Raw genomic sequence first — 54,290 nt, 5'->3', positions numbered from 1 at the left:
TTACGGCGCCGACTGCCCCGTCGCGGTCGTCTACCGCGCGTCCTGGCCCGACCAGGCGATCCTGCGGGGCACCCTGTCCGACATCCGCGAACAGGTCCGTGCCGCCAAGATCACCCGCACCGCCCTGATCCTGGTAGGCCCCGCCCTGGGGGAGGTGGGCGCGTTCCGCGACAGCGCCCTCTACGACGCGGCCCGCCCCCACGTGCTGCGGCCCGTAGCGCGTGGATAGCGTCACGAAACGATAACGCCGGAGAGGGGATCGTTTTACTCAAGGGTGCGTTCCTTCCCCAAGACGACGGGATACGGGCGGATCGTTTACGGTATCCTGTCACACGTGCGTTCGTGTTATGGTTGTGGACGGGAGGATTCGGGCATGGCCGAGGGAACGGGAACCGGCACGGCGTTCGTGCGCACGCGCGCCGCGGCGGGGCTGGCGGTGCAGGTCGGCATGGACCGCTATCCGCTGCTCGCCTGCGACGACGCGGGGTTCGAGATCGCCTGCGACATCGCGCCCCGGCTGCCGGGCCACGTGCAGATCCACCAGGGCGGCCGCCTCGTCCGGTCCGCGTTGATCGTGATGGAACGGTCCAACGGCGCGTCGGCTCATTATGCCTTCAAGCGATCTACCCCCGCCCGCGCCGCGCCGCCGGCCGACTTCGCACCCGGTACCGACGTGCCATGACGCCGGCTTGACCCCGCCCCGCGGCCAGTCCCAAAGGGACGGGAACCGACCAACGAGGGGGCACGCGATGCGAACCGTATACGTCAACGGGGACTATCTGCCAGAAGACCAGGCGCAGGTATCGATCTTCGACCGCGGCTTCCTGATGGCCGACGCCGTCTACGAGGTGACCAGCGTCCTCGACGGCAAGCTGCTCGACTTCGATGGGCATTGCGCCCGGCTCGAACGCTCCCTGGGCGAGTTGGGGATGACCATGCCCGTCACCCGCGACGAGTTGCTGGACATCCACCGCCGGCTGGTCGCGGAGAACGCGGTGGAGGAGGGCGGCGTCTACCTGCAGATCACGCGGGGCGCGGCGGACCGCGACTTCGTGTTTCCCGCCGACGACACGCCGCAGACGATGGTGCTGTTCACGCAGTCGAAGCCCGGGCTTGCGGATTCCCCGTTGGCGGCGAGGGGCATGTCCGTCGTGACCCTGCCCGACCTGCGCTGGGGGCGGCGGGACATCAAGACGGTGCAGTTGCTCTATCCCAGCATGGCCAAGATGGAGGCGAAGGCGAAGGGCGCCGACGATGCCTGGATGGTCGAGGACGGGCACGTCACCGAAGGCAGCAGCAACAACGCCTACATCGTGACGGGCGACACCATCGTCACCCGCCACCTGGGCACGGAAATCCTGCACGGCATCACCCGTGCCGCCGTGCTGCGCCTGGCTCGCGAGGCGCAGATGAAGGTCGAGGAGCGGCCCTTCTCCGTCGAGGAGGCGGCGGAGGCGGACGAGGCGTTCGTCACCTCCGCCTCCACCTTCGTGACGCCGGTGGTCGCGATCGATGGGCGCAAGGTCGGCACGGGCGAGCCCGGACCCACGGCCAAGCGCCTGCGCGAGATCTATCTCGACGAAAGCCGCCGAACCGCGATCTAGCGGCGCAGCACGGTGCCGAACAGCCCACGACCCAGGGCGGACGTGATGATGGCCTGCCGTTCGGCGGCCGACTTGCGCGTGGTGTTCGTCACGGCGCCGTAGATCTGCACGACTTGGTTGGTGCTAAGATCGCGGACGTCGACGTCGCGGAACCCGTGCCGGGGCAGTTCCCGGTCGACGACCAGACGCATCTGCGGGACCGATTGGCCCTGGAACGTCTGTGCTGCCGCGGGCACGGCCAGAAGTGCCGCCATCGCGGCGGCCAGGATCATGCGGACCATCACGACGCGCCCTCCCGGGGGTGGCTGGCGTCGAAGGCGGCCTTCTGATCGGGGGTGGCCTCGCGCTGGTGCTTGGACCTCCACTCCGCGAACGGCTCGCCATAGAACCATTCGCGTGCCTCCTCCTTCGACCAGTCGATGCCCTCGGCCGCCGCCGCCTCCTGCGACCAGCGGGACAGGCAGTTCCGGCACATGCCCGTCAGGTTCATCATGTCGATGTTCTGCACGTCGGGCCGTTCGTTCAGAAGATGGTCGCGCAGGCGGCGGAAGGCCGCCGCCTCGATCCGGGTGCGTGTCGCGTCATCCATGCGTCGTCTCCTCCAGGTCGGTCAGGGCGCCCTGCAGGGCGGGCGCCAGGCGGTCGGCCCAGTCCCGCTGGCCCGCTTCCGTCGAGATGAGGTCGTTGCGCACCTCGATCAACACGTGGAGGCGTCCATGCCGCAAGGCATGGTGGTCCATCGAATCGCCGGGCAGGTCGCCGCGATAGGGCTCGTTGGCCCCCACCATCAGGTCGGGCTGCCGCCGCAGATGCGCGATCACGGGATCGGCGAGGCGGCGGTCGTCCGCGAACAGCACGCCCACCTGCCACGGTCTGTAGGGGCGGCCGCGCAGTTGCGGCGTGAACGAATGGACCGCGCAGATCACCGGATCCGCACGCGCCGAGAGCGTGTCGGCCAGCGCGGCGTGATAGGGGCGGTGGAAGGCGTCCAGGCGGCGTTCGCGCTCCGCCGCGTCGGCACGGCGGTTGGCCGGTATGATCGTCCCGTCGTACAAGCGCATCAGCAGGGTGGGATCGTCCTCCCCCCGGTTGGGATCGATCACCAGGCGCGAGAAGGTGGACTCGACGCACGGTCCCCCCAGGCGGCGGGCCAGCGCGCGGGCCAACCCGGCCGCCCCCACGTCGTACGCGATGTGCCGATTCATGTCGGCGGGGGGCAACCCCAGGTCGCCCCCGTTCACGGACCGGGGCACGGCGTTCGACGCATGGTCACAGGTCACCACCCATCGTCCCGTGGCGCGCGGGTTGGTGACGAGGAAGGCGGTTTCGTGATCGAAGGCGCGGTCGTCCATGGCTGTTGCGATACGGCAGGCCCCGCCCCGACGCCACCCCGCGGGCGCTTGCGGGACGGTGACGCAACGGGCAGAAGGCCCCCGGACCGATAGCGTTAACGGAAGTGCCGCATGAGACGACACCGCAACGTCAAGATCGTCGCGACCCTTGGCCCCGCCTCCGACGACTACGAGACGATCCGCGGCCTGTTCGAGGCCGGCGCGGACGTGTTCCGCCTGAACATGAGCCATGGCGGCCACGAGGAGATCCGCGCCCGTCACAACATCATTCGCGACATCGAGCGGGACACGGGCCGTCCCATCTGCATCCTGGCCGACCTCCAGGGGCCGAAGCTGCGCTGCGGCGTGTTCGCGGACGACGCGGTCGAGATCGAGGCCGGGCAGCCGTTCCGCTTCGACCTCGACGACGCGCCGGGCGACGCGACCCGCGTGCAATTGCCCCACCGCGAGATCTTCGAGGCGCTGCGCCCCGGCGCGACGCTGCTGGTGAACGACGGCAAGCTGTCGCTGAAGGTGGATGCCTGCGATGCGGAATCCGCCGACTGCACGGTGGTGACGGGGGGCACGATATCGAACCGCAAGGGCGTGAACGTCCCCGACGTCGTGCTGCCCCTGGCCGCCCTGTCGGCGAAGGACCGCGACGACCTGGAGTTCGTCTGCGGGCTGGGCGTCGACTGGCTCGCGCTGTCCTTCGTGCAGCGCGCTTCCGACGTCGAGGAGGCGCGCAAGCTGGCCCGCGGGCGGGCGTCGGTCCTGTCGAAGATCGAGAAGCCCGCCGGCGTCGACTGCTTCGAGGAGATCCTGGAAGCGTCCGACGGAATCATGGTCGCCCGCGGCGACCTGGGCGTGGAACTGCCCGTCCAGAACGTCCCCCCCATTCAGAAGCGCCTGATCCGCAAGTGCCGCGCGGCGGCCAAGCCGGTCATCGTCGCGACCCAGATGCTGGAAAGCATGATCGACAGCCCCATGCCCACGCGGGCGGAGGTATCCGACGTGGCGCAGGCGATCTACGAGGGGGCGGACGCGATCATGCTGTCCGCCGAATCCGCGGCCGGATCCTATCCGTTGGAAGCCGTGCGCACGATGAACGACGTGGCCCTGTCGGTCGAGAGCGATCCGACCTACCGCGAGATCATCGAGGCCAGCCGCCAGGCGGAGCGCACGTCCACCGCCGACGGCATCGTGGCCGCCGCGCGCGAGATCGCGGAAACGACGGACGTCGTCGCCATCTGCGTGTTCAGCCATTCCGGCGCCACCGCCTTCAAGGTCAGCCGCGAACGCCCGCGCGTGCCCATCATCGCGCTGACTCCCTTCCTGGAGGCCGCGCGCCGCATGGGCCTGGCCTGGGGGACGCATTGCGTGACCACCCAGCCGGTGGAGCGGTTCAAGTACGCCGTCGTCTCCGCAGTGCGCGCGGCGAAGGCCAACGACTTCGCCACCCTGAAGGACCACGTGGTCGTCACCGCGGGCGTGCCGTTCAACGTGTCCGGCTCGACCAACATCCTGCGCGTCGCGCCCTGCGACGAGCGGCTGATCTTCGGGGCCGAAACGGACGACGACGAATAGGGCCTATCGCCCATCCGCCGCATCGCTTGCCATTTCCGGTCCGCCCCGCTAGGCGGGCCGCCTTACCGCGTCCGGGCGATTGGGATGCCTGCCGCGGCCACGATGACCCAGGAGCCCGAAATGCCCAAGATGAAGACGAAGTCGAGCGCGAAGAAGCGCTTCAAGGTGACCGCCACCGGCAAGGTGATGTCGGGTCAGGCCGGCAAGCGCCACGGCATGATCAAACGCACCAACAAGTTCATCCGCGACGCGCGCGGCATGACCACCCTGTCCAAGCCCGACGCCAAGATCGTCAAGGGCTTCATGCCCTACGACCGCTGAAGGAGGATAGAACATGTCCCGCATCACGTCCGGCAAGGTCACCCATGCCCGCCACAAGAAGGTCCTGAAGGCCGCAAAGGGCTATTATGGCCGTCGGTCCAAGACCTTCCGCACCGCCACCCAGGCCGTCGACAAGGCGAACCAGTACGCCACGCGCGACCGCAAGAACCGCAAGCGCCAGTTTCGCGCCCTGTGGATCCAGCGGATCAACGCCGCCGTCCGCGCCCATGACGCCGAGATGACGTATTCGCGCTTCATCAACGCGCTGTCCAACGCCGGCATCGAGGTCGACCGCAAGGTCCTGGCCGACCTGGCCGTGCACGAACCGGCCGCCTTCGCGGCCATCGTGGACCAGGCGAAGGCTGCCGCGCCCGCCGCCTGAGTCCGACGTCGCGCGACGAGTACGGGCCGTCCCCATCCGGGGCGGCCCTTTCCATGTCCAGGGGACACGATCATGCGCTTCCTTGCCCTATGCGCCCTCGCGATTTTCGGCGGCTGCGGCACGCCCGCGCCCGACGCGGGACGCCTGCTGACCATAGGCGACAGCGTGATGGCGTGGAACGGCGACAGGGGCATACCGGAGGTCGCGGCCACGACGCGGGGGCTGCCGCTGGTGGACGCGTCGCGGTCGGGGTCGCGGGTCGTGCAGGACAACGGCGTGCTGTCGGCCCTGGGGCTGGACATCGCCGGGCAATGGGCTGCGAACCGGGGCCGTTGGGCTGCGGTGGCGATGACGGGCGGGGGGAACGACCTGCGCGGTACCTGCGGCACGGCGGACGTGGACAGCGCGCGCGACGCGCTGATCGGGCCCGGCCTGGATGGTGCGATTCCAGCCCTGGTGGCCGACATGCTCGCGGCAGGTTCGCCGGTGGTCTATGTCGGCTACTACGATGCGAACCCGGAGGTCACGACCGGGTTCTCGGCCTGCCAGCCCGCCTTCGACGTGATGAACGCGCGCATGGCCGCGCTGGCGGACCGGACGCGCGGGCTGACCTTCCTGGACGCGGGCACGGTGATCGATCCGGCGGACGGGTCGCTCTTGGCAGCCGACGCCGTGCATCCTTCGCCGCGCGGATCCCAGTTGATCGGGGCGGCGTTGGCGTCGGTGCTGCCCTAGAACGGGATCGCCACCGACAGGTTGATCACCGCGTCCACGTCGTCCGCGGTGGGCAGGAGCGTCAGGCGATACTCCGCCTGCTCCCGCCGGTAGGCGAGCGTCGCAGTCGCGAGCGGTATGAACCCTTCGAGGTTGGGGATGTCCGAGATTTCGTTGGCGAGCTCGTCGTAATAGGCCGTCCCGACGCTCAACGCGCCGCGCAGTTCACCACCGGGCACCCGCGTCAGGGGTGCGGACAGCCCGGCCAGGACGATCGGCGACACCTCCCGGTACGAATTGTAGAAGACGCCACCCTCGACGTGCCATTCCCAGCCCGGCCGGGCGGCGTCCCAGCGCCGACCGAACGTCACGCCCGGATTAACGTCGTTCAGATCGCCCGTTCCGACATGGGCGGTTCCCACGACCACCCCGACATACCGGTCCTGTGCGGCAGCCGGTTGTGCGGCGCAGGCGACAGTCAGGACGAGGATCGTGGTGCGGATCATGGCGGGACCTTCGGGGAATGCTTGACGTCGCTGGGATGAAACCATGTTCCCCCAAGCGCCGATAGGGGAATGCCGCCCATGCTCGAACTGCTGACGTCGCCCGAAGCCTGGGCCGCCTTCGCCGCGCTCGTCACGCTGGAGATCGTGCTGGGGATCGACAACCTGATCTTCATCTCCATCGTCGCCGCCAAGGTGCCGGTCCATCAGCAGGACACCGCGCGCCGGGTCGGCATCGCCCTGGCCCTGGTCCTGCGGCTGGGGATGCTGGCAGGCATCGCATGGATCGTCGGCCTGACGGCGCCCGTCATCGATCTGGGGCTGACCGGCCCACCGGGCGAGCATGGCGAGCCGACCTTCGAGACGCAGTTCTCCTGGCGCGACATCATCCTGATCGCGGGCGGGCTGTTCCTGTTCTGGAAGGCCACGTCCGAGATCCGCGAGAAGTTGAACCCGGAGGAGACGGCCACCGGCAAGCCGCGCGGCGCCTCGTCGACGCTGGCCGCCGCCATCGTGCAGATCATCCTGCTGGACCTGGTCTTCTCGATCGATTCCATCCTGACCGCCGTGGGCATGACCGACGAGGTGCCGATCATGGTGGCCGCCGTGATCGTGGCCGTGACGATGATGCTGTTGGCGTCCGGCCCCGTGATGCGGTTCGTGCAAGCCAACCCATCGGTCGTGATGCTGGCCCTGTCCTTCCTCTTGATGATCGGGATGGTGCTGGTCGCCGACGGGTTCGGGCGGCACGTGCCGAAGGGCTATATCTACGCCGCGATGGCCTTCGCGGCCTTCGTGGAGGTGCTGAACCTCCTGGCCCGGCGCAGGCGGCGCAGGCGCGAGGGGCTGTCTGCCTGACGCGGTTGCGCGTGCTGAAGGGGCGCGATACCCCCGCCGCGATTGACCGGAGGGGCCGATGGACGACCTGCGCGACAAGTACCTGACCGCAATCCGCAACGCCGCTGACGAGGGCACGCTGGAGGAGGTCCGCCTGGCCGCCATCGGAAAGAAGGGCGAGGTCGCGCTGATGATGCGCGAACTGGGCCGCATGACGCCCGAGGAACGCAAGACCGCCGGTCCCGCCCTGAACGCCCTGCGCGACGAGATCGCATCCGCCCTGGCCGCCCGCAAGCATGGGTTGGAGGATGCGGCCCTGGACGAACGCCTGGCGTCCGAATGGCTGGATGTCAGCCTTCCCGCCCGCACCCGCCGCCGGGGCACGATCCACCCCGTCAGCCAGGTGACCGAGGAAGTGACGGCCATATTCGCCGATATGGGGTTCGGTGTCGCCGAAGGTCCCCAGATCGAAACGGACTGGTACAACTTCGACGCGTTGAACATTCCCGGTCATCATCCTGCCCGCGCGGAGATGGACACGTTCTACATGGCGCGCGCGGACGGCGACGACCGCCCGCCCCACGTGCTGCGCACCCATACCAGCCCCGTGCAGATCCGCGCGATGCAGGACCGTGGCGCGCCGATCCGGGTCATCTGCCCGGGGCGGGTCTATCGTGCCGATTACGACCAGACCCACACGCCCATGTTCCATCAGGTCGAAGGGCTGGCGCTGGACCGCGACATCTCCATGGCCAACCTGAAATGGTGCCTGGAGGAGTTCTGCCGCGCCTTCTTCGAGTTGGACGACCTGGAGTTGCGGTTCCGCGCCTCGCACTTCCCCTTCACCGAACCGTCGGCGGAGGTCGACATCCGGTGTTCGTGGGAAGGTGGGACGCTGAAGCTGGGGCAGGGCGACGACTGGCTGGAGATCCTGGGCTCCGGGATGGTCCACCCGAAGGTGCTGCGTGCGGGGGGGATCGATCCGGACGCGTGGCAAGGCTTCGCCTTCGGCATGGGGATCGACCGCATCGCCATGCTGAAATACGGCATCCCGGATCTGCGCGCGTTCTTCGACAGCGACCTGCGATGGCTGCGCCATTACGGGTTCGGGGCGCTGCAGGTTCCCGCGCGCCACGCGGGCTGACGCTTCATGCCGCGTTAAGGTCCTTGCCCTAGGCGGGGGGGATGACCACGTCGCCCCCTTCGCGGACCGCCCGGCGCCTGCCCGACTGCCGTGGTTCCATGATGCGCGTCGGACGATGCCGCGGCTTCGTCCTGACGGCCGGGATGATGGCCGTGCTCGTGGTCACGGCCGAAACGGAGGAGGTCCGTGCCGAGGCGGAGGCCGAGTTCCGCACCGCCATCCGAAACCTGCACGCCACGCTGGCGGATTCCGCCGATTGCATGGCCGCGCTGCCCCGTACGGTCGCCGCCGACATCGCCGCGGTGCGCGACTTCGCCGACGTGCTGCTGCCCTTCGACGCGCGGGACGACCTGTGCCTCGACAGCCGGATCGCGACGCGTCTGGCCCGGCAGGCGCGGTGGACGGCCTTGCCTGCGCTCTATAACATCGTGGGCGCCTTCGACGTGATGCTGACCGAGGAGCGGGAAGAAGCGATCGTAGCCCTGCGCGACCGATCCGTCCGCATGGAGGGAATGTTCGAGGAGATGCAGAAGATCGGCCGGACCATTCGGCTGGTGTCCTTGAACGCGGCGGTGGAGGCGGCGCGGACCGGCGGCGCGTCCGGCGCGGCCTTCGGGGTCATCGCCACCGAGGTGCGCAACCTGGCGACCCAGGCGTCCACCTTGCTGGCTCGGACGCGTGCGGACATCGCCTCGGACCGGGCCCCTTGAACGCCGCGTCTGCCGTTTCCAGGGGCATCGACGCGGATCTCGACCTGTCGACGGCCGCCGGCCGGATCACCGCCATGGGACGCCTTCGCGCCGCGCTGTCCCTGGTGGCGGGTCGGGCGCTGATGTGCGCCACGGCGCCGGACGGATCGGCCAAGGCCGCGGCGCGTAGGGACCTGCGCGACGCGGTCGGCCACTGCTCCGCCGCCATCGCCGCCCTGTCGGTCGTCTGGGCGGAGGAAGCGGTGCGGAACGCGGAGGCGTGCCGCGTCGTGCGGGGGTTCGACGCGCTGCACGCTGGGCTGGGGACCGATCCGGATCTGGACGGAGCGCGGCGGTTCTTCGCATCGATGGCCGATCGGGTCGTCCCGGCCGTGCAGGCGATCATGACCTCGCAGATCCTGGCCGAATGGGACCGCATCCGTGAGGCGGAGGTCGCGTTGCAGGCGCGCAACGCCGAGATCCTGTCCATGTGCCACGACATCGAGGGGATCGCCCGCACCGTCCGGCTGGTCGCGGTGAACGCCGCCGTGGAAGCCGCCCGGGCCGGGGGGACGTCCGGACAGGTGTTCACGGTCATCGCCAAGGACGTCCGTGACCTCGCCGGTCGCGCCGCGGCGGCCGCGGCGAACGGGCGGGCGCATCTGAGCTGATCGGGGCCGCGGACGGGTTCCACCCCGACATCGAAGCGTATAGGTCCCCGCCGGACCCATGCCCCCGACCGGACGAGACGGATGAAGTTCACGCTATCCTGGCTGAAGCGCCACCTGGACACCGAGGCCGACGTCGCCACGATCGCCGATGCCCTGACCGACCTGGGCCTGGAGGTGGAGGGCGTGCAGGATCGCGCCGCGCGGCTGAACGATTTCCGCCTGGGCTTCGTGGAGGCGGCGGAGGGGCATCCCGATGCGGATCGTCTGAAGGTCTGTCGCGTTGCGACGGCCGACGGCCCGACCCAGATCATCTGCGGTGCCCCCAATGCGCGGGCGGGCATCACGGTCGTCGTCGCCAGCCCCGGCACCTATGTCCCCGGCATCGACACGACGATCCAGGTGGGCAGGATCCGAGGCGTGGAAAGCCACGGCATGATGTGCTCCGAGCGCGAGATGGAACTGTCGGACGAACACGACGGCATCATCGAACTCCCCTCGGGCGAGGTTGGCGAACGTTACGTCGACTGGCTGGCCGCGAACGACCCCGCCAAGGTGGATCCGGTGATTGAGATCGCCATCACCCCCAACCGCGGCGATGCCCTGGGCGTGCGCGGCATCGCCCGCGACCTGGCGGCCCGCGGCCTGGGCACCCTGCGCGACATGCCCGATCCGGTGGTGGACGGCACGTTCCCCTGTCCGCTGGGCGTGACCATCGACGACGACACGCGCGATGGCTGCCCCGTCTTCGCCTTGCGCATGGTGCGCGGCGTGACGAACGGTCCCAGCCCCGAATGGCTGCAGGCCAAGCTGCGCGCCATAGGGTTGCGTCCCATCAGTTTCCTGGTGGACGTGACCAACTGGTTCACCCACGACCTGAACCGGCCCCTGCATGTCTTCGACGCCGACGTCGTGCAGGGTGACCTGCGCGTTCACCGCGCCGCGGGGGGCGAGACGATCACGGCCCTGGACGATCGTGACTACGTGCTGCCGGCGGGCGCGATGGTCATCTCCGACGATGGGGGTCCCGAAAGCATCGCGGGCATCATGGGGGGCGGGCATTCCGGCGTGACGGACGCGACCACCAACGTCCTGATCGAGAGTGCGTATTGGGATCCCGTGCAGATCGCCACGGCGGGCCGGGCCCTGCGGATCAACTCGGATGCGCGCTATCGGTTCGAACGCGGGGTGGACCCGGTCTTCACGCCCGATGGGGTCGATCATGCCGCGGCCATGATCTTGGACCACGCGGGCGGCGAAGCGTCCGACAGGGTCGTCGCGGGCGCGGTGCCCGACGTGGCGCGCAGCTATGGGTTGTCCACCGATCGCGTCGTGTCACTGGTCGGCATGGACATCCCGGCGGCCGATCAGCGCGCGTCCCTGACCGCGCTGGGCTTCCGCGTGGAGGGCGAGGCGCCCGCCGTCACCGTTCACGTTCCGCCCTGGCGCGGCGACGTGCAGGGCGAGGCCGACCTGGTGGAGGAGGTCGCGCGCATCGCGTCCCTGACCGAGCTGAAGGGGCGTCCGATGGCCCGCCCGCCCGGCGTGGCGAGGCCCGTCCTGACGCCGATGCAGTCGCGCGAACGGATGGCTCGACGCACCGCGGCGGCGCTGGGCTACGACGAATGCGTGACCTACAGCTTCGTGGACGGGGCCGCCGCCGCGCTGTTCGGCGGCGGGACCGACACGACCCGGCTGGAGAACCCGATCAGCGCCGATCTGTCCCATATGCGACCCTCGCTCCTGCCTGGGTTGCTTCGGGCCGCGGCCCGCAACCAGGCGAGGGGGCAGAACGATCTGGCCCTCTTCGAGGTGGGGGCCGCCTTCGACGACGGCGAGCCCGGGGCGCAGCACGTCGAGGTCGCGGGTCTGCTGACGGGGCATGCCGCGCCGCGCGGGGTCCACGGCGAGCGCCGGCCCGTCGATGCGTTCGACGCGAAGGCCGACGCCGAGGCGATCCTGTCGGCCATCGGGGCGCCGGCACGGGCGCAGATCCTGCGGGATGCGCCGGGCTGGTTCCATCCCGGCCGATCCGGACGCATCGGCTTGGGGCCGAAGAAGATCCTGGCGATCTTCGGCGAGGTGCATCCCCGCGTGCTGCGGGCCCTCGACGTGAAGGGTCCCGCCGTGGCCTTCGCCGTCCTGCCGGAGGGCGTTCCGTTCCCGAAGGCCACCAGTGCGGCGCGTGCGCCCCTGGTGCTGTCCGACCTGCAGGCGGTCGAACGCGACTTCGCCTTCGAACTGGACGGCCGGGTCGCGGCGCAGGATGTCGTCAGCGCCGCGGCGGGGGCGGACAAGGATCTGATCGAGTCGGTGCGCGTCTTCGACGAGTTCACGGGCGGATCGCTGCGGGAGGGACGCAAGAGCGTGGCCATCGCCGTGCGCCTGCAGCCGACCGACGCCACCCTGACCGATGCTCAGATCGAGGCGGTCGGTGCGAAGGTGGTGGAGAAGGTGATCAAGGCGACCGGTGGGACGCTGCGGGGCTGACGGCGGCGCGTCAGGCCTTGATGAACCGGAACACCGCCGATGCGGCCCACCCCGCGAAGATCGCGATCCCGAGGGACATCAGTCCGTAGATCAGCGGTTGCTCGTGCGCCAAGTTGTAGAGGAACCGTTCCAGTCCGACCTTCCGGACGGAGATGACCGTGTCGTAGCGCGTGCGGACGACTCCGTCGCGCGTCAGGAAGATGCGGATCGCATAGGTCCCCTCGACCAGGTTGGCCGGCAGCCGGACCTCGGTGCTGAACAGGGTGTCGTCGGTCAGGAACAGTGGACTGTCGGAGGTCTGGAACGCGCCTTCCCGCTCGCGGATCCGGATCAGCGCTTCCGTGAACTTGTCCGCGTTCAGGCCTTCGGCCGCCATCACGCCGCGCAGCGCCCGCCCGGGCGAGATGAAGTATCGTTCGTCCTCCGACCCCAGCAGGATCTGGGCGATGGGGGCGCTGGCCGCGACGGCATAGAAGCTGGGCGCCCGTTCGATCACCGCGGCATCGGTGTTCACCCAGATCCCCAGCCGCCGTTCCTTGCGTCGCACGGTGGTCGGAACCTCCGGCCCGGACACGGTGACGATGACGCCCAGCTTGCTGTCGTCGGGGGCGGGCAGGTCGCGCACGATCGCGCCGTAGACGAGGATCTCCGACCCGGTGAAGGCCGTGTCGATCTGCACGCGGTTCTGTGAGAGGGCGGCGACCACGCGCTCCGCCGAGGCCGGTGTCGCCCATGCGAGAATCAGGAGGGCCAGGACCCGGATCACCGGTCCACCCCCGTCCCCAGGGAGTAAAGCTCAGCCGGTTCGAGCAGGAGGCCGGCTGCCAGCGTGCCGCAGACCGCAAGAACCAGGAGCGCCAGGAGGATGCGGAGCTGTTCGGCCTTCAGGCGCGTTCCGATGCGGGTGCCCACCTGCGCCCCGACGACCCCGCCCACCAGCAGCAGGACGGCCAGCACCATGTCCACGGTATAGTTCGTCGTCGCGTGCAGCAGCGTCGTGAACGCCGTGACGAAGATGATCTGGAACAGCGACGTGCCGACCACGACCTTCGTCGGCATCCCCAGCAGATAGATCATGGCCGGCACCATGATGAACCCGCCGCCCACGCCCATGATCGCGGCCAGGACGCCGACCGACAGGCCGACCAGCAGGGGCGGGATCACGCTGATGTAGAGGCCGCTGGTCCGGAACTTCATCTTGAAGGGCAGGGCGTCCAGCCATCCCCGCTGGCGGCGCACCGTCTTGGGCGCGGGGCCCGTCCGACGCGCCTTGCGGATCGCGTTCAGGCTTTCGACGAACATCAGGGCGCCGATGACGCCGAGGAACACGACGTAGCACAGGCGGACCAGCAGATCGACCTGCCCCAACCCACGCAGGTAGTTGAAGAGCTGCACGCCCAGGGCCGCGCCGACCAGGCCCCCGATCAGCAGCACCCAGCCCATGCGGAAGTCGACCGTCCGTCGCTTCACGTGCGCCAACACGCCCGAGAAGGAGGACGCCACGATCTGATTCGCCTCCGTCGCGACGGCGACGGCGGGCGGGATGCCGATCATGAACAGAAGCGGCGTCATCAGGAAGCCGCCGCCGACGCCGAACATGCCAGATAGGACGCCCACCATTCCGCCCAGCCCCAACAGGAGGAAGGCGTTGACCGATACCTCGGCGATGGGAAGGTAGATCTGCACGGGCATCACCGGACGGGCGGGTGTGGTCCGTCTAAAGGGCACGCGTCGGGCGGTGTCAAACCCGCGCGACCGGCCGGGATCGGTCCGCGACCCCGTGGCGCCATGTCGGCAGGTCGGTTGGACCTAATGGCGGATGCGGCAATGCTGCGCTGCGGCGGTGTTTTCTTCTCGGGCCTGGGGCGCGGGGGCGTCCGGGGGGGTGCGCCGAGGGGGGAGTGTGGCGTCGAGCGGGGTGCGGGGCAAGGGGTGCGGTTCGGGCTTGATAGCAAGGGCGCGGCGCCCGTCCCGCTCCGGCGGGCGGGCGTTCGGATGCGGCGCGGGGGGCGTGCCGGACGGCGTCTGCGGAGCGTCTGCCGCATGTCTGCTGCGTGTCGGACAAATGTGCCCCGGGCGTGCGACGGGCGTGTGACCGGCGTGCCCCGGACCGGCGGGTCGAGCCCGACCATGGCGGGTCGCATAGGCGGCGGGCGCGACGGCGGGGGTGGCAGGGTGGTCGATCGAGCCGCGTGCCTCCGACATCCGATCGGGTGGGATTCGGCCCAGCGGGGTGGCCCCCCGATCCCGGCCTCAGCGTTCCTTCACGTAGGGTTCGCCACCCGCACGGGGCGGGATCGCCTTGCCGACGAAGCCCGCCAGGATCACCACGGTCAGGATATAGGGCAGGGCCTGCATGAACTGCGTAGGCACGTCGAACCCGGCGATGTCGATGTTCTGGTACCGGTTGCCCAGGGCTTCCAACAGGCCGAACAGGAAGCAGGCCCCCAGCGCATACCAGGGTCGCCACTTGGCGAAGATCAGGGCGGCGAGCGCGATGAAGCCGCGGCCCGCCGACATCTCCTTGACGAAGCCCGCGGACAGCGCGGTGGCGAGATACACGCCGCCGATGCCGCACAGGACGCCCGCGATCATCACGGCCGCATAGCGCAGGCCGACGACGCTGACGCCCGCCGTGTCCACCGCGGCGGGGTTCTCGCCCACGGCCCGCAGACGCAGCCCGAACCGGGTGCGGAACAGGATCCACCACGTCAGCGGCACGGTCCCCAGCGCAAGGTAGACCAGGATCGAATGGCCCGACAGGATCTCGGCGTAGATCGGCCCCAGGACGGGGACGTCGGCCAGCGCGGCGGCAAAGGGAAGGTCCACACTGCCGAAGCGGGCCGGGCCCTCCAGTTGCGGCGTGCGGCCGCCCAGGGCGAACCAGGCCTCGCCGATGACGACCGTCATGCCCGACGCCAGGAAGTTGATCGCAACGCCGGAGATCAGTTGGTTTCCCCGGAACGTGATGGAGGCCACGCCGTGGACCAAGGCCAGGACGCAGCTGGCCCCGATGCCCGCGGCCAGCCCGATCCAGGCCGATCCGGTCGCGAACGCGGCTGCCGCCGAGAAGAAGGCCGACGCCAGCAGCTTGCCTTCCAGGCCGATGTCGAAGATCCCCGCCCGTTCGCTGAACAGCCCTGCCAGGCAGGCCAGCAGCAGGGGCGTCGCCAGGCGAAGCGCGCTGTCGAGGATCTGGATGGCATCGGCGAAGTCCATGGATCAGCTCCGATCGGTGGCGAGGCGGAAGGCGAAGAGCGTGAAGACGGCACCCAACGTCACCTCGATCCACCGCCGCGCGTGGGCATAGGCGGCGCGCGCGGGGGGCGAGGATAGGACCAAGGCATAGGCGGCATGGATCAATGCGGATTGCGCGACGGCACCGGCGACGAAGATCGCGACGACCGGCCAGGGCGCGTCGACGATGCCGCCCAGGGCCGCGATGGCCAGCCAGAAGGCCAGGGCCTTCGGGCTGGACAGGCTGACCGCCAGGGTCGCGCGATAACCGCCGCCGGCTGCGGACCGGGACGGCGCCCTGGTGCCCGACGCGGCCCGGCGGAACGCGCCGTAGGCCAGCCAGAGCAGGAAGGCCGCGCCGGCGAAACGGACCCACCACAACCCTTCGCTCAGCACGGCCGCAGCGGATGCCAGACCGAGGGACACGGCAAGCGCCAGGATCCCCGCCGCCGTCGCGGTCCCCAGCGCGCCGCGCAATGCGCCCAGTCGATCCCCCGTCGCGGCACGGGCCAGGATGACGGCGACGACGGGACCGGGTGTCAGGGCCGATACCAGCTGGATGCTCCAGGCCGCGAACAACCCGGGCAGGTATTCCGTCAGACCCGTCACCGGTCGGTCGCCAGACGGAGAGCCATCAGCGCCATGAAGCCGCCCAGGGCGCCTTCGACCCAGCGGCGGAAGCGGGCATAGAGGGTCCGGATCGGCGCGGCCGACAGCAGGATGGCCCAGGCGCCGTGACACGCGAAGCTGACGAGCCATGCGCCCGCGACGAAGGCCAGGACGATGCCCGGGCCGCCGCCCTGCGTGGCGCCGACGGCCGCGATGGCGAGCCAGAACGCGATGGCCTTCGGGTTCGTCACCTGCAGCAGCACCCCCATCGCGAAGTAGCGCGGGGAGGAATACGCCGGCACGTCCGCGGTGGCGACGGCGGGCGGCGCGATGGCCTTCCGCAGCGATCCCCAGGCGAGGTACAGCAGATAGGCCGCCCCGATCAGGCGGAGCCCCGTCATGGCCCAGGCCGCCTGCTGCAGCAGCAGGCCCACGCCGATCAGGGTCAGGAGGTTGATGACCACGCTGCCCGAAGCGATGCCTGCCGCCGCCACCAGGGCGGGGCGTCGGCCGCGTGCGGTCCCTATGCCCAGCAACATGGCGACCGCGGGTCCGGGTGACGATGCCGCGACGAACAGGATGGCATAGGCGGCCGCGAAGCCGGGCAGGAACGGGGCGATGTCGGTCACGGGATCCTCCGGAATGGACGGGGGATCAGCCTGCCTTCCACCGGGTGAAGGGACGACCCGGATCCTGCGGGATCGGATGTCACGACTGGGTCCCGGTGACGGGATCGTTGTCGGCGCCCTTCGGGCTGGTCGGACCCGGCGCGGCGGGACGGCGGCGGCGCGACAGGAACGCGGCCTCCAACGGGGCGCGGACCATGTTGTCGAGCGCCCCGGTGAACAGGATCACCAACGCCTGGATCACGAGGATGATCTCGCGCGTCATGCCGTTCATCTCGAAGGTCAATTCGCCCCCGCCCTGATACAGCGCGCCGAACAGGAGCGCCGCCAGGAACACGCCCACGGGATGCGACCGTCCCATCAGGGCGACCGCGATGCCCACGAAGCCCGCGCCCTGGACGGGGTCGATGACCAGGCGTTCCGCCTCGCCCATGACGGAGTTGGTCGCCATCAGTCCGATCAGCCCGCCCGAGATCAGCATGGCGATCATGATGATCTTGGTGGGCGAGGTCCCGGCATACTTGGCCGCCTGCTCCGAATGGCCGAAGGCGCGGATCTCGTAGCCCAGGCGCGACTTCCAGATCAGCGCCCAAACGAAGACGCAGGCGGCGATGGCGAGGAAGAACGAGACGTTCAACGGGGTCGACCGGCTGAAGCCCAGCCAGGGCAGGACGTCGTAGGCGTTGGGCAGATGCACGGCGTCGGCGAAGCGCGCCGTTTCGGGCGACCCGCCCGCGCCGGGCACCAGCAGGACGCGTGACAGCAGGAACACCATCAGGGCGGATGCGATGAAGTTGAACATGATTGTCGTGATGACGATGTGGCTGCCGCGCTTGGCTTGAAGGTAGGCGGGGATCGCGGCCCAGGCCGCGCCGAACAGCGCGGCGCCGACCGTCGCGGCCAGGATGGCGACCGACCAGTGCGGCAGGGGCAGGTTCAGCAGCACAAGCGCGACGCCCAGCCCCCCCAGCGCAGCCTGCCCCTCGCCGCCGATGTTGAACAGCCGCGCATGGAACGCGACCGCCACGCCCAGGCCCGTGAAGATGAAGTTCGTCGCATAGAACAGCGTGTAGCCCCAGCCATAGGCCGAGCCGACCGAGCCGTTCACCAGGATGTACAGCGCCTCGAACGGGTCCTTGCCGATCAGGGCCACGACCACGCCCGACAGGACCAGCGCCAGCAGGAGGTTGATCAGCGGCACGAGGATGACGTCGACCCAGGTCGGCAGCGCGTCGTTCATTCGGCGGCCTCCGCGCCCGTCATCCCCGCCATCAGCATGCCCAGTTCCCCCTGGTCGGTTTCCGACGCCAGGCGTTCGCCCATGATGCGGCCGTCGAACATGACGGCGATGCGGTCGGACAGGGCCATGATCTCGTCCAGCTCGACGCTGACCAGCAGGATGGCCTTGCCTCGGTCGCGGAGGGCCACGATCTGCTCGTGGATGAACTCGATGGCGCCGATGTCGACGCCGCGGGTGGGCTGGCCGATCAGCAGGAGGTCGGGGTCGCGCTCGATCTCGCGGGCCAGCACGATCTTCTGCTGGTTGCCGCCGGAGAAGTTCTTGGCGGCAAGGCTCGGGTCCGGGGGGCGGACGTCGAAGCGTTCCATCTTGGCCGCGCAATCGGCCCGCATCGCGGCCTGGTCCATCAGGACGCCGCGGCCGAACATCGCGTCGTGGTGATAACCGAAGGCCACGTTCTCCCATGCGTGGAAGTCCATGATCAGGCCTTCGCGCTGCCGGTCCTCCGGCACGTGGGCGATGCCCCGCGCGCGGCGCGTGCGGGCGTCGGACGCTGTGCCCGTGACGTCGATGGGTCGACCCTTCATCCGGATCGTGCCGGTGGCCTTCTCGTAGCCGCCCAGAACCTCGAGCAGTTCGGACTGACCGTTGCCCGCGACGCCGGCCAGGCCCAGCACCTCGCCCGCGCGGATGTCGAAGCTGATGCCCTTCAGGCGTTCCACCCCCTGGTCGTCGACCACGTGCAGGTCGCGGACCTCCAGGATGACGTCGCCCGGCGTGGCGGGGGCCTTGTCGACCTGCAGCAGCACCTTGCGGCCCACCATCAACTCGGCCAGTTGCTCGGGCGACGTCTCGGCGGTCGACACCGTGGCCGTCATCTCGCCCCGCCGCATGACGCTTACGCTGTCGGTCACCTCCATGATCTCGCGGAGCTTGTGGGTGATCAGGATGATGGTCTTCCCCTGATCGCGCAGACCCTTGAGGATGCGGAACAGGTGGTCGGCCTCCGCGGGCGTCAGGACGCCCGTGGGCTCGTCCAGGATCAGGATGTCGGCTTCCCGGTACAGGGCCTTCAGGATCTCGACCCGCTGCTGCTGACCCACGCCCAGATCCTCGACGACCGCGTCGGGATCGACGTCCATCTCGTATTCGTGGGCCAGGTCGGTCAGCAGCCTGCGCGCCTTGGCCAGGCTGGGCCGCAACAGCGCGCCGTCCTCCGCGCCCAGGATCACGTTCTCGAGCACGGTGAAGTTGGGGACCAGCTTGAAGTGCTGGAACACCATGCCGATGCCCGCGTCGATCGCGGCCTGGCTGTCCGCGATCTCGACCCGGCGGCCGCCGATCAGGATCTCGCCCGCATCGGCCCTGTAGAAGCCATACAGGATGGACATCAGCGTGGACTTGCCGGCGCCGTTCTCGCCGATGATGCCGTGGATCGTGCCGCGGCGGACTCGTATGTCGATGTCCTTGTTGGCCTGCACCGGCCCGAACGCCTTGGAGATGCCCCGGAGTTCGATCGCCAACGGTTCCGCGGCGTCCGTGCCCCCAGGTCCGGTCATTCGGATTCCACGAAGCCCGTGACCCGCACCAATCCGCCGTCGCCGGCCTGCGCCACGAAGGTCAGCTCGGCGAACGGCTCGCCCCCGCGGTTCAACCTGGCGCGGACCTTCGCCATGCCGTGCGTCACCTGCGGCGTGCCCAGGGGCAGCAGCATGGCGTCGGGCAGGTTCGTGCGGAAGATGGTCAGGTACTGCGCCATGCCGTCCGCCCCCTCGAAGGGCGCGGGCGCATGGGGATCCTCGTAAAGGAACGAGGCCGCGAGGGCCTCGTCCAGTATCGTCGCGCGGGCGTCCGCGTCGGCCTCGTTCCAGGCCGACAGCAGCGTCACCAGCATCTCACCCGCGTCGGCCACGTTTCAGAAGGCCGGGCAGGACAGGTCGGAGGTGTAGTCGTGGACCTCGATCTCGCCGGCGATGATCTGCGCCTTCGCCTCCTCGACGGCGGCCTGCATGTCGGCATCCACCAGGTCGGCGTTGTTCTCGTCCATGGCGAAGCCAACGCCTTCGTTGTCCAGCCCCATGACCGAGATGCCGCTTTCCAGCTCGCCCGCGGCGGCCTGCGTGAAGCTGTCGTAGACGGCGTTGTCCACGCGCTTGACCATCGACGTCAGGATGGAGCCCGGATGCAGATAGTTCTGGTTGCTGTCCACGCCGATCGCCAGGATCCCCTCGTCCGCGGCGGCCTGAAGCACGCCGATGCCCGTGCCGCCGGCCGCGGCGAACACCACGTCCGATCCCTGGCTGATCTGGCTGCGCGTCAATTCCGCGCCCTTCACCGGGTCGTTCCAGGCCGTGGGCGTCGTGCCCGTCATGTTGACGATGACGTTCGTGTCCGGATCGACCGCCTTAGCGCCCTGCGCATAGCCGCACGCGAACTTCGAGATCAGGGGCACGTCCATGCCGCCGATGAAGCTGACGGTGCCGGTCTCGGACGCCATCGCGGCCATCATGCCGACCAGATACGAGCCTTCGTGCTCGGAAAAGACGATGGACTTCACGTTGGGCTTGTCGACGACCATGTCGACGATCACGAAGTCGGTGTCGGGATAGTCGTCCGCGACCACGTCCAGCGTGGACGCGTTGGCGAAGCCCAGCACCACGATCGGGTTCGCGCCCCGCTCGGCCATGCGGCGCATGGTCTGCTCGCGCTGCGCCTCGTTGGCCAGTTCCGTTTCCTGGTACTCGCCGCCCGTCTCCTCGACCCAGCGCTGGGCGCCGTTAAAGGCGGATTCGTTGAACGACTTGTCGAACTTGCCGCCCAGGTCGATGATCAGGCCGGGTTCGGCGTCCTGGGCGGCGGCCGCCCCCGTGGTCAGGGCCAGCGCGCAGGCGGCCCCCATCAGCTTCGTCATGACACGCATGTCTTCGATTCTCCCGTTGGACGGGCGCGCGGATGTGCGGGATGTCCCCCCGGCGCCCCTTATTCATGGCGGATTTAGGCCGCAGGGGGGCGGGAAGGTCAAGGCTGGTCGGCGGATGCGCCCCCCGTGCCGTCGCGGAACAGGCCCCCCGCCAGGTCCTTGCGCATCGCGATGGCGTCCGTGCCTCCGTAGTAGCCGGGCCTGCGCCCGACCTCGCGCCATCCGGCCCGGGCATAGAGCGCGCGGGCCGGCACGTTGTCGGCGGACACCTCCAGGAAGGCGGCTTCCGCGCCGCGCGCGGCGGCCTGCCGTTCGAACGCATCCAGCAACGCCGTGGCCGTTCCGCGGCGGCGGCGGTCGGGGGCCACGACCAGGGTCAGCAATTCCACCTCGTCGGCCATGACCCGACCCAGCGCGAAGCCGTGCGCGTCGCCGTCCTCCGGCACGAAGAAGCACGTGGGGTCGCGCTGCGCTGCCGCAAAGGATCCAGCGGACCATCGGGCAGCGCCGTCGAAGGCGGACGCGTGAAGCGCCGCCAGATCGTCGGGTGAGGTCATGTGGTGCCTTCGATCGCCGCGATCAGCTTAGCGAACGGGCATCCTGAATCAATGCGGAAGGATGACGGGCGGCGGATCGGCGGGCGGCGCGGCATCGGCAGGCTGCGGATAGATGGGAGCCGGCGGGGGCACGGGCTCCGATGCCCCACCGGCCAGCCGGGCGATCGACGCGGCCAGGGGGGCGGGCGCGACCGAGGGGGCGGCGACCATGGCGGCGGCGGGGCCGGTCACGCGACCGGGCCATCCCTCCGGCGGTGGCAGGTTCGCGTCGCGTGTCACCAGCCGTCCCCCCCAGCCCAGGTGGATCCGGTGGCGGGGCGCGGGCAGAGCCACGCACACGTCGTCGAGCCCATCCGAATACGCCACGACCGATCCCACCCCCACGGCCCGCACGTCCAGTCCCAGCGCCAGGCCGCGCGCGGCGGAGATCGCGATGCGCAGCCCGGTGAAGTTGCCCGGCCCGGTTCCGACGCCGATACGGTCGAGGTCGGTCCAGCTCAGCCCCGCGATGCGCAGCACGTCCTCCACCAGGGGCATCAGGCGCTCGGCCTGCCCCCGCTGCATCGGCTCGAACGTTTCGGCCAGGACGGCGCCCCCGCGAAGGACGGCACAGGCGCAATGGGGGCCGGACGTGTCGAACCCCAGGACCGTGCGGTCAGACACCGACGGGCCGCACCTCCAGCACTTCGGGGATGTAGTGACGCAGGAGGTTCTCGATGCCCATCTTCAACGTCATCGTGGACGACGGACAGCCCGCGCAGGCGCCCCGCATCTGCAGATACACGACGCCGCGATCGAAGCCGTGGAACGTGATGTCGCCCCCATCCTGCGCCACGGCGGGGCGGACACGCGTGTCCAGCAGCTCCTTGATCTGCCCCACGACCTGGGTGTCGGCCTCGTCGTGGTTGGCGCCGTGCGCAGCCTGCGTCTCGCCCTCCATCACGGGGTCGCCGGACTGGAAGTGGTCCATGATCGCACCCAGGATGGCGGGCTTCACGTGGTCCCATTCGGTGCCGTCGTCCTTCGTGACCGTCACGAAGTCGTTGCCCAGGAACACCCCGCCCACGCCCGACACGCCGAAGATCCGGCGTGCCAGGGGCGACGGGGCGCCCGCATCGGCGTCGGGGAAGTCGGCGGTGCCCGCGTCCAGCACGGTCTGCCCCGGCAGGAACTTCAACGTCGCGGGATTCGGCGTCGTCTCGGTCTGGATGAACATGGCAGCCCCCTTCGCTAGCGGAGGATACAGGTGCCAACGGACGCGCGGCGTGTCAAGGTTTTGGAACGGTTCTAAGATGACGGGGCGGTCTGCGTCAGCGATCCTCGCACATCAGCGTGACCACCGCCCGACGGGCCTGTCCGGTCACGCCGACCCGCGTGCCCCGGCCACGGGTGTCCGCGGCCATGTACGGGACCCGTTCGCGCGTCAGGACTTCGGCCAGCCCCGTGGCGGACAGGGCGTCGCCGGTGCGGTCGCGGGTCCATACCCCGGCCACGACGTCGTCGCGCACGATCAGGGGGGCGCCCGCCTCGCCGCGGCGGGGCGCGCCCAGATCGTGCGCGATGCGGCGTCCCCCGTCATAGGTGCCGTCGGCGCGTCCCCGCAGGATCTGCGTTTCCGCCGCGCGCGGCGGCCGCGCCGCCGCATAGAGGGTGTCGTCCCGCGTCGGCGTGTCCCCGGCCAGGGCCAGCCAGTCGCCGCTGCGTCCCGGCGCGGCATAGACCGCGACGCCCGCGCGACGGTCGGTCGCGACGGGCTGCAGGCGCGTCCCGTCGGCCAGCGCCACGCGGCGGCAGAGGTCCGCGATGGCATCCGTCGTCACGATGTCGGTGGTGTTCACGAAGAAGCCGGACGCGGCACGGATCTGCGGCGTGAGGTCCGGGCGCGGCAGGGGATCGGTCGCCTGCGGACGGGGCTGCTGCGGCTCGGGCTCGGGCTCGTCGTCGAGCAGGCGGTCCAGGGCACGGTCCAGCACCAGCCCCAGCACGCGGTCCAGGGGGTCGCCCCCGCCGGGCTGCGGTCGCGGGGCCTCCGCCACCTCCGGGCCGGGCAGGTTGGATGCGCCGCGCAGCAGCGCGCCCAGCACGGGCCCCGATCGGGGGTCGAGCGGGCCGATCCGTTCCCGTGCGAAGGACGACGCGATCAGTCCCATCCGGCCTTCGTTCGCCGCGTCCGCGAGCACCATGTGCGTCATCCACACCCCGCCGCCGAAGTCGGATCTCATGTACACCTCCCGCCCCTCGCGCATGGACGCGGCCGTGACGATGCGGCGATCCTCCGACAGGCGGTACGGATCGGTGCCGCGGGGTGCGTCGGCGGCCACCGCATCGTGCAGGTCGATCGGATTGCGCGTGTCGATCCGCGAAACCAGGATCAAGCCGCCGTCGGGCGACACGAAGCGCGTCTCGTCCCCGAGGTCCTGCCGGTCCAGGAGCCCGTCGGGCCGCAGGTGGAACACGCGTTCGGCGTCGTGCCAGACCGGCCCCCAGTCGTTGGCGTCCCATTCGGCGTCATAGGCCCGCATCAGGGACCGGACGTCGCGCCACGTGGCGCCGCGCACCCGGCTCGTGCGCGCGGCGTAGCTGTCCAGCGCCGCCCGGCTGCCGCGACCCCACAGACCGTCCAGCAACGCGTCGTAATCGCCCTGCAGCGCCAACGCGGCTTGCAGCGTGCGGCGTTCGGACCGGGTCAGCACGCCCGGGTCGAAGGGCGCGGACAAACGGATGGACCGGGCCTGCGCGTCGGCGGGCAGGGGCGCGGCCAGGGGCAGCGCCAGGGCGAGGATCAGGCAGGCGAGGCGCAGCATGGGCAGGGCTCCGTTCGGACGGGTCTGGAAGGGCAACTAGTCGCCACGGGCCGTGTTTCGAGGGAACGGAGGACTTCCGGACCACTCGGCCCGGCCGGGCGATGCCGTCCGGCGCCCGGGCGATCGTCCGGGTCGCGATGGCCGACGCATGGTCCGGAACGGTCGCACCGCATATCGCCCCCCCCCGCCGCATCCGATCCTCTTTCGGGGTCGCGGCCGCCGACCGACGGGTACTAGTAAGGATCGCGACACCATTGGGAGGACGACCATGACGACCTTGGCACGACGCGGTTGGGTGCCGGACGGCGTGGAGCTTCTGGTCCGCGACGTGGCTTGCGCCACGGCGGAAGCCGATGCGGCGGCCGTGGCCCGGCGCATCGCCGCGGCGGTGGAGCGCAACCGGGCGATCCACGACGAGGAGTGCTTCAACCTCAATCCCGCCGCCAACGTGATGAACCCCGCCGCCGAGGCCTTGCTGGCCTCGGGCCTCGGCACCCGGCCGTCCCTGGGCTATCCGGGCGAGAAGTACGAGATGGGGCTGGAAGGCGTGGAGGAGGTCGAGATCGTGGCCGCGGCCCTCGCCGCCGAGATCTTCGACGCGGCCTTCGCCGAGATCCGCGTGGGTTCGGGCGCGCTGGCGAACCTTTATGCGTTCATGGCGGTCTGCCGGCCGGGGGACGCCGTGATCGTTCCGCCCGCCGCCATCGGCGGGCACGTGACGCACCACGCCGCCGGATGCGCCGGCCTCTACGGGCTTGCGATCCACGAGGCGCCGGTGGACGCGGACGGGTACACCGTCGATCCGGGCGGATTGCGGGATCTCGTACGCGACGTGCGGCCCCGGATGATCACGGTGGGCGGCAGCCTGAACCTGTTTCCGCATCCCACGGGCGCCATCCGCGAGATCGCCGACACGGTCGGCGCGACCGTGCTGTTCGATGCGGCGCACCAATGCGGGATGATCGCCGGGCGGGCCTGGCCCAATCCGTTGGACGAGGGCGCCCATCTGATGACCATGAGCACCTACAAGTCGCTGGGCGGGCCGGCGGGCGGCTTGATCGTCACCCGGGACGCGGATCTCGCCGAACGACTGGATCGCATCGCCTTTCCCGGGCTGACGGCCAACTTCGATGCGGGGCGGGTGGCGGCGCTGGCGATGGCCCTGCTGGACTGGCGCACGTTCGGACGGGACTACGCCGCCGAGATGGTCGCGGTCTCGCAAGCGCTGGCCGAAGCGCTGGCGGTCCGCGACCTGCCGGTCTTCGAGACCCCGCGCGGCCGGACCGAAAGCCACCAGTTTGCGATGGATGCGGCGCCGTTCGGGGGTGGGCAGCGCATGGCCCGCCACCTGCGGGAGGCGGGCCTCCTGACCTGCGGGATCGGGCTGCCCCGGCCGCCGGTGGCGGGGGACATGAACGGCCTGCGGTTCGGAACGCCGGAGATCGTCCGCCGCGGCGTGGGGGCGGGCGATGTCGCCGAGCTGGCCACGCTGGTCGCGGACGGATTGCGGGCGGACGATCCCGCGCGCGTGGCGCCCCGCACCGCGCGGATGCGCCGTCGTTTCACCGGCCTGCGCTTCGTCCGGTCGTGATGCAGGCGCGCCGGCCCCTTAGCCCTTGGGCTTCGGTCCCCTGGGCTTGCCCCGGATCGGCTTTCCCTTGCGGGGTCCGCTGCGCAGGCTCTTGGAGGGGTCGTTGCGCAGCCAGTCCAGACGTTCCTCCTTGGTCATCCTGGGCTTGTCCTCCCGATCGTTGCGCGTGATCGGCGGATGCGCGGTCCGCGGCTTGCCACCGGTCACCGGTCGGGGCGGGCGGGGCCCGTCCGGTCGGTCGCTCCGCGGCGGGCGGTTCCCCCGGGGGGCCTTCTGGTCGTCACGCGGCGGCCGGTCGCCCCGAGGACCCTTGCGATCGCCGCCCGGCCCCTTGCTGCCCGGCGGACGATCCGGCCCGCGCGGCGGCCGGTCCCCATCCTTGCGCCACGGCCGGTCGCCAGCGCCCTTGCGCGGCCCATCCCCACGGGGCGGTCCGTCGCCGCGCGGTTCCCGGGGTCCGTCCGGCTTCCGGTGCCGATCGCCGTCGCCGCCACGGGGCGCGCGGTCGGCCGTCCGCGGCCCGGACCCGTCCTTCCTGCCGGACCGGTCCGCCTTGCCGGGACGCCCGTTGCGGCGCGGCCCGCCTGCGCCCGCCTCGTCGTCGCGGCGATCCTTCGGCGGCCCTTCGCGCTTCGGCCGGCCCCGTCCGCCATCCACCAGCCGGTCGCCCGACGGCCGGGGGCGCCGTCCGGCGGCGCTGCCCGCCCCGTCGCGGCCCGCATCGGCGTCGCGGCGGCGAGGGCCGTCCCGGCGCCCGTCCGCGATCGCACCGTCGAACAGGTTGCCCAACTGGTCGCGCAGCGTCTTCGGTCGGACCTCCTCCACCGCGCCGGGGGCCAGCTTGCCCAGCTGGAACGGCCCATAGCTCACGCGGATCAACCGGTTCACCGCCGCGCCCACCGCGTCCATCGCGCGCCGCACCTCGCGGTTGCGGCCCTCGCGCAGGCCCACCGTCAGCCAGGCGTTCGCCCCCTGCACCCGGTCCAGTTCGACCTGCATGGGCGCGAAGGCCTCGCCATCGACCTCCAACCCCGCGCGCAGCTGGTCCAGCGCCTTCTCCGACGGCGCGCCGTTCACGCGCACGCGGTATCGCCGCAACCAGCCCGTGTCGGGCAACTCCAGCACTCGCTTCAACGCACCATCGTTCGTCAGCAGCAGCAGCCCTTCGGAGTTCAGGTCCAGCCGTCCGACCGACAGCACCCGCCCCAGTTCGGGGGGCAGCGCGTCGAACACCGTGTCGCGCCCCTTCTCGTCCTTCGCGGACGTCACCAGGCCCGTGGGCTTGTGATACAGCCACAGGCGCGCGGCTTCGGGCGCGGGCAGGGGGACGCCGTCCACGGTCACGGCGTCCCCCTCCGTCACGTGCGTGGCGGGGTTGCTGACGGTCCTGCCGTTCACCTTCACGCGGCCGTCCCCGATCATGGCCTCCGCGTCGCGCCGGGACGCCACGCCCGCCCGCGCGATGGCCTTGGCGATCCGTTCGCCCTGTCGTTCGGTATCGTCGGTCATCGCGGTGCCCTACGCCGGGCCCGGGTCCGGGGGAAGCCCCCGCTTGCCGCGGGCGGGGCGGTGGGCCAGGGATCGGGCCATGTTCCGCAGCTTCATGTCCGATGCCCTGGGCGCCGCCCGCGAGGCCGCCGCGCGGGGCGAGGTGCCCGTCGGTGCCGCCGTCAGCCGGGGTGGCGCGCTGCTGGCGGTGGCGGGCAACCGGTGCCGGGAGAGGTCGGATCCCACCGCGCACGCGGAGATCATCGCCATCCGCGCGGCCTGCGCCGCTCTGGGGTCCGAACGTCTGACCGGCTGCGTCCTGTGGGTGACTCTGGAGCCCTGCGCCATGTGCGCGGGCGCGATCGCCGCGGCACGGCTGGACCGGGTCCACTTCGCCGCCGCCGATCCCAAGTCGGGCGGCGTCTGCCACGGCGCGCGGGTGTTCGCGCATCCGCAAAGCCATCACGCCCCCGAGATCGTCGAAGGCGAGGGGGCGGTCGAGGCCGCGGCCCTGCTGCGCGATTTCTTCGACCGACGTCGTTGAGCCTATGGGCGGGGTCCTAGCCGAACCGCTCCCGGTGGCTCGGCAGGTGGCCCCCCGGTCCGGCGGCGCGCACGCCCGTCGCCACGGCCCGGGCCAGGCACTGCGCCGCCGCATGGCCCAGCCGCAGCCCGTCCCAGACCGGATCCGGCAAGGCCACCGCGCCCGTCGCGGCGGCGAAGACCAGATCCCCGTCCAGGGGCGTGTGCGAGGGCAGGATCGACCGCGCCAGCCCGTCATGCGCGGCCACCGCCAGCCGGGTCGCCTGCGCTTGGCTCAGCACGGCATCCGTGGCGACGATCGCGATCGTGGTGTTCTCCCCCCGCGCGGCATCGCCATAGGGCTCCCACCCGGGCGGCATCCGGCCCGGAACGTCCGGATCTGCGAAGAACCGGCCCGCCCCGTCGCAGACCCGCCCCAAGGCGTTCACCGCCACCAGCGCGCCGACGGTGACGCCGCATTCCAGCACCAGCGACGCCGATCCCAGACCCCCTCGCAGGTCCATGACGCCCGCGCCGAACCCCGCGCCCGCGCTGCCCAGGTCGAAATCCGACCCCGCCACTTCGAACGCCGCCCGCCCCAGGTCGGGATAGGGATTCGCGTCCCAATCCTTGTCGCCGCCGTTCAGCAGGTCGAACAGGATCGCCCCCGGTACGATGGGAACGCGGACGTCGCCGACGGCGAAGCCCCGCCCCGCATCCCGTAGGCCCGCCATCACGCCGTCGCAGGCCGCGAGTCCGAAGGCCGACCCGCCCGACAGGACGAGGGCGTCCACCTCCTGCACCAGCGTGTCGGGGGCCAGCAGGTCCGTTTCGCGCGTGCCAGGCGCGCCGCCCATGACGTGGACGGCGGCGGTGAAGGGGGCGTCGCCGGTCAGGACCGTGGTGCCCGACCGCAGGCGTTCGTCGTGCGCGTTGCCCACGCGCAGGCCCGCGACGTCGGTGATCCGGTCCCGGGGGCCGGGCCTCATTGCAGGGCCGCCCGCGTCACGTGGCCTTGATGGACGCCCAGGTCGCGCAGATGCGCGGTTTCGGGGAACCGCCCCGTCACCAGAGCGCCGGGCAGCACCAGGACGAGCACATCGCCCCCCGCCGCGCGGGCGAGGTCCGCGGCGACGGCATCGTCGAAATAGCCGCGCAGGCGGGGCAGGGGCGGGCCGGTCACGACCTCGACGTGGTCGAAGTCCGGGGACAGGGCATGGTCCTGCGCCACGTCCAGCAGATGGGCATAGGCGAGCTGCTGCGAGGCGAAGGGACCGGCCAGGACGTGGATGCGGGCGGCGAGCTTCATGCGGTCTTGCGAGCTTCGATCCGATGGCCGTCGTTCGTCTGCCGCACGCCCCTGGGCTCGATCAGCAGGATCTCCGCCTCCCGCTCGGCCCGGGGCCGGTGGGTGCGTCCCTTTGGCACGATGCACAACTGCCCTGGTTTGCAGACCTGCGGATCCTCCCCTTCGACGTCGATCGTGACCTCCCCCTTCAGGATCAGGAAGAAGTCGTCCGTGTCCTCGTGCAAGTGGAAGGGGAATTCGCCTTTCACCTTCACCACCATGACCTCGTTGTCGTTGTAGGTGGCAACCGTTTCGGGTGCCCAATGCGTCGCGATGTCCGACAGCCGTTCCTGCAGATCGACCTTCATGCTCCGTTTCCCCCGGTCATATGCACCGCCCCCCATCCACCTCCAACGCCACCCCCGTGATCATGCCCGCCGCGTCGGAGCACAGGAACGCCGCCGCCTCGCCCATGTCTTCGGGCGTCGAGAATCGCCCCAAGGGGATCGTCGCCAGGAACCTCGCACGCACCTCCGGCGTGTCCTCGCCCATGAACGACTTCAGAAGCGGCGTCTCGCCCGCCACGGGGTTGATCGCGTTCACGCGGATGCCGTCGGGGGCCAATTCCACTGCCATCGCCTTCGTGGCCGTGATCATCCAGCCCTTGCTGGCGTTGTACCAGTTCAAACGTGGCCGTGGGCTGACGCCCGCGGTGGATGCGACGTTGAGGATCGCGCCGCGACCGGCGGCCTTCATCGCGGGCACGATCGTGCGAGCGGAATGGAAGACCGACTTGGCGTTCACGGCCAGGACGCGATCGAAGTCGTCCTCCGACACGTCCTCCATGGGCGCGGGCAGGTGGGTGACGCCCGCGTTGTTCACCAGCACGTCGATGCGGCCCCAGCGGGCCATCGCGTCGTCGCGCAGGGATGCCCAGTCGTCCCCCTTCGACACGTCCACCGTCAGGTGAGCGCCGCCGATCTCGGCCGCCACGCCGCGCGCCGCGTCCCCGGCGATGTCCGCCACCAGCACATGCGCGCCCTCCCGCGCGAAGGCCCGCGCGATGCCCGCGCCGAAGCCCGATCCCCCGCCCGTCACGATGGCCGTCCTGTCCTGCATGCGCATGGTCGGTCCTCCCCGCGCATAGGGACCGCAAACGGGGTGGCGCGGCAAGGCCGGATGGGACAGTCTGCCCGTCGACGGAGACGCGATGGGAGGGGTCCATGGATCTGGGAATACGCGGCAAGCGGGCGCTGGTCTGCGCGTCCTCCAAGGGGTTGGGGCGTGGCTGCGCCGAGGCGCTGGCCGCCGAAGGGGTCGACCTGATCCTGAACGCGCGGGGGGCGGACGCGTTGGAGGCGACCGCCCAGGCCATTCGCGACGCGCACGGCGTGGACGTCGTGACCGTCGCCGCCGACGTGACCACCGCCGACGGGCAGGCGGCCGTGCTGAAGGCCGCGTCCTCGCCCGACATTCTGGTGACCAATGCGGGCGGGCCGCCACCGGGGCTCTGGTCGGACTGGGACCGCGACGACTTCATCGCGGCCCTCGACGCCAACATGCTGACGCCCATCGCGCTGATGAAGGCCTGCCTGCCCGCGATGATGGACCGGGGCTGGGGCCGCGTGGTCAACGTCACCTCGCAATCGGTGAAGGCCCCCATCCCGCAGCTGGGCCTGTCGAACGCCGCGCGCACGGGCCTGACCGGCTACGTGGCGGGCACCGCGCGGCAGGTGGCCGAAAAGGGGGTGACGATTAACAACCTGCTTCCTGGCATCCACGACACCGACCGCGCGACGGCGCTCGATACCGGCGTGACGAAGGCCCAGGGCATCACGATGGACGAGGCGCGCGCCAATCGCGAGGCCACGATCCCCGCCCGTCGCTACGGCACCCCGGCGGAGTTCGGAGCGGCCTGCGCGTTCCTGTGCTCGCAGCAGGCGGGGTTCATCGTGGGCCAGAACGTCCTGCTCGACGGGGGGGCGACGAACGCGACGATCTGAGCCGTCCGCCCACAGGGCGGGCGCGTTGCCCGGGCGGCGCATGATGGTGCCCCGACGCCATGCTTCGATGGCGACGCAGTTTCGGGTCAGGCGCGGAACATCCGCACCGCCATGCTGGCCACCCCCACCGCCCCGAACCCGGCGAGCGTCGCCACGATCCCGAACCCGTTCGCCGCCACGACACCCACCAGCGCCCAGGCGACCGCCGCCGCATAGGTCCAGACCGCCCGCCGCCACAGAACCGCCCCTGCGATCCCCAGCGCCACGACCAGGAACAGCACCGACCACCCCACCGGCCCGAAGGGCGGCAGGCCGTACCCCATCGCCAGGATCCCCAAAGACACGCAGGACGCCGCCGTCAGCCACCCGGCATAGAGCCCCACGGGCCACGCGAACCACATCCGGTCCCGACGGGGCGCGCGCAGCAGCGCCCAGACCGCGCCCCCCAGCATCGCCCAGATCAGCACGCTGGCCCAGACGGGCGAGGCGTTGGCGACCGGGATCCACACGGCCCCGACCCCCAGGCTGACGATCAGAGGCGGACGCGCGGCGTCCCAGCCCGCATCGTCGCGGCGGAACAGGACCCCGTACGCGGCCGACACGATCAGCCAGGCATAGATCGGGCCCCAGATCGCGAAGGCCCAGCCCGCGGGCTGTACGGGCGGTTCCTCGACCACGACGGGGAACTGCGACGGCTCGAACCCCGCGAAGCCGTCCACCAGCAGCGGGCTGGCCGCGAAGGCCAGCGACAGGATCAGGACGGCGATGGCCTTCATGGGACGACGGCTCCGGTGTGGCGGGGCGGTTGCCGTGCCCCCGTCCAGCAACTAGGGACCGCCCCGCGGCGGACCAGAGGATCCCATGACCAACACCATTTGGAGCGCGGAATCCGTGACCTTCGGGGGCGCGGGCCTCGACCGCGCCGACGACCTGCGTCGCGATCCCGGCGCTCTGGACCGCCTGCCGGCGCGGACCCTGCCGCTGTGGCGGGGCAAGCCATTGGTCGACGCGGACGGGGACGCGCTGGTCACGCTGCCGGGCCATGCCTTCCCCGACACGGGCTTTCCCGTGCTGATCGGGCGCCTGGACGGCCACGCCCTGTTCGCGCGCGACGTGTCCGCACTGAACATGGACGGCGACAACGAAGGGCTGGGCGCGTTCCTGGACCCGTCGCGCCAGACCCATGCCGACCTGCCGGCGGGGTCGTCGTTCGCCGAGCTGCGCGCCGTGATGACCCGCCTGTCCCCCCTGGACGCCGAGATCGCGGCATCGGCCAAGGGGGTGCTGGAATGGCACCGCACCCACGGACACTGCGCCCATTGCGGGGCCGCGACCATGTCGGGCATGGCGGGCTGGATGCGGGCGTGCCCGTCCTGCGGCCGCCAGCACTTCCCCCGCACCGATCCGGTCGTCATCATGCTGGTCACCCGCGGCAACCAGACCCTCGTCGGCCGGTCCCCCGCCTGGCCCGAAGGCTTCTACTCGTGCCTCGCGGGCTTCATGGAACCCGGCGAAACGATGGAGGGCGCCGTGCGCCGCGAGGTGTGGGAGGAGACGGGCGTGCGCTGCGGGACGGTCGACTACGTCGCCAGCCAGCCCTGGGCCTTCCCCCATTCGCTGATGCTGGGCGCGCATGCCCGCGCGACGTCGGACGACATCCGTTTGGACCCCGACGAGCTGGCCGACGCCCAGTGGATCGACCGCGAACGCATGATGGGGATCCTGTCGGGTCGGGACGATACGTTCAGCCCGGCGCGGCCCGGCGCCATTGCGCGGTTCCTGCTGGATGCCTGGGTCGCGGGGCGGCTGGACTGATGCGCCTGACCGCCTCCGAGCACGTCGCGGCCCCGATGGGCGCCGTCTGGGCCAAGCTGTTCGACCCCGACCGCCTGGAGGCCTTCGCCCGCCAGCGCGACCCCGCCATGGTCCGCACGCCGCCGGGTCCCGTGGGCCCCGGCACCCGATGGGACATGCGCCTGCCCGTGCAGGGCAAGGAGCGCGACGTGGCGCTGGAGCTGACCGCGCTGGACCCCCCGCACCGCGCCGATCTGAGCGCGGGGATCGAGGGCATGGTCCTTTTGGGCACCGTCGCCCTCGTGGCGGAAGGAACGGGCACCCGCATCGACCTGACCGTGGACGCCACGGCGCGCGGTTTCGCGGGGCGGCTGGTCCTGAAGGCCGTTTCGCTGGCGCAGGGCCAGATCGAGCGGACCCTGCGCGCCCGCATCGCCGACATGGCCCGCCGGATCGAGGCGGAGGCGGCGTCCGACCCATAGGCGGCGACCCGCCGACCGGGCAGAACCCATGCCGGTGACGCGCCCACCTGCGCATACGCTTTCCGGGCGGAAAGCACCGCATGGGAGGAACGCATGACCTATAGCAAGACCGGCCTGTCCCGCAGGCAGGCGCTGGGCGCCATCGGCGGGGGCGCCGCCGCGCTGACCGCCGTGGCCGCGAACGCGCAATCGACCGCGGTGGACCCGCGCAGCACCGTCACCGAACCGCGCCGCGACTTCGGGCCGGGCGCGGAGCCCAACGTCTATTTCTGGGATCCCGACCTGGTGTCGGTCGACGACCGCCTGTGGTCCGTGATGCAGCCCAACGCCAGCATCGAGCGCCTGTGGACCGGCGCGCGCTGGGCGGAAGGGCCGGCCTGGAACAGCGTCGGCAAGTTCCTGGTCTGGTCCGACATCCCGGAGAACCGGCAGATGCGCTGGCTCGACGAGGACGGGCATGTCAGCACGTTCCGCTATCCGTCCGGCAACTCGAACGGGAACACGTTCGACTATCAGGGGCGGCAGCTGTCCTGCGAGCACCTGAACCGCCGGGTGGTGCGCTACGAGCTGGACGGGTCGGTGACGGTGATCGCCGACACCTTCGAAGGGCAGCGCTTCAACAGCCCCAACGACGTCGTGGCCCATCCCGACGGCAGCTATTGGTTCACCGACCCGCCCTATGGCGGACAGCTCTACGAGGGGGCGCCGGATGCGGCGGGCGGACGGTCCAACCCCGACGGGCTGTTCGACCCGACCCTGGGCCAGCCGCCCGAGATCGGCGACTACGTGCGCGAGATGGACACCGCGACCTACCGCGTGGCGCCCGACGGCACGATCACCCGCGTGGCGGGCCACGACCAGACGCCGGACCCCAACGGGCTGTGCTTCTCGCCCGATCAGAGCATCCTCTACATCGCATCCACGGGACCGGGGCCGGGGGATGACGGGGACGGCGGCGAGGGGCTGATCTTCGCCTACGACGTGTCGGACGACGGCACGCTCGCGAACGGGCGGGTGTTCTCCGACTGCATGGTGGACGGGATCAAGTGCGGCCCCGACGGCCTGCGTTGCGACGTGGCGGGCAACCTGTGGGCATCGTCCAACGCGGGGCGGAACGTGGGCTATTCCGGCGTCACCGTCTGGGCGCCGGACGGCCAGTTGATGGGCCGCATCCGCCTGCCGGAGGTGTGCGGCAACGTCTGCTTCGGCGGGCCCAAGCGGAACCGCCTGTTCATGGCGGCGTCCCAGTCGATCTATTCGGTCTATACCGGCACCCAGGGCGCGGGTCCGGCCTGACGGTCCGACGCCTCCGCATCCGTGCGGGGGCGTCACACGCCTTCGGTGAACTCCGCCGCCAGATCGCGCACCACCGCCCGCAACGCCGCGCCCTCGTCCGCGCCGCCGTCCATCGCGGCGCGATAGGCCGCCACTTGCCGGGTCGCGCTGGACCCGTCCCGCGCGATGCCTAGCGCACGCTCGACCTCCGGCAGGCAGCCCAGGGCATCCGCATGGGGGCGGAGCAGATCGACCAATTCCTCCATCAGGGCGCCGAACGGGGCCGACTCGCCCCGGCCGAAGTCGATCATCGTCCCCTCGACCCCATAGCGCTGCGCCCGCCATCGGTTCTCGTCGATCAGGAACCGGTCGTAGATCCGCCACCGTTGGTTGCGCTGGTGCAGGTCGTGCAGCATCGCGAACAGCGACTGGATCACCGCGACGATGGCCACCGCGTCGTCGATCCGGGGGACCACGTCGCAGATCCGCGCCTCCAGGGTCGGGTACTTGTCGCTGGGGCGCAGATCCCACCACAGCTTGGTCGCATCCTCCATTACGCCGCAGCGCACGAAGGTGTCCACCGACCGGCGGTACTCGGCGAAGCTGCCCAGGCGCGGCGGCAGGCCCGTGCGCGGCATGTTGTCGAACACCGTCAACCGGTAGCAGCTCAGCCCCGTCTCCGTCCCCTCCCAGAACGGCGAGGACGCGGACAGCGCCAGCAGGTGCGGCAGGAAGTACGACACCTGATTCAAGAGGTCGATCCGCTGATCCTCGTCCTCCACCCCGACATGGACGTGCATCCCGCAGATCAGCATCCGCCGCGCCACGCCCGCCAGGTCGGCCTCCAGGTCGCGATAGCGGGCGCGGTCGGTGAAGACCTGCCGGCCCCATTCGGCGAAGGGATGCGTGCTGGCCGCGATGGGCACCACGCCGAACCGGTCGGCCACCGCCGCCACCGTGCCGCGCAGCCGGGCCAGGTCGTCGCGCACGGCCGCCACGTCCGCGCAGACGGCGGTGCCGACCTCCAACTGGCATTGCAGGAACTCCGGCGTGACCTGGTCGCCCAGGGCGTCCGCGCAGGCGTCGAACAGGCCGTCCGGCGCGGGCACCAGGTCGAACGTCTCCGGATCGACGAGCAGGTACTCCTCCTCGACGCCCAAGGACAGGGACGGGTCGGCCATTGCGGTGTCCTCCTCCACCTCGTTCCGAGGGAACGTCAGGCGGCGGGCGAACGTTGCGTCGATCCCTCGGGCATGGTTCCGGCGGCACGCCACGCATGCATGCGCCGCGCACGCCCGGATGCGGCGTCACAGGTCCAGGCGCGACGGGCCCGATCGGTCGTCCGGCCCCATGGCCCGAATGCGACCCTCGCAGGGACCTCCGCCGCGATGCCCGGTCGCTTCGGCCCGATCCCCCGCCCGAGCGCGGCCAGCGCCGCGGTCCGTCGCGACGGCGGAACCCCGCCCGCGGGAAAGGCCCGTCGTACCGCCCGCCGAGCCCTCCGGGCGATCGAAGGGCGTCGTCACACCTGGACCGAACCTCTTTCGAAGATCTCCTCCACGACGTCGCCCCCGTAGCTGTCGAACACCTCCTCGGCCGGCACGACGCGGTCCGTCTCGGCGGCACGACGCGACCGGAGGGTTCGGCCCGACCGATACACGGCGATGCCCGCCTCGCGCAGGGCGGCCCGGACCAGATCGTCCGGCATCGACGCGTCCAGCTTGGCCCTGTCCTGTTCGTTCACGATGGCGTCGAAGTCGCGGAGCCAGGCGCCATAGCCCCGCCATCTCGGATCCTCGAACGTCGCGGCGAGGATCGGACGACGGTCCCTCAGCAACGACACCAACTGCCAGAACTTCATCGCTACCTCGATCCGTACGGAATTGCGTCGACGTCATATCCCAAGCGTCGCCAGTATCGCGCCGCGGCCCGCCATTGGCGTTCCGTGATCCCGGCCCCGTCCCCGAAACGACCGGACCCGGCGTTGATCGTCACGGCGTTGTTCGGCCCGAACCATGCCTCGCCCCCGATGGAGGCGCGACTGCTGAGGTTGGTGTGCACGATGTTGCCCCGAGGCGTCGGGAACGGCGTCTGCTCCAACGCGATGTTGATGCCGCGTTCGTCGATCGTCCAAAGGTACTTCGCCGCGTCGTCCCCGTGGGTGCCCGGTACGACGTCGTCGAAGAGGCCGGCGGTGCGCGATTGCAGGCCCTGCTCCGCTCCGATCAGGCGCCCTTCGTTCGCCAGAAGCTCCCTTGCGGGCGGACGGAGGCGGCCGGTTCCACGATTGAGGCTGAACCGCCCCCAGATCCGCGTCTTCGCGACGCCGCGTGCGACCAGCACGCCGGCGCCCGCCGTGACCGCGCCCGCCGCGCCGCCCGTGACGCCCCCCAAGGCGGCGCCGTCCAGGCGGTCGATCGGCCCGCCCTCGTCCTGGCCCGCCCCCATCAGGGCGCCCGTGCCCGCCCCGGTGCGCGCGCCCGCGGCCACCGCGCCGCGCGCGCCACGGCCCGCCTGCACGGCGCGGCCCACGGCACCGCCCACCGGCACGAAGACCGTGGGGATCGCGCCCGCCACCTCGCCGCCGATGAAGGTGCCGGGGTTGGCGATCCGCCGCGCCTCCATGATCTGCCGTCGGGCGTCGACCGCTTCCTCGTAGGTCCGGGAGGTGATCATCGCGTCGAAGCCCGCCATCGCCTCGTCGCCGAAGCCGAAGGACGCCCCCTGTCCGCTGCCCCCGAAGAAGCTTTCCCACCGCGACGCCTCGCGCGCGCCGGTGACGAGCTGGTACTCGTCCCAGGCCCGCGCGCGTTCGTCGAGATAGTATTCTTGCTCCGCCGCATCCCAGTCGAGCGGCGAGGCGAGGTGATGACCGATGCGCGTCGCGCCGTGATACGCGCCCGTCAGGAACCCCCGGCTGATCTGGGTCCGCCGGCCGTTCCGTTCGGTCTGGGCGTCATAGGCGTCGTGGAACGCGCCCTCCTCCAGCCCCGCGGGGATGCCGTGCCAGTCGGGGCGGGCGTTCATCTCCAGCGCGCGCTGGCGGCGGACCTCCTCGATTCGGCCCTCCGCCTCGTCCATGGCCGCATCGGTGCCGTAGACGACGTAGAGTTGTTGGCTCGCCATGGGGATCCAGTGACGCGGACCCTCTCCCCGGTCGTCCAGGACCCCCTGCGCCACCCGATCGCCCGACGACAGGTCGTAGACGCGGTAGCCCAGGCCCGTAAGCGGCTCGCCGGTCTGCTCGTCGCGCGCGCCCGCCTCGACCCAGTTGTCGGGGCAGGTCTCGCAGACCTGACCCACCGCGCCCGAGGGCTGCCGGTCGGCGGCGGCGAAGCCCGCAGCGACCCGACCCGGGCCGCGGGGATCGTCAGGATCCATCCGCCACCTCCGCCGACGCGTCGCCGAAGCGGGCATAGAACGCGCCCATCGCATCGCACAGATCGCCGGGGGTGGCGGCACCCTCCACCATTCCGCGCAGATGCCCGAAGAGGGGATCGTCGAACCAATAGACCCCGTGGAGCAGCGCGCCACCCGCATAGGCCAGCCGCTGCCCCGCGGTGCGCAGGCCGTAGCCCTCCGCCTGCGCCAGCACCGCATCCAGGAACGCCCTGCGCCGCGCGGGCGTGGCGACCGTGGGACTCTGGGGCACCAGGCCGCCCAGCGCATCGGACATGCCGTCGCGGTCCGTCGGTCCACGCGCGTGCCCGCGCACCCGATCGACCAGCGCCGCGCCGCGCTCCGCCAGTCCGCGGCCGTCCCACGTGGCGCCGAGCCACGCTTCCGCCATGTCCCCCAGCATCGCGGTCCGCCGGGCCTCCGGGATCGCCTTGCGCCCCAAGGCATAGGCAACGGCATCGGCGAGCCGCGGGTCGTGCGGGAAGTGGAGGCCAAGGGCCAGGGCCACGACGACGACGCGGAAGGTCTCGCGCCGGCCGGTCACGCCGTAGCCGACCGCATAGTCCCGCACCCCGCGCACGAAGGCCACCACCTCGTCCTCCGACACCCCCAGTGCAGCCATGTGCCGGGGATGGAGTGCCACCAGCTCGATCGCCACCTCGCGGTCCCACGCGGCGGCCGCTCTTTGCTCGGCAGCACGGAAGAACTCACTGGACAATCGTAGGGTCATTGCGACCTCGCAAAGATACGGACGCTCAAATGCGGGTTACACCCTTTCCCCTTACCCGAGCGAATGCAACGGCGGCGTCCCGTATGGTGCGGAGACGGCGGATTTCGCCTCGGTCCTCCCCGCTCCCGACCTCACCCTCACCGCGTCCGCAGATACGCCATCACCGCTTCGCGCACCGACTGCTCCCCCGCCTCACGCGCCCGCGCGATGACGTCCCGCACCTGGCCCAGATCCGCACGCAGCAGGATGTGCTTCACCGGCCCGATGCTGGCGGGGCGCATCGACAGGCAGCGCAGGCCCATGGCGGCGAAGCACAGCGCCTCCACCGGGCGGCCGGCATCCTCGCCGCAGAAGCTGACCGGCGTTCCGACCTCGTCGCAGCGCGCGACGATCTGCTCCACGATGGACAGGAAGCTGACGTTCAACGTGTCGTAGCGTCTCCGCACGCGCTCGTTCTCGCGGTCGGCGGCGAAGAAGAACTGCTTCAGGTCGTTGCCACCGATCGAAATGAAGTCCGCTTCCTGGAAGAACCGCCGCGGCGCGAAGGCCATCGACGGCGTCTCGATCATCGATCCCACCTGCAGCGACGCGGGCAGGGGGTGGTCCAGCGACCGTTCGCGATGCAGCTCGCGGGTCAGGTGGGCGCGGGCCTCCAGAAACTCCTCCATCTGGGCGACGAAGGGGAACATGACGCGCAGGGGCCGGCCGTTGGCCGCGCGGATCAGCGCCTGCAGTTGCATCCGCATCACGCCGCGCTTGTCCAGGCCCACGCGGATCGCGCGCCAACCCAGCGCGGGGTTCGGCTCGTCGGCGGCCTTCATGTAGGGCAGGACCTTGTCCGACCCGATGTCGAGCGTGCGGAACGTGACCGGCTTGCCCCCCGCCGCGTCCATCACGCGGGCATAGAGCGACGCCAGATCGCCGCGCCGGGGCACGTGGTTGCGCACGAGGAACTGCAACTCGGTGCGGAACAGGCCCACGCCTTCGGCGCCCGACGACGGCAGCGACGGCAGGTCGGCCATCAGCCCCGCGTTCATCAGCAGCTCGACCCGCTGCCCGTCGCGGGTGACGCAGGGCGTGTCGCGGATCGCGGCGTATCGCTGCTGCGCGTCCGCGGCCATCGCCAGCTTGTCGTCGAAGGCGGCGCGGACCATGTCGTCAGGCCGCAAGTGGACGACTCCCTGGTCCCCGTCCACGAGGATCGGATCGCCCGACAGGGCCTCCTGCAGGATGCCGCGCGCCTGGATCACCAGGGGGATCGCCCAGGCGCGCGCCACGATGGCGGCGTGGCTTCCGACCGACCCCTCCTCCAGCACGACGCCGCGCAGCTTCTTGGCGCCGTATTCCAGAAGCTCGCCGGGGCCCAGGTTGCGCGCGACCAGGATCGCGCCGTCGGGCACGGGCGTGCCCCCGCGCCCCTGGCCCGTCAGCATCCGCAGCAGGCGGTGCGACAGGTCGTCCAGGTCGGCCAGGCGGTCGCGCAGATACGCGTCGCCCGCCTGCTCCATCCGGGTGCGCGCGGCTGTCTGCTCCTTTTCGACGGCGGCCTCCGCGGACAGGCCGGCATCGATGCTGGCCTCCATCCGTCGCAGCCACGACCGGGAATAGGCGAACATCCGGTACGCCTCGATCACCTCCGCCTGCGCGCGGTCGGCCTGGGCCGCGTCGAGCATCGAATCGACCGACAGGCGCAGCTTCTCGATGGCGTCGAGCAGGCGGGTGTTCTCCGATTCCGGGTCGTCGCTGATGGGCTTGGTGATGACCACGCGCGGGTCGTGCAGGTGGACCACGCCCGCCGCTGCGCCCTCCTGGCCGGTGACGCCCCGGAACAGGACCTGGGACGCGTGCGGGGCGCGCAGGGCCTCCCCTTCGCCGGTGAAGGCGCCCAGCTCCGCCATCTCGGCCAGCACCATGGCGACGACCTCCAGGGCATAGACCTCGTCGTCCGAATAGGTGCGCGCCGACTTCGACTGCACGACCAGCACGCCCAGCCGCTCGCCCACCCGCTGTACGGGCACGCCCAGGAAGCTGCTGAACACCTCCTCGCCGGTTTCGGGCATGTAGCGGAAGCCCCGCGTCCCCGGCGCGTCGGCCGTGTTGATCGCCGCCCGCCGGCGCGCGACGCGACCCACCAGCCCTTCGCCGATGCGCATGCGGGTGACATGCACGGCATCCGCGTTCAGGCCCCGCGTGGCACACAGCTCCAATGTGTCCGCATCGCGGTGCAGGTAGATCGAGCAGACGTCCGTGCCCATGGAATCAGCGACCATCGCAGTGATGCGGTCCAGCCGCTCCTGCCCGCGGCAATCTTCCGCCATGACGGCCTGGAGCCGCCGGAGCAGCTTGCGGCTCTCGGTTTCCTTGCGGGCGGGCATGGCGGTCGGTCGTCCCCTCGTTCGGGCGCCGGTATAGGCGATCGCCCGGGCGGGGGGAACGGGCGGCGGCACCGATCGGCGGCGACCGGTCGCATGGCGGGGGGAAGGACCAGTCCCGCGGGGGACGGGTCGATCCGGGGGATCGACCCGAGGTCCGCAGCGCGGTCCGCCCGCGTGGATCGTCGGATGCACCCCCCGAGCGTGACGGTCGCGCGACGATGGAACCGGCCCCCGGTACGCCGATCGTATGCACGGGGGGTGTACGGGGGGTGCACGGGGGGTGCACGCCGATTTACACCCGTTCCGTGCCGTGGAAGACGTCGGACGATACAGGCAGGGAGCAGGTCATGGCCGAACGGATCGCATTGGTGACGGGGGCCGCGCAGGGCATCGGACTGGCCTGCGCGGAGGCGTTGGCCGAGGACGGATGCACCGTCGTGCTGGTCGACATCCAGCCCAAGGTCAGGGATGTCGCGGCGGGGATGGGCGCCGCGGGCTATGTCTGCGACATGTCCGACACGGCCGATATCGCCTCGCTCTTCGACCGGGTGGAGGCGGAGGTCGGGCCCGTCGCCGTCCTGGTGAACAACGCCGCCGCCGCCATCGCCGCCGACTTCCTCGCGATGACGGAGCAGCAGTTCCGCCAATCCCTCGACCTGAACCTCGTCGGCGTCTTCGCGGCCACCCAGCGCGCCGCCAGGACCATGGTTTCGCAGGGGATCTCGGACGGCGCCATCGTCAACATGTCGTCGATCAACGCCCAGGTCGCCATTCCCCAGATCGCCGGCTATTGCGCGTCGAAGGGGGGCGTCATGCAGCTGACCAAAGTCGCAGCGCTCGCGCTGGCGCCACATGGGATCCGGGTCAACGCGGTCGGGCCGGGCAGCATCGACACGGCCATGATGGCCGCCGTCAACGCCGATCCGGCCGCCTTCGATCGCGCCATGTCCCGCACCCCCCTGAAGCGTCCCGGCACCGCGCGCGAGATCGGGGACGTGGTGGCGTTCCTGGCGAGCCCCAAGGCGGGCTACGTGACGGGCGAGACCGTCTACGTCGACGGCGGCCGCCTTGCGCTGAACTACACGGTCTGACCCGGTGGGCGACCTGTCCGCCGCGTTCGCCCTCGCGCTGGATCTCGTCCTGTCCGGCGACCCCGCCCTGTGGGAGGTGGTCGCTCTGTCCCTGCGCGTCAGCCTGACCGCCACCGCGCTGGCCTGTCTATTCGGCATTCCCATCGGCGCCGCGCTGGCGGTGGGGCGGTTCCCGGGGCGCGGGGCGGTCTTGGTGCTGGTCAACGCCTGCATGGGCCTGCCCCCCGTCGTGGTCGGGCTGCTGGTCTATCTGCACCTGTCCCGGGCGGGGCCGCTGGGGTTCCTGGGGCTGCTGTACACCCCCACGGCGATGATCGCGGCGCAGTGTATCCTGATCGCCCCCATCGTGATCGCCCTGTCGCGTCAGGTGCTGGAGGATCTCCACGCGGAGTACGACGCGCAGTTCCGCTCGCTCGGGCTGGGGCGGGCGGCGGTGGTCTGGGCGCTGATCGTGGACGGGCGGCACGCGCTGGCCACGGTGGCGCTGGCCGGGTTCGGGCGCGCCGTGGCCGAGGTGGGGGCCGTCATGATCGTGGGCGGCAACATCGACCACCTGACCCGCGTGATGACGACCGCCATAGCACTCGAAACGTCGCGCGGCGAGCTGGCCCTGGCCCTGGCGCTGGGCGTCGTGCTGATGGCGCTGGCCCTGGGCGTGAACGCCGCGGCGCAGGGCGCCCGGCTGGCGGGCGCGCGCCATGCGGCCGTCTGAGGGCGCGATCCCCTTGCTGCAGGCGCGGGCCCTGCGGCTGGAGCGGGGCGCCGCCGTGCCCGTGAACGGCGTGGACCTGACCCTTCCGGGCGGCGGCGTCACGGCGCTGATGGGTCCCAACGGCGCCGGCAAGTCGATGCTGCTGCATCTCCTGCACGGTCTGATCCCGCCCACCGACGGCCACGTCCTGTGGCGGGGGCGGCCGCTGGATCGGCTGGGGCGGCGGGCCCAGGCCATGGTGTTCCAGTCGCCCGTCCTGCTGCGGCGGTCGGTGGCGGCCAACGTGGACTTCGCGCTGCGGTCCCGGGGCGTACGGGACGCGGGCTTGCGCGACGGGCTTCTGGAGCGCGTGGGCTTGGCCGGTCTGGGCCGCCGCCCGGCGCGGGCCCTGTCAGGTGGCGAGGCGCAGCGCCTGGCCCTGGCCCGCGCCCTGGCCGTGGCACCCGACCTGCTCCTGCTGGACGAGGCGACGGGCCGCCTGGACCCCGCCTCCGTCGCGATGATCGAAGCGGTACTGATTGCGGAACGCGCGCAGGGCACGACCATCCTGATGGTGACGCACGATGTGGCGCAGGCGCGGCGGTTGGCCGATTCCATCGTGGTGATGGATGCGGGGCGCATCGTCGGCGACGGTCCCGCGCGGCGGTTCCTGGATGCCGGTCCCCGCGCGGTCCCACCGCCGGAAACGGGGATGCGCCGTCGATGACCGCCCGGGGATGGATGGCGGCGATCGTCCTGCTGGCCGCTCCCCCCGCCTCGGCGGAGCGCATCGTGGTCCAATCCACCACCTCGACGGCGCATTCGGGCCTCTACGACCACGTCTTGCCCCGCTTCGAGCGCGCGACGGGGATCGACGTCGCCGTGGTCGCGGTCGGCACGGGGCAGGCCATCCGCAACGCGCGCAATTGCGACGGCGACGTGTTGATCGTCCATGCGGAGGCGGAGGAGGAGGCGTTCGTCGCCGCCGGATACGGCATCGAACGGCACGACCTGATGGCGAACGACTTCGTCCTGATCGGGCCCGCCGCCGACCCCGCCGGCGTCGCGGGCCTGCCGATCGCGGATGCTATGACGCGCATCGCCGAGGCGCGGGCCGTCTTCGTGTCGCGCGGCGACGACAGCGGCACGCACCGTGCTGAGCGGCGGCTATGGGCGCGGGCGGGGGTCGATGCCGCGGCGGCCTCCGGCGCATGGTACCGGGAATCGGGGTCCGGCATGGGCGCCACGCTGAACGTGGCGGTCGGCATGGACGGCTATGCCCTGACGGACCGGGCCACCTGGGCGACGTTCGCCAACCGCGGCGACCACGCCATCGTGGTGCAGGGCGACCCTTCGCTCTTCAATCAGTACGGCATCGTCGCCGTGTCGCCGCAGGTCTGCCCGGACGGGAACGCCGACGACGCGGCGACCTTCGTGGAATGGATGCTCGGGCTCGACGGACAGGCGGCCATAGGATCGTACGTCGTGGAGGGGCAGGTCCTGTTCCACCCCAACGGGCAAGCGGACGCGATGCCGATGCGATCCCGCCCTACGCGTTGACCCGCCCCCGGGGGACCTGCGACACCGCCGCCGACCGAATTGGAAGGACCTGGATGCCATGAGCTACTTCGACGGAATCGACCCCATCCGCTTCGACCCGGACGGCGACGGGGACCTGGCGTTCCGGCACTACGACGCCGACCGGGTGGTGATGGGCAAGCCCCTGCGCGACCACCTGCGCTTCGCCGTCTGCTGGTGGCATTCCTTCGTTTGGGAAGGGGGCGACCCGTTCGGGGGGCAGACGTTCCAGCGGCCCTGGTTCCCCGGCGACACGATGGACCTGGCCAGGCAGCGCGTGGATGCGGCGTTCGATCTGTTCCGCATCCTGGGCGTGCCGTTCTACGCGTTCCACGACCACGACATCCGGCCCCAGGGGGCCAGCCTTGCCGAGAGCAACGCCCGGCTGGACGAGATCACCGACTACATGGGTCCGAAGATGGAGGGCGGGGGCCCGGGGCTCCTGTGGGGGACGGCGAACATGTTCTCCGACCGCCGCTACATGAGCGGGGCGGCCACCAACCCCGACCCGGACGTCTTCGCCTACTGCGCGTCGATCGTGCGCGCCGCCATGGGGGCCACGGTCAAGCTGGGCGGCGTCAACTACGTCCTGTGGGGCGGGCGCGAGGGCTACGAGACGCTGCTGAACACCGACATGGACCGCGAACTGCAGCAGATGGGGCGGTTCCTGTCGATGGTGGTGGAGCACAAGCACAGGATCGGCCTGAAGGGCGACATCCTGATCGAGCCCAAGCCGCAGGAGCCCACGAAGCACCAGTACGACCACGACGTCGCGACGGTCTATGGCTTCCTGAAGCGGTTCGGACTGGAAGGGGAGGTCAAGGTCAACATCGAGCAGGGGCACGCCATCCTGGCGGGGCACAGCTTCGAGCACGAGATCGCGACGGCCAACGCGCTGGGCATCTTCGGGTCGATCGACATGAACCGGAACGACTATCAGTCCGGGTGGGACACGGACCAGTTCCCCAACAACGTCCCCGAAGTGGCGATGGCCTACTACGAGATCCTGCGCGGGGGCGGGTTCGCGAACGGGGGCACCAACTTCGACGCGAAGCTGCGGCGTCAGTCGCTGGATCCGGTGGACCTGGTGGCCGCCCATGTGGGGGCGATGGACGTCTGCGCGCGGGGGTTGATGGCGGCCGCCGCGATGCTGGAGGACGGCGCGTTGGAACGGCGGCGCGAGGCCCGCTATGCCAAGTGGGACGAGGCGGAGAACGCGGCGATGCTGCACGGCGACGCGACGCTGGACGCGATCGCCGACCGGGCGGAGGGGGCGGGGCTGGACCCGCAGCCGGTATCCGGCGGGCAGGAGCGGTTGGAGAACCTGGTCAACCGCTACGTCTGAGCCGCCGGGGGGGGGGGGGGGCGTGCGCGCCCCGCGCACGGACGGCATCGAGGGCCGGCGAGGCCGGAAACCGTTTCGCTGCACTGCGGCGAAAATTTCTCCGGCCCGGGGGTGCGGAGGGTGCCCCGGTGCCATCAGTCTGTCGCCGAGCGGGCGGCGGTGCAACCCGGGGCGGCGTTCAACGAGGCAAGGGCTTCGGGCGGGGTGCGGGGCATCGCCGGCGGGCGGAGGGGCGCCGATCGCACGGGACGGCGGGTGTCTGCGATGCGTCTGCTCCGCGTCGGCCATCCGTCCGACGGATGCGGTGATTCGGCGCCCGCGGCCTGGGCCGCCCGGTCCGTGACGAACGCCCCCGCCCGCGAGGCGGGGGCGTCCGGACGATCACTCGCTCAGGCCGATGCGCTGGATGAAGTCGCGGTGGCTTTGGACGATCTCGGCGGTCTCGGGCGTCTTCTCCGCCCATTCGGCCCAGGATTCCTGCGCCGCCGCGCGGAAGGCGGCGCGGTCCTCCGCCGACCAGTCGTAGAGGGTGACGCCCTGTTCCGGCAGGTCGCGCACCGCTTCGCCGTTCTCGACCAGGGTGCGCATCATCAGGTCCATCGCCATCGCCTTGTGCGCGGTCGAGATGATCGCGCGGTGGGCTTCCGGCATCGCTTCCCACACGTCGGTGCGGCAGGCGAGGTGGTCGGACGACATCGAATGGAAGCCCGGATAGGTCGTGTGCTTGGCGATGTCGTAGATGCCGAGGCCCACGTTCACCGCCAGCGAGGACGCGTCGGCCCCGTCGATGATCCCGGTCTCCAAGGCGGTGAAGATCTCGGTGAAGTCCATCACGATGGGGGACGCGCCCAGCTTGGCGAAGATCTCCGTCTGCATGCCGGGGGGCGAGCGGAACTTGAAGTCCACCAGGTCGTCGGGCCCGCGCAGCGGACGGGTGGAGTTCAGCGATTCCTGCCCGCCGATCGCCGCGCCGATGAAGGTCATGCCCTGGGGATTGTAGAGCGCGTTGATCTGCTCGCGCCCGCCGCCCTCGTTCACCCAGGCCTGGTATTGCAGCGGCGTGTCGTAGCCGCCCATCGTGTCGGCCACGAACTGGAAGGCGGGGTTCTTGCCGGTCTGATAGCTGCCGTTCGTCATGTCGCAGTCGAGGATGCCGCTGGCGGCGGCGTCGAACGTCTCCACCGACCCCACGACGGACGCGGAATAGAACATCTCGATGTCGATCTCGCCGTCGGACATCGCCTCCACGTTCTCGACGAAGTCGGCGATCACCCCGCCCGACGTGGATTCGGGGGATTGGTGGTTCTGGATCCGCAGCGTCGTGGTCTGCGCCTCTGCGGGGGCGGCCAGGGCCAGGGCCGTGGCGGTCAGGATCGTTCCGGTCGCGTATCGCATGTCGTTCCTCCCATCCGCGCCGGGGGTCGGCGCGGTGGGGGCAGCCTAGGGGCGGATCGTCCAAACGCCAAACGCGAAGGTATTCCGATCAAGTGGTTGGACCTGCCGTAGCGATCTTCGCGTATCTCCGGCCTGCCGTGGTGGGATCGGTGTGCCGGTGGGGCATACCCGGCGTGACGTTCTACGCCTCGGTGCTCCAGAACGTTGTGGGTTCATGGTCAGTAGGAAGCCGAACGAAAATGAGGCTCGAACAGCTACAGTCGGAAGCATGGCAGGAAGCGCGCGCCGTTCGCTTGCAAGCCTTGGTCGACGCTCCCCAAGCGTTCGGTTCGACGCTACGGATGGCCGAACAGATGAGCGAAGCTGACTGGCGCGCTTGGTTGTCGGTGTCCGGGGAAGGAACGACGATCATCGCTCTGGATGGCAACGAGGCTCACGGAGTCATTCGGGTCGGACCAGAGGGGAATGACGCAGGGCTGTTCTCTCTCTGGGTTGCACGAACCGTTCGAGGGCAAGGCATAGGTGGGAACCTAATGGACGCGGCAGTCCAGTGGGCCCGTGACATGGGCTACGATCGCGTCTGCCTGAACGTTCACCGACAGAACCTCGCGGCTATTCGCTTGTACGTCCGAAAGGGGTTTGTACGGACAGTTCCGGACGCCTCGGTCGAGGAAGGCGAGGACCGGTACGCGATGCCTCTGTAGGTTCGCCACCACGCACGTCCTGCAAGGGTGTACTTCGGAGACGATTCGGCACCGTTCCCTTCGGTTCTCATCGCGGAACGCGGGTGAAACCGATCCTTCCGCAACGGTCTGGTCCAGACTATGTTCAACCGTACACACCCGAGTACATTAGAGCCGGAGATATCGATGACTGCCAGTACGACGATGACGATCCGGCTCGATCCGGTGGTAAAGGACCGGCTCGGGCGTCTGGCCGAGGGCACACGGCGGTCGCGATCGTTCCTCGCGGCCGAGGCGGTGGCAGCCTACGTGAACCGCGAACTCATGGTGATCGAGGGGATCGAGCAGGGCTTGGCGGATGCCGAGGCCGGACGCACGGTGCCGCATGCCGAAGCGATGGCGCAGATCGACGCGGCGATCGAGGAAGCCGAGCGCGGGCGGTCCTGAGATCGGTCCGACGAGACAGAGCGCATGGTCGCCAAAGAGCGAGCCGTCGTCTGGTCCGAGTCCGCGCTTGCGGACCTGACCGCCGAGGTGACGTTCATCGCGAAGAAGGATCCGCATGCGGCGCGGGACGTGCGGCGGAAGCTCGACGCCGCCGGCGCCGCCCTGGGCATCAGCCTGACCGGGCGGCCAGGTCGGGTGCCGGGCACCTACGAGAAGACCGTGTCGGGTCTACGCTTCGTTCTGGCCTACGCCGTCATGCCGGTGCCGGGCGGAGATGCGGACGACGAGGTCGTGGTGATCCTGAGGGCCATTCACACCTCGCGGGACTGGCCGCCGGGAGATTGGCCGGACTGACCTGCCCGTGCGTTCGCAGCAGACGAAAGCGCGTGGCCGACCCAAGCGTATTGCGCGGATGGGATAAGCAGGACCGGCGGTTCTGCTTCTATACCTCCTACGACGTTTCGTAGGTCCATCTTCCCCTGGATCGTTTGACTTGGAGCGCGCTCCAACTGGTATCGCTACGTCCGAGGTGATTCGGCCCTGGAGGTCCACATGCGGATCGGCGCTTTCTCCCGTCGCACGGGCCTGTCGGCCGATACGCTGCGCTACTACGAGCGCATCGGCCTCGTGCCCCGCGCCGGACGCGACGCGGGCGGGAGGCGCGACTACGGCGAGGATCACCTGCGCTGGATGGAGTTCCTCGATGTCCTGAAGTCGACCGGCATGCGGATCGAGGAGATGCGCCGCTACGTAGCGCTGCGAGCGGACGGTCCGGAAACGGTGCCCGACCGTCTGGCCATGCTACGCACGCACCGCGAGCGCGTCGCCGCCGAGCGCGCCCGCCTGCTTGAGGTCGAGACGGTCCTCGATGCCAAGATCGCGCTGTTCCAGTCCGTCACCGACGGCTCCGCTTCACCGAATGCGCTGACATGCGCGTCCACTACTTCAGGACATAAGGAAAGCAGGACATGACAATGCCGAACGACGCGCCACCCGCCACCCGTCGCACCGACGAAGTCACCCCGGCATCTGCGCTTGAGCGAGGCCGTGCTCTTCTGGCGGAGTTGAACCCGGAGATGGAGGCGATCCTCGAGGAGCGCTACGGCGATCTCGTACCGAGCTTTGGCGAGACGCTGGTCGAGTTCGCCTACGGGCGCCTTTACGCACGCGATGGGCTCGACCTTCGCACCCGACAGATCGCAACCGTCGCGGCCCTGACCGCGATGGGCGGGCAAACTGGGCCACAACTGAAGGCCAACATCGAGCACGCCCTGAAGGCGGGCGCGACCCATACCGAGATTGCCGAGGTGATCCTTCAGATGTCCGTGTACGGAGGTATGCCGGCCACCATCAACGCGCTGAACAGCGCGCGAGAGGTCTTTGCGGACAACCGCTAATGCAGGCCCCCGCGCGTCAGCCGCGGGAAGCGTTCCGCATGAGTGCACCCCCACGGTACGACCCCTCGGAACATCCGTCCCGTTCCGTAAGGATGCTTCGGACCGTTCGGGACGTCCGGCGGCGCGGGTCCAGGCGTGTTGGGAACGGTCGAGCCGTCCGTCCCGTCATGCATGCCGCGTTCCCCGACGTCGTCACGCCGGGGGGGGCCACGGTGGCAGCATCGTCGATCCAACCACACATCTTGGATACCCAAACGCGTCAGGATGCGGGCGGCGCTGCCGTGGACCCGCGCGCCACAAGGTGGGCGGGCATCACGTCCCATTCGGGGGCATGGTCCGCGCCGCCGATCATCGCGATCAGGCGTTCGGCGGCGGCCGCGCCCAGGCGGGCGCGGGGCTGGTGGATCGTGGTCAGGGGCGGGGCCAGGCGGGCCGACACCTCGATGTCGTCGAAGCCCGCGACGCTGACGTCGCGGGGCACGGCCAGACCCATCCCCCAGCATTCGCCGATGAAGCCGATGGCGCATTCGTCGGACGCGCAGGACACGGCGGTCGGGCGGTCGGGCCGGGCGGCCCAGGCCCGCGCCGCGCGGGCGCCCGATTCCATCGTGAAGTCGCCGGCCTCCAGCGATCCCTGCACGGCCCTGGCGGCGCAGGCGGCGACGAAGCCCTCCGTCCGGGCCGAGGCCAGGACGTTCCCTTCGGGGCCGGCCACGTGCAGGATGCGGCGGTGCCCCAGTCCGCCCAGGTGGTCCACCACCAGGCCCATCGCCGCGTGGTTGTCGATGGCCAGGCCCGGCGCAGCATAGGCGGCGTTCCATTCGCAGGCCTGCACCACGGGCAGGGGCCAGCCCCGGACCACGGCCGGGTCGAGCGACGCGTCCAGCAGGACGATCCCGTCCGCGCGCCCGTCGCGGGCGAGCGTGGCCAGCCGTTCGGGCGCCGCGCGGCTGTCGGCCAGCTGCACGGCCAGGCCGTGGGCGTCCGCGACCTGCGTGACGGCCACGACGATGCGGTTGAAGAACGGGTTCGCCAGGTTGGGCGCCAGCACCAGGATCGCGCCCGCGCGCCGGACCCGCAGCGACCGCGCGGCCGCGTTCGCGCGGTAGCCGGTGGAGGTGACGGCGTCCATGATCCGGTCGCGCGTCGCGGGATCGACGCGCGTGGGATCCGACAGCGCGCGGCTGACGGTGGCGGTGCTGACCCCCGCCGTCCGGGCCACGTCGGCCATTCGCGCGCGGGTCGTCATTGCGCCTTTGCCTCCATTTGCGGTTGCAGGGCCGTTCTGCCCGTGCAATCGATTGCATGCAAGCGTGGCGGGGAGGTCGCCGCGGTTCGCACGGGAGGACGACGATGAAGACGATCAAGGGCCCCGCGCTGTTCCTGGCGCAGTTCGCGGGCGACGAGGCGCCGTTCGATTCGTGGGATTCGATCACGAAGTGGGCCGCCGATTGCGGGTACGAGGGCGTGCAGGTCCCGTCCTGGGACGCGCGCCTGTTCGACTTGGCGAAGGCCGCCGAGTCCAAGGATTACTGCGACGAGTTCAAGGGTCGGGGGGAGGCCAACGGCGTCCGGGTGACGGAGCTGTCGACTCATCTGCAAGGGCAGTTGGTCGCCGTCCACCCGGCCTACGACGCCGCGTTCGACGGGTTCGCGGACCCGTCCGTCCACGGGAACCCCAAGGCGCGGCAGGAATGGGCCGTGGACCAGGTGAAGAAGGCGCTGACCGCGTCGCGGAACATGGGGATAGGGGCGCACGCGACGTTCAGCGGCGCGCTGGCCTGGCCCTATGTCTATCCGTGGCCGCAGCGGCCCGCGGGCCTGGTGGAGGCCGCGTTCGACGAGTTGGCCGCGCGGTGGCGTCCCATCCTGGACCATGCGGAGGGATGCGGCGTCGACGTCTGCTACGAGATCCATCCGGGCGAGGATCTGCACGACGGCGTCAGCTTCGAGATGTTCCTGGAACGGGTGGGGAACCACGCGCGCGCCATGATGCTGTACGACCCCAGCCATTACGTCCTGCAATGCCTGGATTACCTGGACAACATCGACATCTACCGCGATCGGATCGGGATGTTCCACGTCAAGGACGCGGAGTTCAATCCGACGGGGCGGCAGGGCGTGTATGGCGGGTATCAGTCCTGGGTGGACCGAGCGGGCCGGTTCCGCAGCTTGGGCGACGGGCAGGTCGATTTCGGGGCCGTGTTCTCGAAGATGGCGGCCAACGACTTCGACGGCTGGGCCGTGGTGGAATGGGAATGCGCCCTGAAGCACCCGGAGGACGGCGCGCGGGAAGGCGCGCAGTTCGTGCGCGACCACATCATCCGCGTGACGGAGAAGGCGTTCGACGACTTCGCGGGTGGCGGGACGAACGATGCAGCCAACCGGGCGATGCTGGGGTTGGACCGGTGAGCCATATATCCGCAGCAACCACCTCCCAAACAGCATATTACGTCAGGGGAAGAACGAAGGGCGTGGATGGCAAGACCGATGGCTACAAATGCTTCCCTTCAAGTTGCAACGATGCGTCTAAAGCTCGGAACTTTGAGACAGAAGAAGATGCCGCGAAATTTCTGAAGACGCACCCGTCTTGGGGAATAAGAATGAATCCGGGATCGGCGATAATCTACGATCTTCTTATTGACGGTTTGCCCCGACGACTGTCCGTGTCCAGTAAAGCTTCACCGGTAAACTCTGACCCAAGTCTGACAAGCAGAGCGGTATCAGCTAACGGGAATCAAGGAGGCCCCCGATTCAATAGCCGTTGGCTACGCGGTGTATCTATCGCCGTCATGGTTTTCGTAGCGCTACTAGTGGTCGGGGCGGAGTGGTTTGCCGCTGCAATCGGCGCAAGCATCTCGCTGCTCGCAGGTTTGGTGCTGGACCGCGTCTGGCCGAACAAGGGAGAGTCGAAATGACCGCCCGCATCCGCTGGGGCATGGTGGGCGGCGGGTCGGACGCCTTCATCGGGGGCGTCCACCGCATCGCGGCGCGGATCGACGACCGGTACGAACTGGTGGCGGGCGCGCTGTCCTCCACCCCCGAACGGGCGAAGGCGTCGGGGGCGGCGTTGGGGTTGGACCCGGCGCGGACATACGACGACTTCGACGCGATGGCCAAGCGCGAGGCGCGGCTGAGGGACGGCATCGAGGCGGTCAGCATCGTCACGCCGAACCACGTCCACGCCGCCGCCGCGATCCCCTTCCTGCGCCGCGGCATCCACGTGATCTGCGACAAGCCGCTGACCTCCACGCTGGCGGACGCGAAGAAGCTGGCCCGCGCGGTGGAGAAGTCGGACGCGCTGTTCGTCCTGACGCACAACTATACCGGCTATCCGATGGTGCGGCAGGCCCGCGCGATGGTGGAGGCCGGCGATCTGGGCGCCATCCGCGTCGTGCAGGTGGAATACCCCCAGGACTGGCTGACCACAGCGGTGGAGGGCGAGGGGCTGAAGCAGGCCGAATGGCGCACGGATCCCGAACGGTCGGGCGCGGGCGGGTCGGTGGGCGACATCGGCACGCATGCCTACAACTTGGCGGGCTTCGTCACGGGGCTGCGGGCGGAACGCCTGGCGGCCGACCTGACGGCCTTCGTTCCGGGGCGCAAGCTGGACGACAACGGCCACGTGATGCTGCGCTACGAGGGCGGGGCCAAGGGGATGCTGTGGTGCTCCCAGGTCGCGCCCGGCAGCGAGAACGGCCTGCGCCTGCGCGTCTATGGCGAGCGGGGCGGCCTGGACTGGGCGCAGGAGGATCCGAACTATCTGTGGTTCACCCCGCACGGCGAGCCCAAGCGCCTGATCACCCGGAACGGGGCGGGGTTCACGGAAACCCTGGGCGCGCGCATCCCGCCGGGGCATCCCGAAGGTTATCTGGAGGGGTTCGCCAACATCTATGCCCAGGCCGCCGACCTGATCGTCGCGGCGCGGGGCGGGGCCAAGCCGGACAACGGCCTTCTGCCGGGGATCGAGGCGGGGCTGGACGGGATGGCCTTCGTGGATGCGTGCGTGCGGTCGTCGAAGCGCGACGCGGCCTGGGTCGCGCTTTGACGGAGCTGCGCCTCGATAGCGTGACGCGGTCCTTCGGGGCCGTGCAGGTCCTGTTCGACGTGGGCCTGACGCTGGCGCCCGGTCAGGTCCATGCGCTGATCGGCGAGAACGGGGCCGGCAAGTCCACGACGATGAAGATCTTGTCGGGCTATCTGGCGCCGACCTCCGGCGATGTGCTGCTGGACGGGGTGCCGGTGACGTTCCCGTCGTCCCAGGCGGCGGAGGATGCGGGCGTCGTCCTGATCCACCAGGAGTTCAACCTGGCCGAGCAGTTGACGGTCGAGCAGAACGTCTTCCTGGGGCACGAATTGAAGCGCGGGTTCCTTCTGGACAAGCGCGCGATGCGCGACCGGACGGCGGCGCTGCTGGACCGGCTGAACTGCCGCGTCGATCCGCGGGCGGTGG

61 protein-coding genes (2 of these 61 cut by a window edge) are annotated in these 54,290 nt (G+C 70.5%); 31 read left to right on the top strand and 30 right to left on the bottom strand.

Features of this window, described 5'->3' with window-relative positions:
• The 3 genes from cobM to P0084_RS06125 all read left to right on the top strand — a co-directional run.
• Positions 1–229, top strand: the 3' portion of a protein-coding gene (cobM, locus tag P0084_RS06135) for a precorrin-4 C(11)-methyltransferase (protein ID WP_308915940.1). Its footprint begins 539 nt before the window's first position; the window shows 229 of its 768 coding nt (coding positions 540–768); its start codon lies off the left edge, out of view; the stop codon is at positions 227–229.
• 144 nt (positions 230–373) lie between these two features.
• Positions 374–682, top strand: a complete 309-nt coding sequence (locus P0084_RS06130; protein WP_308915939.1) for a hypothetical protein — start codon at positions 374–376, stop codon at positions 680–682.
• A 67-nt stretch (positions 683–749) separates the two neighbouring features.
• Positions 750–1,604 carry a D-amino-acid transaminase gene (locus tag P0084_RS06125; RefSeq protein WP_308915938.1) on the top strand — a complete coding sequence of 285 codons (855 nt, stop codon included), beginning with the start codon at positions 750–752 and terminating at the stop codon, positions 1,602–1,604.
• Here the strand turns inward: P0084_RS06125 and P0084_RS06120 are convergent.
• The 3 genes from P0084_RS06120 to P0084_RS06110 are packed head-to-tail and all read right to left on the bottom strand — an operon-like array spanning position 1,601 to position 2,956.
• Positions 1,601–1,885, bottom strand: coding sequence for a hypothetical protein (locus P0084_RS06120; protein WP_308915937.1), 285 nt, complete (start codon positions 1,883–1,885; stop codon positions 1,601–1,603). The genes P0084_RS06125 and P0084_RS06120 overlap by 4 nt on opposite strands.
• The gene (locus P0084_RS06115; RefSeq protein WP_308915936.1) at positions 1,885–2,193 is read right to left on the bottom strand and encodes a DUF1244 domain-containing protein; all 309 of its coding nucleotides are present in this window, start codon (positions 2,191–2,193) and stop codon (positions 1,885–1,887) included. The genes P0084_RS06120 and P0084_RS06115 overlap by 1 nt, the downstream gene beginning before the upstream one ends.
• Positions 2,186–2,956, bottom strand: coding sequence for an N-formylglutamate amidohydrolase (locus P0084_RS06110; RefSeq protein WP_308915935.1), 771 nt, complete (start codon positions 2,954–2,956; stop codon positions 2,186–2,188). The genes P0084_RS06115 and P0084_RS06110 overlap by 8 nt, the downstream gene beginning before the upstream one ends.
• A 111-nt stretch (positions 2,957–3,067) precedes the next feature.
• Between P0084_RS06110 and pyk the strand changes: the two genes are divergently transcribed.
• The 4 genes from pyk (at position 3,068) to P0084_RS06090 (ending at position 5,960) form a co-directional block, all read left to right on the top strand.
• Positions 3,068–4,522 (top strand): pyruvate kinase, encoded by a 1,455-nt coding sequence (pyk, locus tag P0084_RS06105; protein ID WP_308915934.1) that lies wholly within the window; start codon positions 3,068–3,070, stop codon positions 4,520–4,522.
• Positions 4,523–4,642: 120 nt separating this feature from the next.
• Complete coding sequence (gene rpmI / locus P0084_RS06100) at positions 4,643–4,843, top strand: 50S ribosomal protein L35 (protein ID WP_308915933.1); 201 nt, start codon at positions 4,643–4,645, stop codon at positions 4,841–4,843.
• A gap of 13 nt (positions 4,844–4,856) precedes the next feature.
• Positions 4,857–5,225: a 50S ribosomal protein L20 gene (rplT, locus tag P0084_RS06095; protein WP_308915932.1), complete on the top strand. Its 369-nt coding sequence runs from the start codon at positions 4,857–4,859 to the stop codon at positions 5,223–5,225.
• Positions 5,226–5,297: 72 nt separating this feature from the next.
• Complete coding sequence (locus P0084_RS06090) at positions 5,298–5,960, top strand: SGNH/GDSL hydrolase family protein (RefSeq protein WP_308915931.1); 663 nt, start codon at positions 5,298–5,300, stop codon at positions 5,958–5,960.
• Here the strand turns inward: P0084_RS06090 and P0084_RS06085 are convergent.
• Positions 5,957–6,445 (bottom strand): hypothetical protein, encoded by a 489-nt coding sequence (locus P0084_RS06085; protein WP_308915930.1) that lies wholly within the window; start codon positions 6,443–6,445, stop codon positions 5,957–5,959. The two genes, P0084_RS06090 and P0084_RS06085, sit on opposite strands and share 4 nt — an antisense overlap.
• 78 nt (positions 6,446–6,523) lie before the next feature.
• Between P0084_RS06085 and P0084_RS06080 the strand changes: the two genes are divergently transcribed.
• The 5 genes from P0084_RS06080 (at position 6,524) to pheT (ending at position 12,270) form a co-directional block, all read left to right on the top strand.
• A complete protein-coding gene (locus tag P0084_RS06080; protein ID WP_308915929.1) occupies positions 6,524–7,300 on the top strand; it encodes a TerC family protein in 777 nt (258 codons plus the stop codon).
• 58 nt (positions 7,301–7,358) lie between these two features.
• Positions 7,359–8,423 (top strand): phenylalanine--tRNA ligase subunit alpha, encoded by a 1,065-nt coding sequence (gene pheS / locus P0084_RS06075; protein ID WP_308915928.1) that lies wholly within the window; start codon positions 7,359–7,361, stop codon positions 8,421–8,423.
• A 41-nt stretch (positions 8,424–8,464) separates the two neighbouring features.
• Positions 8,465–9,133: a methyl-accepting chemotaxis protein gene (locus P0084_RS06070; protein WP_308915927.1), complete on the top strand. Its 669-nt coding sequence runs from the start codon at positions 8,465–8,467 to the stop codon at positions 9,131–9,133.
• 74 nt (positions 9,134–9,207) lie between these two features.
• Entirely contained in the window at positions 9,208–9,783 is a 576-nt protein-coding gene (locus tag P0084_RS06065) for a methyl-accepting chemotaxis protein (protein WP_308915926.1), read from the top strand.
• 81 nt (positions 9,784–9,864) lie between these two features.
• Positions 9,865–12,270, top strand: coding sequence for a phenylalanine--tRNA ligase subunit beta (pheT, locus tag P0084_RS06060; RefSeq protein WP_308915925.1), 2,406 nt, complete (start codon positions 9,865–9,867; stop codon positions 12,268–12,270).
• A 10-nt stretch (positions 12,271–12,280) separates the two neighbouring features.
• On the opposite strand, the gene P0084_RS06055 is transcribed toward pheT, so the two are convergent.
• From P0084_RS06055 to P0084_RS05995, 13 genes are all read right to left on the bottom strand, one after another.
• Complete coding sequence (locus tag P0084_RS06055) at positions 12,281–13,036, bottom strand: TIGR02186 family protein (RefSeq protein WP_308915924.1); 756 nt, start codon at positions 13,034–13,036, stop codon at positions 12,281–12,283.
• Positions 13,033–13,956 (bottom strand): sulfite exporter TauE/SafE family protein, encoded by a 924-nt coding sequence (locus P0084_RS06050; protein WP_308915923.1) that lies wholly within the window; start codon positions 13,954–13,956, stop codon positions 13,033–13,035. Before P0084_RS06050 ends, P0084_RS06055 begins: the two co-directional genes overlap by 4 nt.
• 567 nt (positions 13,957–14,523) lie before the next feature.
• Positions 14,524–15,489: an ABC transporter permease gene (locus P0084_RS06045; protein ID WP_308915922.1), complete on the bottom strand. Its 966-nt coding sequence runs from the start codon at positions 15,487–15,489 to the stop codon at positions 14,524–14,526.
• Between the two features lie 3 nt (positions 15,490–15,492).
• Entirely contained in the window at positions 15,493–16,116 is a 624-nt protein-coding gene (locus P0084_RS06040) for a LysE family translocator (protein ID WP_308915921.1), read from the bottom strand.
• Positions 16,113–16,745, bottom strand: coding sequence for a LysE family translocator (locus P0084_RS06035; RefSeq protein WP_308915920.1), 633 nt, complete (start codon positions 16,743–16,745; stop codon positions 16,113–16,115). The genes P0084_RS06040 and P0084_RS06035 overlap by 4 nt, the downstream gene beginning before the upstream one ends.
• Positions 16,746–16,824: 79 nt before the next feature.
• Positions 16,825–17,982 (bottom strand): ABC transporter permease, encoded by a 1,158-nt coding sequence (locus P0084_RS06030; RefSeq protein ID WP_308915919.1) that lies wholly within the window; start codon positions 17,980–17,982, stop codon positions 16,825–16,827.
• Complete coding sequence (locus P0084_RS06025; protein ID WP_374213605.1) at positions 17,979–19,541, bottom strand: ABC transporter ATP-binding protein; 1,563 nt, start codon at positions 19,539–19,541, stop codon at positions 17,979–17,981. The genes P0084_RS06030 and P0084_RS06025 overlap by 4 nt, the downstream gene beginning before the upstream one ends.
• Positions 19,538–19,894, bottom strand: coding sequence for a hypothetical protein (locus tag P0084_RS06020; RefSeq protein ID WP_308915917.1), 357 nt, complete (start codon positions 19,892–19,894; stop codon positions 19,538–19,540). The genes P0084_RS06025 and P0084_RS06020 overlap by 4 nt, the downstream gene beginning before the upstream one ends.
• A 3-nt stretch (positions 19,895–19,897) precedes the next feature.
• Positions 19,898–20,902: a BMP family lipoprotein gene (locus tag P0084_RS06015; RefSeq protein WP_308915916.1), complete on the bottom strand. Its 1,005-nt coding sequence runs from the start codon at positions 20,900–20,902 to the stop codon at positions 19,898–19,900.
• Between the two features lie 98 nt (positions 20,903–21,000).
• On the bottom strand, positions 21,001–21,459 hold the full coding sequence (locus tag P0084_RS06010; RefSeq protein WP_308915915.1) for a GNAT family N-acetyltransferase: 459 nt from the start codon (positions 21,457–21,459) through the stop codon (positions 21,001–21,003).
• 48 nt (positions 21,460–21,507) lie between these two features.
• Complete coding sequence (gene tsaB, locus P0084_RS06005; protein WP_308915914.1) at positions 21,508–22,122, bottom strand: tRNA (adenosine(37)-N6)-threonylcarbamoyltransferase complex dimerization subunit type 1 TsaB; 615 nt, start codon at positions 22,120–22,122, stop codon at positions 21,508–21,510.
• Positions 22,115–22,675: a NifU family protein gene (locus P0084_RS06000; protein ID WP_308915913.1), complete on the bottom strand. Its 561-nt coding sequence runs from the start codon at positions 22,673–22,675 to the stop codon at positions 22,115–22,117. The genes tsaB and P0084_RS06000 overlap by 8 nt, the downstream gene beginning before the upstream one ends.
• Before the next feature lie 94 nt (positions 22,676–22,769).
• Positions 22,770–24,263, bottom strand: a complete 1,494-nt coding sequence (locus P0084_RS05995) for a hypothetical protein (RefSeq protein ID WP_308915912.1) — start codon at positions 24,261–24,263, stop codon at positions 22,770–22,772.
• A gap of 268 nt (positions 24,264–24,531) precedes the next feature.
• Here P0084_RS05995 and P0084_RS05990 point away from each other — a divergent pair, with 268 nt between their 5' ends.
• Entirely contained in the window at positions 24,532–25,854 is a 1,323-nt protein-coding gene (locus tag P0084_RS05990) for a serine hydroxymethyltransferase (RefSeq protein WP_308915911.1), read from the top strand.
• A gap of 18 nt (positions 25,855–25,872) precedes the next feature.
• Here P0084_RS05990 and P0084_RS05985 read toward each other — a convergent pair whose 3' ends face one another.
• A complete protein-coding gene (locus tag P0084_RS05985; protein ID WP_308915910.1) occupies positions 25,873–27,363 on the bottom strand; it encodes a pseudouridine synthase in 1,491 nt (496 codons plus the stop codon).
• Positions 27,364–27,442: 79 nt separating this feature from the next.
• Between P0084_RS05985 and P0084_RS05980 the strand changes: the two genes are divergently transcribed.
• Positions 27,443–27,886, top strand: a complete 444-nt coding sequence (locus P0084_RS05980) for a nucleoside deaminase (RefSeq protein WP_308915909.1) — start codon at positions 27,443–27,445, stop codon at positions 27,884–27,886.
• A gap of 16 nt (positions 27,887–27,902) precedes the next feature.
• Here P0084_RS05980 and P0084_RS05975 read toward each other — a convergent pair whose 3' ends face one another.
• From P0084_RS05975 to P0084_RS05960, 4 genes are read right to left on the bottom strand one after another with little or no spacing between them, the layout of a single operon-like run.
• Entirely contained in the window at positions 27,903–28,853 is a 951-nt protein-coding gene (locus tag P0084_RS05975; RefSeq protein WP_308915908.1) for a P1 family peptidase, read from the bottom strand.
• On the bottom strand, positions 28,850–29,173 hold the full coding sequence (locus P0084_RS05970) for a hypothetical protein (protein WP_308915907.1): 324 nt from the start codon (positions 29,171–29,173) through the stop codon (positions 28,850–28,852). The genes P0084_RS05975 and P0084_RS05970 overlap by 4 nt, the downstream gene beginning before the upstream one ends.
• A complete protein-coding gene (locus tag P0084_RS05965; protein WP_308915906.1) occupies positions 29,170–29,520 on the bottom strand; it encodes a cupin domain-containing protein in 351 nt (116 codons plus the stop codon). The genes P0084_RS05970 and P0084_RS05965 overlap by 4 nt, the downstream gene beginning before the upstream one ends.
• 16 nt (positions 29,521–29,536) lie before the next feature.
• Positions 29,537–30,277, bottom strand: coding sequence for a glucose 1-dehydrogenase (locus tag P0084_RS05960; protein WP_308915905.1), 741 nt, complete (start codon positions 30,275–30,277; stop codon positions 29,537–29,539).
• A gap of 98 nt (positions 30,278–30,375) precedes the next feature.
• Here P0084_RS05960 and P0084_RS05955 point away from each other — a divergent pair, with 98 nt between their 5' ends.
• A complete protein-coding gene (locus P0084_RS05955; protein ID WP_308915904.1) occupies positions 30,376–31,155 on the top strand; it encodes an SDR family oxidoreductase in 780 nt (259 codons plus the stop codon).
• 86 nt (positions 31,156–31,241) lie between these two features.
• Here the strand turns inward: P0084_RS05955 and P0084_RS05950 are convergent, their stop codons facing one another.
• Positions 31,242–31,931, bottom strand: a complete 690-nt coding sequence (locus P0084_RS05950) for a hypothetical protein (protein ID WP_308915903.1) — start codon at positions 31,929–31,931, stop codon at positions 31,242–31,244.
• An 85-nt stretch (positions 31,932–32,016) separates the two neighbouring features.
• On the opposite strand from P0084_RS05950, the gene nudC reads away from it, so the two are divergent.
• From nudC to P0084_RS05935, 3 genes are all read left to right on the top strand, one after another.
• The gene (gene nudC / locus P0084_RS05945) at positions 32,017–32,970 is read left to right on the top strand and encodes an NAD(+) diphosphatase (RefSeq protein WP_308915902.1); all 954 of its coding nucleotides are present in this window, start codon (positions 32,017–32,019) and stop codon (positions 32,968–32,970) included.
• Positions 32,970–33,431, top strand: a complete 462-nt coding sequence (locus tag P0084_RS05940) for a CoxG family protein (protein WP_308915901.1) — start codon at positions 32,970–32,972, stop codon at positions 33,429–33,431. Before nudC ends, P0084_RS05940 begins: the two co-directional genes overlap by 1 nt.
• Positions 33,432–33,524: 93 nt before the next feature.
• Positions 33,525–34,727: an SMP-30/gluconolactonase/LRE family protein gene (locus P0084_RS05935; RefSeq protein WP_308915900.1), complete on the top strand. Its 1,203-nt coding sequence runs from the start codon at positions 33,525–33,527 to the stop codon at positions 34,725–34,727.
• A gap of 32 nt (positions 34,728–34,759) precedes the next feature.
• Here the strand turns inward: P0084_RS05935 and P0084_RS05930 are convergent, their stop codons facing one another.
• From P0084_RS05930 to ptsP, 5 genes are all read right to left on the bottom strand, one after another.
• On the bottom strand, positions 34,760–35,887 hold the full coding sequence (locus tag P0084_RS05930; protein ID WP_308915899.1) for a carboxylate-amine ligase: 1,128 nt from the start codon (positions 35,885–35,887) through the stop codon (positions 34,760–34,762).
• 341 nt (positions 35,888–36,228) lie between these two features.
• A complete protein-coding gene (locus P0084_RS05925) occupies positions 36,229–36,567 on the bottom strand; it encodes a hypothetical protein (protein ID WP_308915898.1) in 339 nt (112 codons plus the stop codon).
• A gap of 2 nt (positions 36,568–36,569) precedes the next feature.
• Positions 36,570–38,087 carry a hypothetical protein gene (locus P0084_RS05920; RefSeq protein WP_308915897.1) on the bottom strand — a complete coding sequence of 506 codons (1,518 nt, stop codon included), beginning with the start codon at positions 38,085–38,087 and terminating at the stop codon, positions 36,570–36,572.
• Positions 38,077–38,835: a hypothetical protein gene (locus P0084_RS05915; RefSeq protein WP_308915896.1), complete on the bottom strand. Its 759-nt coding sequence runs from the start codon at positions 38,833–38,835 to the stop codon at positions 38,077–38,079. Before P0084_RS05915 ends, P0084_RS05920 begins: the two co-directional genes overlap by 11 nt.
• Positions 38,836–38,972: 137 nt before the next feature.
• Positions 38,973–41,210: a phosphoenolpyruvate--protein phosphotransferase gene (gene ptsP / locus P0084_RS05910; protein ID WP_308915895.1), complete on the bottom strand. Its 2,238-nt coding sequence runs from the start codon at positions 41,208–41,210 to the stop codon at positions 38,973–38,975.
• Between the two features lie 347 nt (positions 41,211–41,557).
• Between ptsP and P0084_RS05905 the strand changes: the two genes are divergently transcribed.
• The 5 genes from P0084_RS05905 to xylA are packed head-to-tail and all read left to right on the top strand — an operon-like array spanning position 41,558 to position 45,915.
• Complete coding sequence (locus tag P0084_RS05905; RefSeq protein WP_308915894.1) at positions 41,558–42,301, top strand: SDR family NAD(P)-dependent oxidoreductase; 744 nt, start codon at positions 41,558–41,560, stop codon at positions 42,299–42,301.
• Positions 42,302–42,305: 4 nt separating this feature from the next.
• Complete coding sequence (locus P0084_RS05900) at positions 42,306–43,013, top strand: ABC transporter permease (protein ID WP_308915893.1); 708 nt, start codon at positions 42,306–42,308, stop codon at positions 43,011–43,013.
• Positions 43,000–43,719: an ATP-binding cassette domain-containing protein gene (locus tag P0084_RS05895; RefSeq protein WP_308915892.1), complete on the top strand. Its 720-nt coding sequence runs from the start codon at positions 43,000–43,002 to the stop codon at positions 43,717–43,719. Before P0084_RS05900 ends, P0084_RS05895 begins: the two co-directional genes overlap by 14 nt.
• Entirely contained in the window at positions 43,716–44,552 is an 837-nt protein-coding gene (locus P0084_RS05890) for an ABC transporter substrate-binding protein (protein ID WP_308915891.1), read from the top strand. The genes P0084_RS05895 and P0084_RS05890 overlap by 4 nt, the downstream gene beginning before the upstream one ends.
• Before the next feature lie 58 nt (positions 44,553–44,610).
• A complete protein-coding gene (xylA, locus tag P0084_RS05885) occupies positions 44,611–45,915 on the top strand; it encodes a xylose isomerase (RefSeq protein ID WP_308915890.1) in 1,305 nt (434 codons plus the stop codon).
• Between the two features lie 381 nt (positions 45,916–46,296).
• Here xylA and P0084_RS05880 read toward each other — a convergent pair whose 3' ends face one another.
• Positions 46,297–47,310 carry a TRAP transporter substrate-binding protein gene (locus tag P0084_RS05880; protein ID WP_308915889.1) on the bottom strand — a complete coding sequence of 338 codons (1,014 nt, stop codon included), beginning with the start codon at positions 47,308–47,310 and terminating at the stop codon, positions 46,297–46,299.
• 239 nt (positions 47,311–47,549) lie between these two features.
• On the opposite strand from P0084_RS05880, the gene P0084_RS18525 reads away from it, so the two are divergent.
• The 5 genes from P0084_RS18525 (at position 47,550) to P0084_RS05860 (ending at position 49,837) form a co-directional block, all read left to right on the top strand.
• Entirely contained in the window at positions 47,550–48,014 is a 465-nt protein-coding gene (locus P0084_RS18525) for a GNAT family N-acetyltransferase (RefSeq protein WP_374213615.1), read from the top strand.
• Between the two features lie 165 nt (positions 48,015–48,179).
• Positions 48,180–48,440 (top strand): CopG family ribbon-helix-helix protein, encoded by a 261-nt coding sequence (locus P0084_RS05875; RefSeq protein WP_308915888.1) that lies wholly within the window; start codon positions 48,180–48,182, stop codon positions 48,438–48,440.
• Positions 48,441–48,464: 24 nt separating this feature from the next.
• Positions 48,465–48,794 (top strand): type II toxin-antitoxin system RelE/ParE family toxin, encoded by a 330-nt coding sequence (locus P0084_RS05870; RefSeq protein WP_308915887.1) that lies wholly within the window; start codon positions 48,465–48,467, stop codon positions 48,792–48,794.
• A 198-nt stretch (positions 48,795–48,992) separates the two neighbouring features.
• Positions 48,993–49,412, top strand: a complete 420-nt coding sequence (locus P0084_RS05865) for a MerR family transcriptional regulator (RefSeq protein WP_308915886.1) — start codon at positions 48,993–48,995, stop codon at positions 49,410–49,412.
• Between the two features lie 2 nt (positions 49,413–49,414).
• Positions 49,415–49,837 carry a carboxymuconolactone decarboxylase family protein gene (locus P0084_RS05860; protein ID WP_308915885.1) on the top strand — a complete coding sequence of 141 codons (423 nt, stop codon included), beginning with the start codon at positions 49,415–49,417 and terminating at the stop codon, positions 49,835–49,837.
• Positions 49,838–50,096: 259 nt separating this feature from the next.
• Here P0084_RS05860 and P0084_RS05855 read toward each other — a convergent pair whose 3' ends face one another.
• On the bottom strand, positions 50,097–51,068 hold the full coding sequence (locus P0084_RS05855) for a LacI family DNA-binding transcriptional regulator (protein ID WP_308915884.1): 972 nt from the start codon (positions 51,066–51,068) through the stop codon (positions 50,097–50,099).
• Positions 51,069–51,190: 122 nt separating this feature from the next.
• Between P0084_RS05855 and P0084_RS05850 the strand changes: the two genes are divergently transcribed.
• The 3 genes from P0084_RS05850 to P0084_RS05840 all read left to right on the top strand — a co-directional run.
• Positions 51,191–52,249, top strand: a complete 1,059-nt coding sequence (locus P0084_RS05850; RefSeq protein WP_308915883.1) for a sugar phosphate isomerase/epimerase family protein — start codon at positions 51,191–51,193, stop codon at positions 52,247–52,249.
• A 502-nt stretch (positions 52,250–52,751) separates the two neighbouring features.
• Entirely contained in the window at positions 52,752–53,885 is a 1,134-nt protein-coding gene (locus P0084_RS05845; protein WP_308915882.1) for a Gfo/Idh/MocA family protein, read from the top strand.
• Positions 53,882–54,290, top strand: the beginning of a protein-coding gene (locus P0084_RS05840) for a sugar ABC transporter ATP-binding protein (RefSeq protein ID WP_308916083.1). The gene runs 1,100 nt beyond the window's last position; 409 of the gene's 1,509 nt are visible here — the first part of the coding sequence; the start codon lies at positions 53,882–53,884; its stop codon lies off the right edge, out of view. The genes P0084_RS05845 and P0084_RS05840 overlap by 4 nt, the downstream gene beginning before the upstream one ends.

The sequence above is a fragment of the Jannaschia maritima genome, assembly GCF_030973515.1.
In the GTDB taxonomy this organism is placed as follows: domain Bacteria; phylum Pseudomonadota; class Alphaproteobacteria; order Rhodobacterales; family Rhodobacteraceae; genus Jannaschia; species Jannaschia maritima.
This window is presented reverse-complemented; position numbering and strand designations above follow the sequence as displayed.

Bases quoted from the DNA above. Each gene is read 5' to 3' on its own strand.
- P0084_RS06110 (WP_308915935.1), bottom strand. From the start codon at position 2,956: ATGGACGACCGCGCCTTCGATCACGAAACCGCCTTCCTCGTCACCAAC.
- P0084_RS05975 (WP_308915908.1), bottom strand. From the start codon at position 28,853: ATGAGGCCCGGCCCCCGGGACCGGATCACCGACGTCGCGGGCCTGCGC.
- P0084_RS06085 (WP_308915930.1), bottom strand. From the start codon at position 6,445: ATGATCCGCACCACGATCCTCGTCCTGACTGTCGCCTGCGCCGCACAA.
- P0084_RS05905 (WP_308915894.1), top strand. From the start codon at position 41,558: ATGGCCGAACGGATCGCATTGGTGACGGGGGCCGCGCAGGGCATCGGA.
- P0084_RS05990 (WP_308915911.1), top strand. From the start codon at position 24,532: ATGACGACCTTGGCACGACGCGGTTGGGTGCCGGACGGCGTGGAGCTT.
- pheT (WP_308915925.1), top strand. From the start codon at position 9,865: ATGAAGTTCACGCTATCCTGGCTGAAGCGCCACCTGGACACCGAGGCC.
- P0084_RS05970 (WP_308915907.1), bottom strand. From the start codon at position 29,173: ATGAAGCTCGCCGCCCGCATCCACGTCCTGGCCGGTCCCTTCGCCTCG.
- P0084_RS05880 (WP_308915889.1), bottom strand. From the start codon at position 47,310: ATGCGATACGCGACCGGAACGATCCTGACCGCCACGGCCCTGGCCCTG.
- P0084_RS05960 (WP_308915905.1), bottom strand. From the start codon at position 30,277: ATGCGCATGCAGGACAGGACGGCCATCGTGACGGGCGGGGGATCGGGC.
- P0084_RS05890 (WP_308915891.1), top strand. From the start codon at position 43,716: ATGACCGCCCGGGGATGGATGGCGGCGATCGTCCTGCTGGCCGCTCCC.
- P0084_RS06015 (WP_308915916.1), bottom strand. From the start codon at position 20,902: ATGCGTGTCATGACGAAGCTGATGGGGGCCGCCTGCGCGCTGGCCCTG.
- P0084_RS06090 (WP_308915931.1), top strand. From the start codon at position 5,298: ATGCGCTTCCTTGCCCTATGCGCCCTCGCGATTTTCGGCGGCTGCGGC.
- pyk (WP_308915934.1), top strand. From the start codon at position 3,068: ATGAGACGACACCGCAACGTCAAGATCGTCGCGACCCTTGGCCCCGCC.
- P0084_RS05995 (WP_308915912.1), bottom strand. From the start codon at position 24,263: ATGCTGCGCCTCGCCTGCCTGATCCTCGCCCTGGCGCTGCCCCTGGCC.
- P0084_RS06130 (WP_308915939.1), top strand. From the start codon at position 374: ATGGCCGAGGGAACGGGAACCGGCACGGCGTTCGTGCGCACGCGCGCC.
- rplT (WP_308915932.1), top strand. From the start codon at position 4,857: ATGTCCCGCATCACGTCCGGCAAGGTCACCCATGCCCGCCACAAGAAG.
- P0084_RS05980 (WP_308915909.1), top strand. From the start codon at position 27,443: ATGTTCCGCAGCTTCATGTCCGATGCCCTGGGCGCCGCCCGCGAGGCC.
- xylA (WP_308915890.1), top strand. From the start codon at position 44,611: ATGAGCTACTTCGACGGAATCGACCCCATCCGCTTCGACCCGGACGGC.
- P0084_RS05965 (WP_308915906.1), bottom strand. From the start codon at position 29,520: ATGAAGGTCGATCTGCAGGAACGGCTGTCGGACATCGCGACGCATTGG.
- P0084_RS05940 (WP_308915901.1), top strand. From the start codon at position 32,970: ATGCGCCTGACCGCCTCCGAGCACGTCGCGGCCCCGATGGGCGCCGTC.
- P0084_RS06070 (WP_308915927.1), top strand. From the start codon at position 8,465: ATGACCACGTCGCCCCCTTCGCGGACCGCCCGGCGCCTGCCCGACTGC.
- P0084_RS05845 (WP_308915882.1), top strand. From the start codon at position 52,752: ATGACCGCCCGCATCCGCTGGGGCATGGTGGGCGGCGGGTCGGACGCC.
- P0084_RS05850 (WP_308915883.1), top strand. From the start codon at position 51,191: ATGAAGACGATCAAGGGCCCCGCGCTGTTCCTGGCGCAGTTCGCGGGC.
- P0084_RS06120 (WP_308915937.1), bottom strand. From the start codon at position 1,885: ATGGTCCGCATGATCCTGGCCGCCGCGATGGCGGCACTTCTGGCCGTG.
- ptsP (WP_308915895.1), bottom strand. From the start codon at position 41,210: ATGCCCGCCCGCAAGGAAACCGAGAGCCGCAAGCTGCTCCGGCGGCTC.
- P0084_RS18525 (WP_374213615.1), top strand. From the start codon at position 47,550: ATGAGGCTCGAACAGCTACAGTCGGAAGCATGGCAGGAAGCGCGCGCC.
- P0084_RS05925 (WP_308915898.1), bottom strand. From the start codon at position 36,567: ATGAAGTTCTGGCAGTTGGTGTCGTTGCTGAGGGACCGTCGTCCGATC.
- P0084_RS06010 (WP_308915915.1), bottom strand. From the start codon at position 21,459: ATGACCTCACCCGACGATCTGGCGGCGCTTCACGCGTCCGCCTTCGAC.
- P0084_RS05860 (WP_308915885.1), top strand. From the start codon at position 49,415: ATGCCGAACGACGCGCCACCCGCCACCCGTCGCACCGACGAAGTCACC.
- P0084_RS06115 (WP_308915936.1), bottom strand. From the start codon at position 2,193: ATGGATGACGCGACACGCACCCGGATCGAGGCGGCGGCCTTCCGCCGC.
- nudC (WP_308915902.1), top strand. From the start codon at position 32,017: ATGACCAACACCATTTGGAGCGCGGAATCCGTGACCTTCGGGGGCGCG.
- P0084_RS05865 (WP_308915886.1), top strand. From the start codon at position 48,993: ATGCGGATCGGCGCTTTCTCCCGTCGCACGGGCCTGTCGGCCGATACG.
- P0084_RS05930 (WP_308915899.1), bottom strand. From the start codon at position 35,887: ATGGCCGACCCGTCCCTGTCCTTGGGCGTCGAGGAGGAGTACCTGCTC.
- P0084_RS05895 (WP_308915892.1), top strand. From the start codon at position 43,000: ATGCGGCCGTCTGAGGGCGCGATCCCCTTGCTGCAGGCGCGGGCCCTG.
- P0084_RS06045 (WP_308915922.1), bottom strand. From the start codon at position 15,489: ATGGACTTCGCCGATGCCATCCAGATCCTCGACAGCGCGCTTCGCCTG.
- P0084_RS06025 (WP_374213605.1), bottom strand. From the start codon at position 19,541: ATGACCGGACCTGGGGGCACGGACGCCGCGGAACCGTTGGCGATCGAA.
- P0084_RS06000 (WP_308915913.1), bottom strand. From the start codon at position 22,675: ATGTTCATCCAGACCGAGACGACGCCGAATCCCGCGACGTTGAAGTTC.
- P0084_RS05955 (WP_308915904.1), top strand. From the start codon at position 30,376: ATGGATCTGGGAATACGCGGCAAGCGGGCGCTGGTCTGCGCGTCCTCC.
- P0084_RS06065 (WP_308915926.1), top strand. From the start codon at position 9,208: ATGGGACGCCTTCGCGCCGCGCTGTCCCTGGTGGCGGGTCGGGCGCTG.
- P0084_RS06030 (WP_308915919.1), bottom strand. From the start codon at position 17,982: ATGAACGACGCGCTGCCGACCTGGGTCGACGTCATCCTCGTGCCGCTG.
- pheS (WP_308915928.1), top strand. From the start codon at position 7,359: ATGGACGACCTGCGCGACAAGTACCTGACCGCAATCCGCAACGCCGCT.
- P0084_RS05950 (WP_308915903.1), bottom strand. From the start codon at position 31,931: ATGAAGGCCATCGCCGTCCTGATCCTGTCGCTGGCCTTCGCGGCCAGC.
- P0084_RS05920 (WP_308915897.1), bottom strand. From the start codon at position 38,087: ATGGATCCTGACGATCCCCGCGGCCCGGGTCGGGTCGCTGCGGGCTTC.
- P0084_RS05855 (WP_308915884.1), bottom strand. From the start codon at position 51,068: ATGGCCGACGTGGCCCGGACGGCGGGGGTCAGCACCGCCACCGTCAGC.
- P0084_RS05985 (WP_308915910.1), bottom strand. From the start codon at position 27,363: ATGACCGACGATACCGAACGACAGGGCGAACGGATCGCCAAGGCCATC.
- P0084_RS05915 (WP_308915896.1), bottom strand. From the start codon at position 38,835: ATGACCCTACGATTGTCCAGTGAGTTCTTCCGTGCTGCCGAGCAAAGA.
- P0084_RS05935 (WP_308915900.1), top strand. From the start codon at position 33,525: ATGACCTATAGCAAGACCGGCCTGTCCCGCAGGCAGGCGCTGGGCGCC.
- rpmI (WP_308915933.1), top strand. From the start codon at position 4,643: ATGCCCAAGATGAAGACGAAGTCGAGCGCGAAGAAGCGCTTCAAGGTG.
- P0084_RS05870 (WP_308915887.1), top strand. From the start codon at position 48,465: ATGGTCGCCAAAGAGCGAGCCGTCGTCTGGTCCGAGTCCGCGCTTGCG.
- P0084_RS05875 (WP_308915888.1), top strand. From the start codon at position 48,180: ATGACTGCCAGTACGACGATGACGATCCGGCTCGATCCGGTGGTAAAG.
- P0084_RS06080 (WP_308915929.1), top strand. From the start codon at position 6,524: ATGCTCGAACTGCTGACGTCGCCCGAAGCCTGGGCCGCCTTCGCCGCG.
- P0084_RS06125 (WP_308915938.1), top strand. From the start codon at position 750: ATGCGAACCGTATACGTCAACGGGGACTATCTGCCAGAAGACCAGGCG.